The organism is Zwartia hollandica, from assembly GCF_019923725.1.
Taxonomy (GTDB): Bacteria; Pseudomonadota; Gammaproteobacteria; order Burkholderiales; family Burkholderiaceae_B; genus Zwartia; species Zwartia hollandica.
This window is the reverse complement of record NZ_JAHXRI010000006.1, coordinates 854,873-912,543: the sequence shown is the minus strand read 5'-3', so window position 1 is coordinate 912,543 and position 57,671 is coordinate 854,873. Positions and strand designations below refer to the sequence as shown.

The window sequence follows — 57,671 nt, the reverse complement described above, 5'->3', positions numbered from 1 at the left end:
TGAAGACTCTTATTACGGTCCTCGCTGTTGCCATGTCGCTTTATCACATGTATGTGGCGGGTTTCGGCCCTCCCGAAGCGGTCATCTTTCGTGGAACACACTTGATGTTTGCCTTGGGGCTTGTGTTCCTGCTTTACCCTTCAAGTTCGAAGGGTGGCGTTGCGGCGCGCTCGTACGATATGTTGCTGTTAGTCATGGGAATCGCTGCGATTGCGCATATCTTCATAGACTATGAAAACTTCACTCGCCGCATCATTTACATCGACGAACTAAGCAAGACGGATCTGTTCTATTCGTTTGTAATGGTGGTCATCGTTCTCGAAGGTACTCGACGTGTAATCGGTTGGGCGCTGCCCGTGACAGCCATGATTTTCATCGCTTACACAGCATTCTTTACACAAATCAAATTGCCCGTCCTGATGGAGCAACTGTATTTTTCAACCGAGGGGATCTTTGGCTCGACGCTTGGTGTTTCAGCGTCCTATGTCATGCTATTCGTGATCTTCGGTGCCTTTATGGAAAAGAGTGGAACTGGCCAATTATTCATGGACTTCGCCATGTCGATCACCGGCAAATATGCTGGTGGACCCGGCAAGGTTGCTGTGGTGAGCTCCTCGTTGTTCGGCACCGTCTCTGGAAGTGCGGTGGCTAACGTAATGGTCGATGGCCCCATCACTATTCCACTGATGAAACGAACCGGCTTTCGTCCATCGTTTGCCGCTGCCGTTGAGTCTGTCGCCTCGACGGGCGGTCAGTTGATGCCGCCTGTTATGGGTGCTGCAGCCTTCGTGATGGCGGAGTTTTTAGCCGTGCCCTACGCTCAAGTAGCATTATGGGCAGTCATTCCAGCGCTCCTTTACTACGCCTCAGTTTTCTTTGCCGTACATTTTGAAGCGAAGCGCTACAAACTTGCCGGAGTTCCTCTGAGCGAGTTACCAAGATTCAAACAAGTGATGCTCGAACGAGGTCATTTGTTCATTCCAATTCTTATTATTCTCTTCGGTTTGTTTTTGGGCTTCTCTGCACCGCTTTGTGCATTGATTGCAGCAATCTCCTGTTTGCCAGTAGCGCTAATGCGAAAGCTAACGCGGACTGGAATCACGTGGATGACTGTGATTCAGGCCCTAGAAGATGGTGCTCGGAGCGCACTCTCCGTCGCGATGGCGTGCGCATGCGCTGGAATTGTGATTGGCTGCGTCACGATTACTGGTTTAGGTATTGTTTTCACGCAAGTCGTGATTGAACTCGCTAACAACTCCTTATTTCTTGCCCTACTGCTGACCGCTCTTGCAGGCATCGTGCTCGGCATGGGCATGCCAACCACCCCTGCATACATCGTAATGGTCTCGCTACTCGTCCCGGCCATTATTAAGCTGGGCGTGGACGCGCCTTCTGCTCACATGTTTGCTCTCTATTTTGCAATTTTGTCAGCCATCACACCACCGGTGGCTCTAGCTGTATTTGCGGCTGCCGCGCTCGCAAAAGCCAATATGTGGGAGGCGGGTTTTGCAGCGATGCGAGCCGCAGCACCGGCCTACATTGTCCCGTTCATGTTTGTTTACGAACCTACACTACTTCTTATCTTTAAAGACGACACATCTTATATTACGGTTCTGTGGTCAGTGCTCACGGCCCTGATTGGCGTAATCGCCCTAGCAGGAGGATTTTTTGGCTGGCTGGTAGGGTATGCAACGATTACCCATCGGGTGCTGTTGCTGATCGCGGCCGCTTGTCTTATCAAGCCAGGACTAATCACAGATGTCATTGGCTTTGGATTAATGGCTACCGTGGCGCTTTTGCAATGGAACAACACCAAGCGGGCAACGGTGTAATAGTTAACGCTAAAACTGAGGAAAATCATGCAAACTCAAAGAAGAAAATTTCTTGCCATAGTATTAACTGCCTTCGCAGCAACTATTGGCACTCTAAGCAGTGCTACCTATGCGCAAGCTACATATCCAAACAAGGCAATTCGCCTCATTGTCCCATTCACTCCCGGCGGTGTAACCGATACAAGCGCGCGACTGATTGCCGACCAAATGACAAAGCGGCTTGGTCAGCAAGTTATCGTAGAAAACAAACCAGGCGCATCCGGCAATATTGGTACAAATCAGGTCGCTCAAGCAGACCCAGATGGCTACACCTTGTTGCTCGGCTTTGACGGCACAATGGTCATCAATCCACATGTGTTTGCCTCGGTACCTTTTGATGCAATAAAGGACTTCGCTCCAGTTGGTAAGATCGGCGATGCAGATCTGGTCATCGTTGCACACCCCTCGGTTAAGGCCAACAACATCAAAGAGCTGATTGCTCTATCAAAGTCTGAGCCTAACGGACTGAATTACGGTACATCTGGCTTAGGTAGCACCCCACATATCGCTGGCGAAACGCTAAATATGAAAAGCGGCTCTAAGCTCGTACACGTTCCCTATAAGGGCGGTGGTCAAGCCATGATTGATCTTCAAGGAGGCAATATCCCTCTGGTCTTCACCGCAGTTGCCGGGGCACTCCCACATATCAAGGCGGGGCGGATTAAAGCCGTTGGTGTGCCAAGCGCAGCGCGCTCACCTTCGTTACCCGATACGCAAACATTCATCGAAGCCGGCTTGCCTAATTTTCTGCTTGCTTCATGGGTGGGTATTTTGGCTCCCGCCAAAACTCCAACGGCCGTCATCACGAAGCTGAACAGCACGTTAAATGAAGTGCTGAATGATCCGGACGTCAAGAAACGCCTTGAGGTGTTAGGCATAACAGCCACACCCGGAACGCCGAAAGCCTACGGCGATCAAATCAAAAATGATTTGGCAAGCTACGCAGCAGTAGTCAAAGCGGCAAATATCAAACCGCAATAATCTGATAATGAACAAAGGCGTGTCTTCTTGACACGCCTTTTTTTATGACTGCAACAGGAAGCGCCATGAACAAGGCAATGATTCACCTTTCGGTTCCTATTAAAGACATCGCCTCAACAATTAAGTTTTACGGTGAAATCCTTGAGTGCAAGATCTCGCGTCAGCAAGAAGACCGACTCGACATTGATTTTTTTGGACATCATCTCGTCGCACAACTCTCAGAGATAGAAGCCTCTCACACCTCGATCACTATTGGACGCGGCAACTACCCGCTCCGTCATTATGGTGTCATCGTGAAACCGGAGATCTACGAGAGAATGCTGTCTAGACTGCGAGAGGCAAAAGTCCCTTTTGCTATGGAGCCAGACAGGATTTTTATTGGTACGCCCCGCGAGCAATCCGTGTTTCTGGTATTTGACTACTCAGGTAACGCTGTCGAAGTGAAGGGCCTGCCCGACCCATCACAAGTTTTTACTTCTGCATAAATGTGCCGAGCAACGATGTGCCGTGCAGGTACACGACACATCTACGCAACAGTTATCAATTGATTTTGATAGACCGAATTAGCGTGGTCCACTTCTCTTCGTCGCGCTTAAGATTCGCGGTAACGACCTCAGGCGTGGACGTCACCAGATCAATCCCGAGCTGACTGAGGCGCTGCCGCAGTTCATTATCCGTTCCCAAGTCACGCATTGCACCCGAGATGCGATCTTGAAGTCCCTTATCCATCCCGGCAGGTGCCACTAAGGCCAACCAGAAGGTTGCTTCAAAATTCTTTACCCCTGCAGCCTCGTTCATCGTTGGCAAGTTAGGTAACGTTGAGATGCGTTCAAGCGACGTCACCGCCAAGCCTTTTGTCTTATCACTGGTCACAAACGGGATCGCCTCATTGGCGGCGGAAAACATCATTTGCACTTGTCCACCCAACAAATCCTGTGCAGCAGGCATACCGCCTTTGTAATGCGCGACAACCATCTTCAAGCCAAATTCGCGGATAAAGTATTCCGCGGCAAGATGGTTAATCGAGCCAACCCCAGATGTTCCAATCGCATATTTATCAGGGTTCTTTTTAATTAGTTCGATCAACTCCTTAACACTATTGACCGGCAGACTCTTGTTGACTTGAAGTACAAAAGCCGAACTCATCATCATAGAAAGCGGAGTAAAACTCTCGTAAGGTTTGTAGCTCACAGTGCCTTGCAGCGCTGGATTGATCACAATCGAAACAGGGGCTGCATAGAGCGTGTAGCCATTGGGCTTTTGGCTAGCCACATAGGTGCTGGCGACAGTGGAGGCAGCGCCCGCCTTATTCTCGATCACCATGTTTGCGCCAAGCTTCTTACCCAGCGCCGCAGCGATTGTTCGGCTCGATACATCGCTGACGCCGCCGGCCGGATAAGGCACAACAAACTTCACGGGCTCTTGTGGGTAATTTGCGACCGATTGCGCTTGAGTGACCGCACTCGCAAATACCAAGCCTGAAGCCATCACGGCACCAAACATCACCTGCAAAGATTTCTTATTGCTCATCGTTCTCTCCCTTTTTTGTTTTATAGCAGTGCGCCGCGAGCCGCAATGGGCCAAATGGCTTCTACCTTGTCACCCCGAATACAAATCAGTTCGTCATACAAATTAACCGTGGGATCACAATGCCCAGGAATCAGCATAACGGCATCACCGAGCTTAAGCGTCGAATCTACCGTTAACTCCAAAGCACCATGCTCATCGGATGCCTTTAAATACCTCGCGTCGTCGCGTCCCCACACTGCAGGCATGCCCGAGTCTACACTCGAAGCTTTGAGTCCTGCATCAACCACTGCACGGTCTTTAGTCGGATGACTCAGTACAGCTGACTTGATGAATAAGGCGTGCTCAAAAGGTAGATCCAATCCATCGCGCTGATTCGCAGCATAGTCTCTGTCCATGAAAATGTAGGAACCCGCCTGCACTTCGTTGAAGACCTTCGAATCACGCTCAAGCATAACCGAACCTGTACCCGCACCGGTGATGCGTTCAACCTTGATGCCGAGTTTTTCAATTGCCGCTTTGGTGGCAGTCGCTGTCGCGCAAGTTGCAGCAATCGCATCCTTACGCTCTTGAGGTAAACGGTAGTGTTGAGCACTACCGTGGTAGCACTGCAGCCCCATGAAATTCAAGTAAGGCGCCTGCTCAATTTGTCGCGCTAGAGCCACCGTCTGCTCAATCGAGTCGACCCCGCAACGCCCCATGCCCACATCGATTTCAATGTAGACGTCAATTTTTACTTTACGTGTCTCGCTTGCCTGCGCGAAAGCGCGGATTTGTTCCTCGTGATCAACTAACACTCCGATCCGAGCGCGCGCCGCCAAATCTAGTGCATGGGAAACTTTTTTTGCACCGACCACCTGATTGGTAATCAGCACATCCTGAACCCCTGCGTCCACAAACACTGCGGCTTCACTCACCTTTTGACAACAAATCCCAACAGCCCCATTTTTGATCTGTCGCAAGGCGATATCAGGACACTTGTGGCTTTTGGCGTGCGGACGCAAGCGCACACCCGTCCCCGCAAGCGCATCCTGCAAACACTTAACATTACGTTCAAAAATGTCTAAGTCCAGTACGAGCGCTGGCGTGTCAATTTGATCAAAGTGATCGCCAACGTGGGCAGCTTTCCAGGGAGACATGGTCAATTTCCGGTATGAGTAAATACGCAGTTGTTCAGTCACGATAGTGACCGAATTCTAAGACACTTCCTGAGAAAACTCAGCAATACAGTTCTCGTAAAGTGGATCGCTCGAAATGAATCCCCCTGCACGCATACTGAGCTTGAGTCGCTCAAAGCCGACTCGAGAGATCGTCCTTTTACAAAACCACAGACCTGCTGCTTTATATCGATCCATAGACTGCACAAGTATGTCCGTCGCCACATGGGGGTAAAACGGCGCGACCAGTCCAGCAAGCTCTCTTCCCGTATGCGCATCGATCCAAGGACCCATTTTTTCAACCGCGCGAATCATGGCATCAAATAAAGCCCGTTTTTGCGCAATGATTTTGCGGGTGGAGATGAACGTCGTGTAAGCAGTCGGACCACGGCTATGGGCAGCATGCAACACCTCGCCAGCACGCATCGCAAGCGTCTGAGAGACAAACGGCTCAAAATATTGAGCGTAGTCGATGTGGCCAGCCTTTAACGCCTCCAGGTTCTGACCCATCGTGCGCTGTGCATTGACCTGTAGCGAATCGATAGACAGCCCCGCATCACGAAGATCTTGCTGCAAGCAAAGCCAAGGAGTCGGAACTTCTGTCACAACCCCAATTTTCTTACCCGTTAAGTCCGATAGGCTAAATGGCTTGTCATGTTTGTGTCCTACTAAAAAGAACGGGTCTTTGCCAACAACCTCACAGAACGCAACGAGTGCATTTTCAGAATCGGCTTCCTGATCACGTTGTTTGATCACACGTAGCGGCCCCCCCCAAACAACGTCGATGTTTCCTGCGAGCATGTCTGCAATTCCACTACCTGGCGAGGCAGAATCGATTAATTCGATCTCAATCCCTTCTTGCTTAAACAGTCCTAAAGCATTGGTGGCATAAAAAGGCGCATAGAAGACGGCCCTAAAGTTTTCCGCTAATTTTATTTTCATAGATTTTCCGCAAGGGTGAAGCTACCATCTATCAAATTACATCACTGTTTTAAGTCTTTTGGAGCATGGCTTATATGTTGAAATCTCATGATCGGTATGACTATTCAGCGATTTCGAGTCGACCAGACTACAGTTGGCCAAACGGCAAACGGCTAGCCATCCACTTTAGCCTAAACGTCGAGCACTTTGCGTTTGGCGAAGGCATGGGTAACGACTATGCGGTTCCCCATCCTCAACCAAATTCACGCAGCTTTGCTTGGCGAGACTACGGTAACAGAGTGGGGGCCTGGAGACTTCTTGAGCTTGCTAATGACTTAGACTTCCCATATGCCTTGTTAGTCAACACCGAGCTCTACGACTACTGCCCAGAGATGATTGCCGCATTCAGCAAGCGTGGTGACGAAATCGTCGGGCACGGGCGCACCAATGCAGAAAGGCAGGTCGACATGTCGCTTGAGCAAGAGCGGGCCTGTATACGCGAGGCAGCACAAACGATTTTCAAACATGAAGGTATCGCCCCAAAGGGGTGGTTAGCGCCCTACATCTCACAAACCTACGATTCTCCGGATCTATTGAAAGAGCAAGGGTTTAAATACATGATGGACTGGCCACTGGACGATCAACCCGTGTGGTTTCGCACCAAGCATGGGCGAATTCTTGCCATACCCTACTCCCACGATCTCAATGACTCAATTGAGTGCGTGTCTAGACGGACCCCGGCACAGTTGTTTTGTGAGAATCTCATTGACCAATTTGATGAGATGCTTGAGGAATCGAGTAAACGCCCCCTTGTGATGAGCATTGTGCTGCATAGCTTCATTCTTGGGCAGCCCTATCGTCTGCGTCAGCTGCGTCGTGTGATGCAACATATTCTTGCCCACCGCGACGACATTTGGCTGGCAAGACCCGGTGAAATTTATGACCACATAAATAGTCTGCCTGATGGGGTTGTTCCTGGCAGTACCCTCAAGTAAGCTAGCTCTAACATTTTTATTTTTTGATCTACTGGACTCTCAATATGCATACTCGCGCCCTTTTGACACGACTCGTACGCCATACCCTTATCCTGGCGCTCCCTCTTGCTCTGACCCCAATCTCGGCACACAGCCAGGCAGCTTACCCAGACAAGCCGATCACGATGGTCGTGACAGTTCCCCCCGGCGGTGCCGCAGACTTTGTCGCGCGTACGATCGGTGAGGCACTCTCCAAACAAGTAGGGCAGTCGGTCCTGATCGAAAACAAGGCTGGAGCAAGTGGCACGATTGCGACCGCTTTCGTTGCAAAGGCACCGGCCGACGGCTATACCCTCCTTCAAGGCGCCATTTCGACGCACGGGATTGGGCCGCACTTCTATACAAAGACTCCGTATGACCCCTTCAAAGACTTCATGCCGCTGGGAGTTGTCGCCGAGTTTTCGTTAGTTCTTGCTGTCAATGCAAACTTACCTGTAAACAGTGTTCAAGATCTTATTGACTTAGCAAAAAAGAAGAATGGACAGATGAGCTTTGCCACTCCTGGTGCCGGAAGTGCTCCGCACCTGACAGCAGAGCTGTTTATGACCGAAGCCGGCATTAAGATGCTACACGTTCCCTACAAGGGCTCGGCGCCTGCGGTGGTCGATGTCGCGAGCGGTCAGGTTGACATTATGTTCGACGGCTTCCCTTCACTCATGCCTCATATCAAGAGCGGTAAGTTGCGTGCGATCGCGGCAGTGAGCCCCAAGAGAAACAGCTTAGCGCCAGACCTCCCCACTTTTGCTGAACTAGGCTTTCCAAAGATGATCTCCTCACTTTGGTATATGCCAATGGTGCCAGCCAAGACACCCAAAGAAGTTGTGGACAAGCTCAATCAGGCCTTGATCAAGTCTCTGAATGGTACCGAGGCACAGAAACGTCTGGAGGCCGGTGGCGCCCAACTTGTCTTTGGCACACCCGCAGACTCGCAAGCCTATATGAAGAAAGAGTACGACCGCTGGGGCGTTGTCATTAAAAATGCTGGGATATCAACCAGCAACTAATTCCACATAAAAAGAAGCATGTAAAAAGGCGTTTGACTTAAAAGTCAAACGCCTTTTTCGTGCCTTGCATATTTAGATCGCTTCGAACTTGAAACGAGTCACTTTAGCCATATTAGTACCTTCGACACGAATGAGACTCGTCGACGCTTTACGCTCCGGCGAATGAAGGTCTCCTTCGTTATAGACGTGCGCAACGCCTGGGACCAACTTATAGCGTTTAGTTAGTTTGACCTTGCCAGGCTTATCAGCCGTTGCGGCTTCGATCAATTCGTAATCGCACATCTCTGTCTCGCCGCGCGCCTGGCCATAAATAGCCCAAGAGTGTGCATGATCGTGAGGAGTAGAATTTTTAGCGCCGGGGTAATTGTGAGCCACCACACAAAAACCGAGCTCTGGATCTTCATAAATCACTTCGCGCTCACCTACGTTTGCATGAAGATGCTTTTCAATAAACTCTTTATCTAGCAAGATCTCTTTGAGCAGGCCAGCCACTTTTTCACGTCCGGCTGGGCCGGGGTTATTTTTTAAAAAGTCGTGACACTGCCGAGAAAACTGTTCGAGTGTGTGGCCCATGGCGGGAGACTCCTTGCTCTAAGTTAAAAAAACGATTGTTTCATTCTACAACTGATTGCTGGGCATACTTTTGATAATGCTCAAACGCGAGGCAGACTGTTTGCCGATGCACTGAGACCGTCGTCTCAATGTTCGTCCCGTATCCCCCTGCCATGCAGATCATCAATGGCAGGCGGCGGGTCAGCGCATACGAAAAAACGAACTCGTCCCGGCTAGCTAAGCCCTGTTGAGTCAACTTCAATCTTCCAAGCCTATCGCCCTCGTGCGGGTCGGCACCAGCTAAAAAGATCAAGAAATCGGCATTAAAACGCTGATCCAAGTTACTGAGTGCTTGCCCCAGCGCGGCAAGGTAGGTTTGGTCGTCACATGCATCGGGTAGTGCGACATCGAGATCGCTGGGCTCCTTACGAAAAGGGAAATTCTTATCCCCGTGAAGCGACAACGTAAACACGGTCGGATCGTGACGAAAGATCGCAGCTGACCCATTGCCTTGGTGAACATCTAAATCAATGATTGCAATCCTTCGCACGCCTAGCGTGCGCTGGAGCACCCGAGCAGCGACTGCTGCATCATTGAACACACAAAAGCCGCTCCCCTTTTCACGATAGGCGTGATGTGTGCCTCCGGCCAAGCTAACACCAACACCCGACTCGAACGCTGACTGACAGGCCGCGATGGTCGCTCCGACGGACCGGCGCGAGCGCTCAACCATCTCTGTGCTCCATGGAAATCCGATCTCTCGCTGCTCTCTCGCATCGAGCGTGCCCGAAATCACTTTCGTTACATAGAGGGGATCATGCGCCAACAGTAACTGGGTATCGCTCGCCGCGGGTGCTTCGTGAAAGCTCAACCCAGGTACCGTACTGAGACTTTCTCGTAACAACCGGTACTTGGACATAGGAAATCGATGCCCCTGAGGCAAGGGGAGCACAAAGTGATCTGAGTAATAGACGTCCATGTTCAATACGCACTCAAGAGAACTTTATTTTATATTTCGCAACGCATAACTGGCACAATAGCCCCTTAAGCTATTAGGCAAACTGTAGAGCTCCACAATGCACAGATCGTTAATTATCGTACTGTTTTGCACGGCATGGCTCACCGGATGCAGCTCAATAAAAATAGCCTATCACTACGCGCCTAATTACCTGTCCTACCGTTTGAACGCATACGTCAATCTTGACGCTCAGCAACAACAACTATTAGACGCAGAGTTAATCGACTTTTCGAACTGGCATAGCTCGACCGCCCTGCCGCAGTATTCAAGCGCGCTAAAACTGTGGTCCGGCCGGCTCGATAAAGCTGAGCCCTTCACGCCCGAAGAGATCGTCGTCATGTACCAGCAAGTGCAAGAGGCACTTCTGGCGCTGAGCATCCAAGCAGCAAAGCAACTAGCACCTATCGCCGTCAGCCTCAAGCCAACCCAGATTGCGCAACTACGTGCCCGTTTTGAAACGGAAAACAAAGAGTACGCTGATAACTATTTGAAAAACTCTGACAGTAGCAGCACTCGCAAAAAACACCACTCTCGTATGCTCAAGCGCTATGAAGATTGGCTAGGTTCGTTAACGGACCAACAAAAACTGAGTTTGACTCAACTTGCGGATCGTCGAGCAGCGTCATTTGCGTTATGGGCAAATGAGCGTCAACTTAGACAGACAGCGCTGCTTGACACACTCACTGGGCAGCGTGACAAAGACCCGACTCAAGCCGAGACCGCGTTGACACTTTATACAAAAAGCCTATCTGAGTATCGCGATCCGAAACTTATTAGCCTGCAAGAATCCCTTCGTAAGGACTGGGCTGAAACGACCGCTGCCTTACTAAACAGCATGACGCCCACACAGAGCCGGTATTTAAAAACCAAGCTGAGAGATTACGCGGAAGATTTCGCGAGTTTGACACCAACGCGCCTAGCTCAACAAAAATAAACAAGGGCTTGCTTAAATTGCTTTAAATCTTGTGCACTTCACAAACGCGATTGCAGCAAACGGTAACAGGAGGCCAAGAATTAAGCAGATCGTGAGTAACGGGCCAAGCTGCGTGTAGTCGGCCGCCACCTTGATCACGCCCGTTGACTGATCGCGCACCTCTCGGGTCACAACATATATTTGATTTAAATACTTTGTTCCCAGCTGACTCGCCGACAGCGCAAGATTCGTGAAAGAAGCCATCACTGCAAAATAGGTAGCCTTGAGATTTTCTGGCGCAGAGCGCGCGATCCATGCGAGCATGGGGATCATCGCCAACTGACCTAAGGGCGACTCAACCGCAGTATCAACTAGCGCGATAAAGCGGGCATCTACGATCCCTCCAGTCATCGCACTTGTCCAATTATGTAGCCCGTAATACATGCCGAGAGTCGGAACCGCGAAGGTTGTGCTTAGCAGAGCCAACATCCCAATCACGAAAGTAATTGGTCTTTCTGCCATAAATCGACGAAAAACAAACATAGCCACAAGGGACAAAACGCCACCAACTAGCGTCAATACAGACATGAAGTACTGATCAAACTTAAGGTCATCAATCACCCACCACGCGATACTTGGCCCCGGCGTTGGTGCTGCACGAAACATAAAAATCACGAGTGCCGTGCCCACGAGAGTCATCCGCATATCGGGTGCCAGCTCGCTCGTCATACGAGCAATCAAATACAAGATGATCGCGAGCGACCCCACAAATATAATTTCTTGACCATACGGAAATTGACTCAATCCGATCGTCAAGGTGAACAGTACGAACACAAAACTACCGATCAAAATCGTCCAGTTAGGAGCCGTGGGCGTGCCGTGCACGTTGAGAACTTGTTCGACTTGCCCCCGATCTAAGCCTTTAGCTTCAAGCTGCTTGCGCGCGCGCCCCTTGAGCCAAGCAGCGATCACCACGCCTACTACGGAGAGCAAGGGAATAATCAATGCCGTCCAATAAACATACAAGTAGCCTTGAACTTTTTGGGCTTCACTCATGCTCTCTACGCCAGAAAATACGTACAAGTTCACAACCGAAACTAAAAGAGAGCCGCCAACCACAGCGACGCGTCCTAATGTCTGCATGGTTGTGTGCATCAACCTTATCTTCTCAGGCTCAATTGCCACACCATCGCTATCGATACGGGGCACCGCCTCCACTGTCATTGCATCCGCAACGGAATCCTGCAAGACGTAACCCATGGGTGCTAGCAACGCGCTAATGATGTACCAGGTATCGACCGGCAGAATCCGCTGCATGGCCTCCCGCTCACCAATCAAGCCGATCATGATTAACAAACTTGTGGCGATCAGAAGCGCGCCACTAAATAAAATTAGATTTTTGGCGCGCCAAAATAAATCAACCAGGTGGCCAAAGACCATTTTGAGAGACCAAGGAATGGCTATCCAGAAACTCAGAGAGGCCAAGACGGCGCTCGATAGGCTGAGATAGTCTTTCACAAAGAAGGTACCAACGATCGCTGTCAGGCTCGAGACACCCGCCGCTAAATAAACCATTAGGGGTGGCAGATAGGACAGATGAAAATCACGACATATCCCAAATATGTGTTGGTTAGTCCAGCGAATTACGCTCGTGCGCATACCTAGCAAGCCTCAAGTGATCGTTTATGTCCGAGTTCGATTGTCACATAAGACTTACCCGCATACACCTATTGTTTGATTGACAGCTCGACTTTCTTTGGCGAGAATTGAGTGAACAGTGCGATAGACACTGCAAAGCCGCCAGCAACTACGCCGTCGGCCTTGGGAGGAGCATGCTGCACACGGTACCTTCATCTGGGCGTTCGGCCATTCTGACCGAGCCTCGGATAAGCGTATCGAGCAGGCGCCTGTCATGGTCGATTTGAAAACTCGAGCTCTCCAAGGAGAATCCATGAAAAAAGCCCTAGCCCTAGCCGCAGCCGCAGCATTTATTTTCGGCGTCTCGCAACCTCAAGAAGCTAAAGCGCAACGCGCGTTGGACGTTGCTAGTACCTTTCCAAAAAATATGGTTTATCTGGGCGAAGGCGCCGAGAACCTAGGCAAGCTACTCGCCGACGTGTCCGGCGGCAAGCTGCGCATGAAAGTGCACGGCGCTGGTGAACTCGTACCTGCGCTAGAAGTATTCAACGCGGTGAGCTCCGGAGCTGTCCCAGCAGGCTGGGATTGGATTGGCTACTGGGCCGGCACTGTCCCCGTAACAGGCCTGATGGGTGCTATGCCTTTTGGCCCAGGACCAGAAGTCTTTCTTGGCTGGATGTGGGAAGGCGGCGGTTTGGAGATCTTGCAAAAGGCCTACGACAAGTACAACGTGAAAGTACTCCCTTGCCACCTCACTGCACCCGAGGCGGGCGGCTGGTTTAATAAAGAGATCAATTCGCCAGACGACTTTAAGGGTCTGAAAATGCGGATTTCTGGGCTTGGTGGCAAAGTCATCAACAAGCTCGGTGCCTCATCACAACTGATCGCTGGCGGGGAAATCTACGTTGCGCTCGAACGAGGACGAATTGAAGCTACAGAGTTCTCGCTTCCTATCATCGACAAGTCCCTCGGCTTTCAAAACATCACCAAGTACTACTACTTTCCAGGCTGGCACCAACCTGCAAGCTGGAACTCTTTGATTATCAACATGAACGTCTGGAAGAAATACTCCGAGACTGAACAAAAGCAATTTATCGCCGCATGTAAGGCAAACGTGATTTGGTCGATGGCAGTCGCACCTGCTGCGCAAGGCCCCGTCCTCGAAGAGTTCAAAGCCAAAGGCATCAAGGTATTACGCTTCCCCGACCCCGTGCTTCAAGCCTTGCGCAAGGCATCTGCCGAAGTGCTCCAAGAAGAAGCTAAGAGTGACCCTATCTTTAAAGAAGCTCTGGATTCACTTAACGCGTATGCCAAGACCGCCAATGCTTGGATGGAATTGCAAAGTCTCCCAACAAAATAAGGTGTAACCCGTGAACACCAAGATGCACCCACTAGAGCGGTTCGGCCAAGCACTAATGCAGTTGAGTGCATGGCCGGGTCGTCTGAGTTCTTGGCTCATCCTACCCATTATTCTTTCCGTCTTGGTTGGAGTGGTGGGTGGTTTGATGCGTCTTGGTGAGCTTTTTGGTTGGGGCTTTTCAATCCCACTCTTTGGCTCACGCTTAACCATGGCGAGCTTAACCGAGCTTGAGTGGCATCTATTGGGCGTGATTGTGATGCTCGGCGCCGCCTTTACGATGGTCGAAGAGCGTCATGTTCGCGTGGATCTGATCTACGCAAATCTTTCTGATCGAAAAAAAGTCACTATTGATCTGCTTGGCGACATATTTTTGTTACTGCCCTTTTGTGCAATCATCTTTTGGCTATCGCTTGGTTTCGTCGACCTCGCCTATCGCTCTGGCGAAAAGTCTGACTATGGCGGGCTAACGGATCGTTATCTCGTAAAAGCAATAATTCCTCTTGGTCTGGCGCTGTTGTTTGCCTGCGGCCTGGGTCGAGTGATTCGCAATATCGGATTCTTGCTAAGTGGCCGACCACAGCGACGTATCGATGATTCATCAAATGCAACTTAACTAAAAAGATCAAGCGAATCATGGGCGATTACTTTCTACCACTTGCGATGATTCTGGCACTTATTGTCGGAATCTTTACGGGCTACCCAGTCGCCTTTTTGTTAGCCGGCGTCGGCGTTGCCTTTTGCTTCTTTGGCGACATCCCTGTGTTGTTTCTGGGCACCGTTGTTTCCCGCATTTTTACGGGCACGCTTGCGAACTGGTTACTACTTGCTGTGCCGTTGTTCATTTTTATGGGCTTAATGCTCGATAAATCAGATGTCGCGCGCAAGCTCTTGCTATCGTTAGAGCGCTTATTTGCCGGCATGCGCGGAGGTATGGCGATCTCCGTGGCGCTCCTAGGAATCGTGATGGCCGCCTCAACAGGCATCGTAGGAGCCTCCGTCGTTCTGCTTGGCGTACTTTCGTTGCCGGTCATGCTGCGTCAAAAATACGACAAGGGGCTTGCAGCAGGTATCGTTTGCGCCTCAGGGACATTAGGGATTCTTATCCCACCGTCGATTATGTTGGTTCTTGTCGGAGATATTCTCCAAATATCGGTGGGCGACCTATTCATGGGTGCGCTGATCCCAGGCTTGTTGCTGGGTGCCCTCTATATAATTTACATCTTAGCTATCGCATTTTTCTTTCCACACAAAGCGCCCGCCGGTGTCGCAGATGTTGACGATAAGCGGCCACTCTGGTTTGCCTTGACTTGCGATTTGCTCGCGCCCGTCTGCCTAATCATGGGCGTGCTAGGTTCAATTATTGCAGGTATCGCAACGCCAACAGAGGCAGCTGCGATTGGTGCGGCTGGCACCATCATCATGGCTGCTGCCGCTGGAAAACTTAATTATTCTAATTTAAAAGAAGTCGTTCTTGAAACGGGAAAGACGAGCGGCATGGTCTTGTTTGTGGCGATCGGTGCAACATGCTTTTCTGTCATTTTTAAGCGCATCGGCGGCAACTCAATGATCGAGGACATGGTCAGTGCACTTTCTAGTGGCCCCTATAGCACGCTCGCCGTGGTGATGATCTTGATCTTCATTCTTGGCTTTTTTCTTGAATGGATTGAAATTAGCTTCATTGTCTTACCGCTTTTTGCACCAATTATTTCTGCGCTCGATTTTGGGCTAGGTTTAACACCTGCTCAGCAGCTGACTTGGTTCGCCATCTTGGTCGCAATAAACTTACAAACCAGCTTTTTGACTCCGCCCTTTGGCTACGCACTTTTTTACTTGAAAGGCATCGCTCCGCCCGAAATCAGCATGACAGACATCTGTAAGGCAATCATCCCTTTCGTGATCCTTCAGTTAATTGGACTGACGCTTGCAATTATTTTCCCAAGTTTGGTTATGTGGTTGCCGATGTATCTCATTAAATAGCGGAGACACTGTTAATCTCGGTGTCATTGTTTTGATGCAGTAACACACCAAGATGGAACTATCAGCCAAACCGCCGACGGCAGAAATAATTAAGGCGTCCAAGCGGTTCGATACCGGTGTGCTGGCGCTTTCAGAGGTATCGCTCTCTATCGGCTCTGGTGAATTTGTCACCCTACTTGGCCCGTCCGGTTGCGGAAAAAGTACCATACTGCGCTTGCTCGCGGGACTGGAAATTCCAAGCGCTGGAACAGTTCATGCGCCTGCTGATGACGGCGCGCAACAATACGCAACCGCCTTTGTGTTCCAAGAGTCAACGCTAATGCCATGGGCGAGTGTCTTCAATAATGTGTGGCTGCCCCTACGCTTACAAGGATTCAGTCGATCCCATTCTCGCGCTCGCGTGGAGGCCGCTCTAAAAAGCGTAGGTCTTGAAGATTTCGCGCAAGCATTCCCAAGACAGTTGTCGGGCGGCATGAAGATGCGGGTATCCATCGCTCGAGCGCTCATCACGGAGCCAAAAATTTTGTTGATGGATGAGCCCTTTGCCGCGCTAGATGATTTGTCGCGACATCGTCTAAACAACGACTTATTACATTGGCAGCAAGAACGAGGCATCGCAACGCTCTTTGTGACTCATAATATTGCTGAGGCTGTTTTCCTAAGCAGCCGTGTTCTAGTCATGGGAGCCAGGCCAGGGAGAATCCTTCACGAACGAACGATTGGTGAGCCTTATCCCAGGACGTCGATATTTCGAGACTCAGATAGATTTTCGAATCACTGCCGCGCGCTGGCATCTGCCCTTACGCTGTCGACGACACCTAGCGAAAGCAGCTAATGAAGACGCTTATCAATAGCCTCTTGCCTGCGCTCACGCTAATCGCATGCTTAGTGCTGTGGGAGCTTGGCGTTCGATGGGCTGACATCCCCGCTTACACCCTTCCAGCTCCGAGCCGCATCGCAACCACCCTAATCGACAACTGGTCCTCTCTTGCGACGAGTTGGTGGTTCACCATCAAGATCACTCTTGGTGCCTTGGCTCTCGCCTGCCTTGGTGGCATTCTGATCGCCTCCGTATTTTCTCTTTCGCCACGACTAGAACGCGCTTTTTTTCCAATCGCTGTTGTGCTTCAAGTGACACCCATTGTCGCGATCGCCCCTCTGATGTTGATCTATATCGAAAGCACAACCGTTGCACTCTTACTCTGCGCATGGATTGTTGCTTTTTTCCCCATTCTTTCGAATACCGTAACAGGGTTGCGCGCCACCGATCGAAACTTAGTGGAGCTCTTCAGGCTCTATCGCGCGAGCCCGTGGCAACGGCTGACACTCCTGCGCGCTCCAGCAGCACTACCGTACTTTTTAACTGGTTTGAAGATTTCCGGCGGGTTGAGCTTGATCGGCGCTGTCACTGCGGAGATGGTGGCTGGCTCGGCAGGAAGGGAGACGGGACTTGCTTCACGGATTCTTGAAGCAAGCTTTCGTACAGAGACGCCAAAGATGTTTGCCGCACTGGCATTGTTGGTATTGACAGGTGTACTGGTATTCGTGTTGTTTAATATCCTTTCATTTTTTTTACTCAGGAGCTGGCACAGTTCTGAGCAAATTGACGAGTTCGATCAGAGCTCCTAGGAGTGTTTTATGACCTTACGACTTGTGCACTCTCTTTTTTTATCGCTCTTGCTGCTTCCAGCGGCACAAGCACAACAAGCAGTCACCTTTGCAACCAACTGGAAAGCGCAGGCCGCACACGGTGGTTTCTATCAAGCAGTTGCCGATGGGACTTATAAGAAGTACGGCCTAGACGTGACGATTCGCCAAGGCGGCCCTCAGGTCAACAACCGCCCGCTGCTGCCTGCGAAACGCATTGATTTCCTGATGACTGGGAATCTGCTGCACAGCTTTGATAACGTGAAGAATGGTGTACCTGTTGTTGTGGTCGCGGCTATTTTTCAGAAGGATCCACAAGCCTTGATGGCTCATCCGGGTCAGGGCTACGAGAGCTTCGCTTCACTGAAGAATGCACCTACCGCACTCATTGCGAAAGATGGCCAGTTCACTTGGTGGCAATGGCTAAAAGTCGTACATGGCTTCAAAGATGAGGTGCTCAAACCCTATAACTACAACCTCGGTCCTTTCCTTGCGCAGCCCAAAGCCATTCAGCAAGGCTACTCCGTCGCTGAGCCTACCTACATCAAGGAGCAAGGGAAGTTTGAGCCCATCGTGCATCTATTGGCGGATCACGGCTTCTCAACCTACAGCACGCTGATTGAAACGCGCACCGACACCGTAAAAAATAATCCTGAACTCGTGCAGCGTTTCGTGGATGCCTCAGTTATTGGTTGGGTGAATTTTATGTACGGAGACCGTTCTGCTGCGAATGCCCTGATGATGAAAGACAACCCAGAAATCTCCCTCTCGGAGATAGAGGCCTCAGTCGTCCTCATGAAGCAGCAGGGCATTGTGGATTCTGGAGAGGCACAAAACCAAGGAATCGGGGCAATGTCTTCAGCGCGTATTCAGGATTTTTATCAGCAGATGGTTAAGGCCGGGCTCTACAAGGCCAATGATGTTGATCTAGCTAAAGTCGCGACGACCGAGTTTGTGAACAAGCAGACTGGCGTGGCGTTGAAGAAAACTCTGACAACCAAATAAAAAATGCCGGATCAGGCGTTATGGGGCCTTCCGGCATGCACATGACGCGCGCCGCGCGTCCCTACGCTGGCGTATCGCCTTTCAAAGTAATGCGATAGAGCAAACGCTTGTGCCCGTGGTAGTCGTTTACGGGGTTATGCATCACGCAACGGTTATCCCAAAGGGCGATCGACTTAGGTGCCCAAGAAAAACGGCAGGTGAATTCTGGCTTGACTTGATGCTCGAATAGGAAATCAAGCAAAGGAGCGCTTTCTTCCTCGGTCCAGCCTGCAAAGCGCATCGTATGCCCAGGATTAACGTAGAGCGCCTTTCGGCCTGTCTCGGGATGTGTACGCACAACGGGATGTTCTGAAACGAGCTCCTTACGCACATTCTCTTCTTTAGCGGAATCGCCGACACGATCCTCACGTGTTTTAGTCACGGTTGCTTTCGCAGATGAGTTCACACCGCGCAGGCCTTGAAGCACACGTTGCAAGTCAGGCGACAGGGCCTCGTAGGCAGCATAGTTGCTCGAGAATAAGGTATCACCTCCATACGGTGGTAGCTCCTCTGCAATTAACATCGTAGCCATGGGAGGCGTCTGTAGATAAGTCGTATCCGTGTGCCAAATGCCACCAAAGTTATGTTTTTCGTGGGGTAGCTTCAATACCGGAATAATGAAGGGGTGGTCAGGAAGGCCTTTGACAAAGGGATATTCAACGATCTCGCCAAAGCGCTGCGCAAAATGTTGGAACTGGTCCATCGACATGTTCTGGTCGCGAAAGAACACAACGCCATGTTCCAACCACACCTGACGGATATCTGCGATTAAGGCGTCGGAAATCTTTCCTACAAGATCCACGCCAAGAATTTCGGCGCCCACTGCGCCCGATAGTCGTTTGATCTGCATACCATGCCCCAAATGTTCTAGATTTTTTTGAATACTAACTTTGGTAATCATAAGCCAAAAATTGGTACTTGCTTACGCTAGAAAACGATCTCCTAGCGTATTGAGCGCCACTGCTTTATGATGGTTTGAGAAAAATCAAATCAAAATAAATCCTTAGCAGACTAAGCCTGCAGTCATGACTCCTACAGGCGATGCTATCAGCGGAGACACGCCATGCCCAACCTTCAACAAAGGTGCCTTACCTTAGCGATACTGATCACGGTATGGCTTGTATCCGGGGCGTCCGCGCACGCACAAAATGCCTACCCCCAAAAACCAATAAAAATAATCGTACCTGTCGCTGCCGGTGGTGGCACAGACTTTGTCGCGCGCGTCGTGGGGCAAAAGCTTGGCGAAACGCTATCGACCCCAGTCATTATTGAGAATAAACCTGGGGGAGGCGGTAATGTGGGGGTAGATATTGCCGCGAAATCGGAACCAGACGGCTACACCTTGGTCATGCCCATTACCTCCTTTCCCGTCAACCCTGGTCTGTATCGCAAACTGCCCTTTGATACACAGAAAGATTTTGCCCCGATCACGCTCGTCGCGTCAGCGCCTCTACTGCTAGTCATCAATGCGCAGCTCCCGGTTCAATCGCTCGCAGACTTAATCAAGCTTGCGAAAGACAAACCTGGCGCATTGAACTATGCAACGTCTGGCGTAGGGACCACTTCGCATCTTGCCGCAGAGCTTTTTAAATTTACGTCAGGGTTGGACATCGTCAACGTACCCTATAAAGGCGGTGGTCCAGCCGTGACGGATTTAATCGCCGGAAGTGTACAAATGTATTTTTCGACTGTCCCTGCAGCATTGCCACAAGTCAAAGCAGGAAAAATTCGCTCGCTGGCAGTCACTAGCTCAAAACGCGTCCCAAGTCTGAGCGATGTGCCCACCGTAGCCGAAGCAGGTCTCCCCGGGTATGAAGTGGTGGGCTGGTTTGGACTCTTCGCTCCAGCCAAAACCCCTGCTGCCATTGTGGAACGACTCAACGTTGAAGTCGTAAAGATTTTACAAATGCCAGACGTCCGAGAAAAAATCGAGGCGCACGGCTTATTGCCAGGCGGTGGAACTTCAAAAGAGCTGGGTGTATTTTTGGATACGGAGATAAAAAAATGGACTCACCTCATACAAGCGGCCAACATCACCCAGCAGTAACGCTCAGTTAGCACGAGGCGGTACATCGATACCATTTAAACGCGTTGATGTCTTGCCTTTAAAGCCTGTGCTTGATCTTTTCTCGAGCCAGTAGCCATAATTCGGTGCGATGTTCGAGAAGATATTTTCTTCATCGAGCTTATCTGCTGCATCAAGCACCCAGTTCGGGTTGTGTAAGAGCTCACGGCCAATGGCAACTAAATCTGCCTGTCCTTTTTGTAGAATGGATTCCGCTTGGTCCGCATGAATGATTAAGCCCACCGCCATGGTGAGTAGCTCCGCATCACGTCGAACCTGCTCGGCATAAGGCACTTGATATCCATAACCAGGACGAGTGACGCCGCTAGCGATAGAGTGCTCAGACATACCACCCGTTGAGCAATCAATGACGTCCACACCGGCAATTTTTAGCGCGCGGCAAAGCGCGACGGTATCCTCAACCGTCAGGCCCGCCTCGTCTACCGCGGAGGCACGATAGAACAATGGTTTACCAGTCGGCCACACAGAGCGCACTTGTTCTGCAACTTCAATTGCGAAACGCATACGATTTTGGAGTGAGCCGCCATATTGATCTTTGCGCTGATTCGCTGCCGCAGACAAAAACTGATGCAATAAGTATCCATGTGCACCATGGATTTCCAATACGTCAAAGCCCGCCGCGTCAGCACGCACAGCGGCCTTACCCCACATCTCAATCTGGTCTTGAATGTCTTGAAGGCTCATCTCACGTGGAACACTCGCCTTAGAGCCAGCCGCAACAGCGCTTGGAGCAATTAACTCCCACTCCTCGTCATGATCGACGCCTTTTTGCTCAGGACCAAGCGGAAGGCGCCCTTCCCACGGCAAAGAGTTTCTTGCCTTGCGGCCCGAGTGGCCAAGCTGAATACCAATTGCTGAGCCCTGCGCCTTGACAAACGAAGTAATGCGCGCCATCGGCGCAATAAAGTCGTCTTTCCACAGGCCAAGATCGTTTGGTGTTGTGCAACCTCGGGGATCCACTTTTGTTGATTCGACGAACACGAGACCAACACCACCCACTGCATACTTTGCGTAATGCGCAAGATGCCAATCAGTTAAGTGACCATGATCCGCACAATAGGTCAGCATCGGCGAGAGCGCGATACGATTCTTCAGCGTGAGATCACGAATCTGTAGCGGTGAAAATAATTTTGTCTTCATGATATCCCCAGTTTTTTTCTATAGAGAGTGTCACAAATATAGGACTCGATTGCAACACTCATATTGACTTAACCTCCCATAAACAACTCTGAGGATTCATACGCAGGTCTTGCTTTCAACGAAATACAGTGTTGGAATATATAGACAACCATGGGAGATGAGATGAACACCACCGTGCTAAGAGTTTTTGTTGCCTCGCTATTTGTGTCGATTTCGCTTTCCACACAGGCACAGGGCAGTAATACAGCGTACCCAAGTGGTAGCGTCAAACTGGTCGTTCCGTATACACCGGGTGGCATCACCGATGTAGTAGGTCGAGCGCTCGCGAACCGTTTAGAACAAACATGGGGTAAGCCCGTCATTGTGGAGAATAAGCCGGGCGCCTCTGAAGCAGTGGGTGCGAGCTATGTCACAAAGAGTAAACCTGACGGGCTCACTCTTTTCATGGGCAGTGACGCAGCATTTCTTGTCAATGGTCTGCTCAAGAAAAGTCTAACCTACAACCCAGAAAAAGATTTCGAACCTATCATACGGATCGCCGAGGGCTTTGCTTTTCTAGTTGTCCGCCCAGGAGTTCAAGCACGCACCCTCAAAGAGCTGTTATCACTGGCGCAACAAAATCCTGGCCAGGTGACTTTCGGCTCAGAGGCTGTGGGAAGCCCCTCGGAATTCCGGATGCGGATTCTGGGTGGACTAACGGGTGGCTACAAAATGAATCACATCCCTTACAACGGTATGAACCCGATTATTGCCGACATGCTTGGTGGGCGAGTCGATAGCGCTTGGCTCCCCCCTCACCTTGCAAAGCCACAAATTGAAGCCAAAGCGCTGATCCCGATTGCGACAAACGGATCTAAGCGTAATTGGATGTTCCCAGAGGTGCCGACAATGGTTGAACAAGGTTTAGAAGGTGGTGATCTGAGTTTCAAAATGATGCTCGCCGCACCTGCCGGAACCCCAAAAGCCATCATCGATAAGATCGCGAGGGATGTTGAAGCAATATTAAAAGATCCCGAATTCGACAAGAAATCGATCCACAGTAACGGATACACCGTCTTAGGTGGCACAAGCAAAGACTTCCAAGACTACTTAAATAACACGCGTCCAGTTTTGACACGCATTGTGAAAGAAGCTGGCTTTACACCTCAGTAATTCTGCAGGCCTTTCGAGCGGGATGCATTAAAGCGGTGTGCGTAACGGCTTACCCGCAATATGCAAGTTTGCGTTATCAATAAAACACTCGACCGAGGCCAGCATTGCCTCGGGCGATAAACCCGCTACGTGTGGCGTGATGATCGCATTTTCAAACTCTAGCAACGCCAAGGGCGGCTTTGGTTCGCTTTCATACACATCAAGCGCCGCCGCCGCGATGACATTATTTTGTAAAGCCGTCGCTAACGCCTCGGTATTCACCAAACTACCTCGCGCGATATTGACCAGCACGCCCTGCGGACCAAGCGCCTTTAAGACTGCTGCATTGATAATGTGAAATGTTTCCTTCCCGCCAGGCGCTGCCACAACGAGAAAATCACACCACGTGGCGAGCGACAGTAAGTCAGGAAAAAACTCAAACCCTGTCTCATCACGGCGTGTTCGACTGTAGTATCCGATCTGCATATCAAACGCCAACGCACGCTTTGCAATCTTCTTTGCAATACCACCCATACCGAGAAGTCCGAGACGTTTATTTGACACATTCGGTGGCCTAGGAATCGCGTCACGCCAAACCCCTTTGCGCACAGCATTATTTAAGGCTGGAATACCGCGAATTGCAGAGAGCAAAAGTCCCATCGCGTGATCAGCGACACAATCTTCATTCGTACCAGCTGCGTTGCACACTCTAATGCCGCGCTGTTTTAAGTACTCAACTGGAACAGTCTCATAGCCAACACCTAAGGTGCACAAAATTTCCAATTTAGGCAATGCATTGATCTCATCGGTCGTGATGCCGGTCGCACCATTAGTCAAAACGATTCGGATCTTGTCAGCATGTGCGGCGATGTGTGCAGCACTATTACTACGATCTGCGCTTGTGCCTTCATTCGGTGCATAAATCAATTCGAAATTTTGCGCGACTAACTCTCGGTGCGCTTCCGTTAAAAACACCATCACCAATGCATACGACTTCATTTGTTCCATCCTACTCACTCAAGCCACATCGACTTATTTCATTACTTGTTTGATACCGAGGGCTTTAATAATCGTCGCCATGTCTCGATTTCAGAACGCAAAAATCCATCAAACTCTTTGGGAGAGGAAACCTTTACCACTCCATCAATGACTGCCAAGCGTCTCCCGACATCTGGATGTGCCAGACTTGTTTTAAGCGATGCGTTTATTTTCTCAATAATTTCGGATGGGGTACCAGCTGGCGCTAGCACTGCCCACCACACGACTGCCTCGAAACCGGGGTAGCCTTGCTCGGCAATAGTGGGGACATCTGGTGCAGAGTTCAATCTCTGTAAACCTGACGTCGCAACTAAGCGAATACGTTTCCCATCAAGTTGTGGCTTGAGTTGCGACATCCCGGTAAAGAGCATATCCACATGGCCACTAGCGACATCGAGCACGCCCTGGCCCGCACCCTTATAAGGCACCTTTGTGATTTTGATACCCGTTTTCTCCATAAACAACTCTGCAGCCAAATCGGTCGCCGAGCCTTCACCCGATGTGGCGGTGGTTAGCTTGCCTGGGTTCTTTTTTGCGTAGGCAACCAACTCAGGGATGTTTTGGATAGGGGAGCCCGCATGAACGGCGACTCCCATTGCATAGGTAATCACCTGAGCAACTGGGGCAAAAGATTCGGGGGTCTTGTAAGGAAGGTTGGGTAAAAGTGTAGGGTTCGTCGAAATGGTTGGACTCACTAATAGCAAGGTATAGCCGTCTGGTGCTGCTTTAGCGACTTGCTCAGTACCCACAACAGTATTGCCACCCCCTCGATTCTCAATAATCACGGGCTGCTTGATCACCTCGGACAGCTTATCGGCCCACGCTCGAGCGATGAAGTCACCGCCACCACCTGCCACAAATGGCACGACAATTCGCACAGGACGCTCTGGATATTTGTCGGCTGGACTCGCGACGGCCCAAGCAGAAGCAAACAGCGAGCTCAACAACAGTGCTATGTTTAAGGTTCGCATGATGCGTGATTCCTTTTTTATTCGACAGTAACCGCAGAATACAACGAACCCTCCCAAAAGCACTTATGACAGCCTCCCTCTTTTTATGATCGAGATCCGCAATCTGGAAACCTTCGTTTGGGTCGCTACCCTGACTAGTTTTCGTGCTGCAGCACACAAATTGAACACCACGCAACCAGCCGTTTCACAGCGGATTGCATCGCTAGAGTCCTCTCTCGGCGTAAAGCTCTTGGAGCGCAACGCCCGCGGTGTCAAACTGACAACCAAAGGTCTTGAACTCCTGGAGCACGCTAAGCGAATGCTGGATCTCAAGCAAGAAATGTTGAATGCTGCAGAAAGCCCGAATACGATTACTGGTCAGGTCAGAATTGGCGTGTCTGAAACAATAGTACAAACGTGGCTCCCGCAGTTCTTGGAATCCGTTCATGCGCGCTATCCTTCTGTGAGCGTCGAACTCGAAGTCGAAACAACGCCTGTATTGCGAGAGCAAGTGCTGTCGCATCGACTCAATCTCGCGTTTCTACTGGGGCCCCTCCTATCACCACAACTCGAAAACATCCCGATCTGCAAGTACCCACTCGCGTGGATCGCAAGTCCAAAACTCGGCCTCAACAACAAGGTGTCGCTCGAGCAAGTATGCGAGTACCCAATCATTACCTATTCCGCAGCCAGTGCCCCACACCACTTTGTCCGTAGCCTCATCACAGCATCAGGAATCCATGCCCCTCGCATGTACGGCAGCGCATCGCTGTCCGTTGTGGTGCGCATGACCCTAGACGCGATTGGGGTCGCCGTCATCACCCCCACTTTTTTAAAAGCAGAACTTAGCGAAGGGCGACTTTGCCTTCTTAACGTGACAGCATCGGAGCTCCCAGAGCTCGCTTTCACCGCATCTTGGGCGAAGGGTCCCGATGAACATATTGCGCGCGCACTTGCCAAGCTCGCCGAAAAAGTATCCGGGCAATATCATTGATAAATAAAATTTATCGATACTGATTCCAAATGATAATTGGACAGTACACTTCCCTTGGCATTGAATAGAAAAAAAGCAATCTTTGGGAGATTTTGTATGCTGGCATCGCAGCAAGTGCGACTAAATATCCGAAACGGCACATTTCAGCAGCCAACGGCCGGGGCAGCCCCGGGGTTTGTTCAGGCCAACCTTGTCATCCTACCGAAAGCCTTAGCCAGCGACTTTCAATTATTTTGCCAACGCAACCCTAAACCTTGCCCAATTCTGTCTGTTGCCGATGTCGGTAGCACCTTCTTCCCAGGCTTTGGGGAGAATTTAGATGTACGCACAGATATTCCGCGGTATCGGGTTTGGCGCAACGGCGAGTTGGTAGAAGAGGTGACCAATATCTCGCGTTTTTGGAGAAATGATTTAGTGAGCTTCGCGCTTGGTTGCTCATTTTCCTTTGAAGAGGCACTCGTCGCTGACGGTATTGATGTTCGACACATTTCATGTGGTTCCAATGTCCCAATGTACAAGAGCAACATCGCGACAGCGCCTGCAGGCCCATTTCATGGTCCGATGGTCGTGTCCATGAGGCCTTTTAAAGCAGCCGACGCGATCCGAGCGATTCAAATCACATCAAAATTCCCGTCCGTTCACGGCGCGCCCGTGCACCTCGGTGACCCTGCACAAATCGGCATTGCCGATTTATCAAAACCAGACTTTGGTGAACCCGTACCTATTGCGCACGACGAAATCCCGGTTTTTTGGGCTTGCGGTGTGACCCCACAAGCCGTCTTGATGGCCTCAAAGCCTGATTTTTGCATCACACATGCCCCGGGGTACATGCTAGTGACGGACAAGCTCAACTCTCAACTATCCATTATTTAACGATAACTATTTTTAGGCTGTTCCCTGTATCGACGCTAAGCGGGTAACCGATACAGATTTTCTTCCCGTTAATTAGGAGATGCTTTCATGAAAATGCTGATGCTCGCAGTAATTAGTGCTGCAACACTCATGGCGACAAACGTCGCTGCGCAAGACCTGCCTCGTACACAACTTAAAGTCGTTGGGGGTCTGAACAACCTCACAGCCTATAAAGACTTTGAGCAGCCTTTTTGGACAAAAACAATCCCCGAAGCATCGAAAGGACAGGTCACTGCTGAAATCCAAGGCTTTAACCAAATGGGACTTAAAGGTCCTGAACTGATGCGACTCATTGGTCAGGGTGTGATTGAGTTTGGGACAGCGACCCTTTCCTATTTCGCCAGCGACAACCCCATCAATGAAGCAATCGATCTTCCTGGCTTAGCTCCCGATGTAAAGACGGCGCGTGAAATCACCGATCTTTTTGCCCCCATTTACGGAAAACTCTACGGTGGGAATAACAACGTAAAGATTCTTGGTTTGTCACCGTACCCTGCTCAGGTGATTTTTTGTAACGCACCAATAAAAGATCTTACCGATCTAAAGGGTAAAAAAGTACGTACAAGCAGCCGGACTCAGGCAGAGTTTATTCAAGCTCTCGGCGGCACAAGCGTCACCCTCGCGTTTGGTGAAGTTGTCCCCGCATTGCAGAACAAGGTCGTAAATTGCGCGATCACTGGATCCCTCTCTGGCTACTCCGCAAAGTGGTACGAAGTATCCACGCATCTTTTGGCGCTTCCGATCAACTGGAATCAGCAAATTCACGCAGTAAACCAAAAAGCTTGGGACAAAATCGATCCTAAAGTTCAATCCTTCTTGCAGACCAACATCAATACGTTGATGACAACCATGTGGAATGCTGCGAACGAGCAAACAGAGCAAGGCTATGCCTGCAATACGGGTTCGCCTGGATGTCCTTTTGACGTAAAAGGGAAAATGACGCTAGTCAAACCGTCAGAGGCAGACAAGGCATTGCTCAACAAGCTACTCGGCGACGTTATTTTGCCTAAGTGGGCGGCACGCTGCTCAGATCAATGTGTGGCAGATTTCAATACCACGATCGGTAAAAAACTTAACGTTACTGCAAAGAAGTAATAGGCAAACGTATGGGCACTCAATCGCACAGTATGCTGCCATGGGCAACTAAGATCTCTCGCTGGGGAGTCTGGGGTGGTGGCATCCTCACGCTATTGAGTGCCGGCCTTGTTTGTTTTGATGTAATTGTCAGAAAGTTGTTTGCGATATCAGTTGGCGGAGCGGACGAGTTATCTGGATACGCCTTCGCCATCAGTACAACCTGGTCACTCGCGCTAGTCGTTCTCGAGCGCGCGAACGTTCGAGTCGATATTCTTTATCAGCACTTCTCGGTGCGCGTAGCCGCAATGCTCGACTGGCTTTCCTTAGTCGCGCTGGCTGTCTTTCTAACCATGCTTACTCGCTACGCCTATGAAGTGCTTGCCACGTCCTGGATTCAAAATTCGTTTGCCAATACGCCGCTCGCAACACCTCTTTGGATACCGCAAGGGCTGTGGTTTGTTGGCCTAATTTGGATGGTGATTGTGTTGGCCTTGATGCTGACTCGGGCCAGTAGTGCCTTAATCACCGGCGATTATCAAAGCGTCAACAGCTTGGCCGGTGCGCGACTTTCCAAAGAAGAAGCGCTTGAAGAAGCGCAAGCGGGACAACGTCGTGTACAAGAGGAGCGCGGATCATGATCTCAACTGCACTGACACTCTTATTGATCCTGATCGGCCTGAGCATCCCTGTTGGTGCGGCACTAGGAGTACTCGGCCTTGTTTTGGATCAGATATATTCCATGCTACCTCTGTCTCGGGCGATGGGTGAACTGGCTTGGACCACGAACACCGAATTCCTACTCGTTGCGATTCCGTTGTTCATTATGCTCGGAGAGATTCTTTTGCGAGCAGGCTTTGCAGAGCGCATGTACTCTGCTCTCAGTCTTTGGTTATCTTGGCTGCCGGGCGGTCTGATGCACGCAAATATTGGTGCCTCTGCTCTGTTCGCGGCCACCTCGGGGTCCAGTGTCGCCACGGCTGCCACGGTAGGGACAGTAGCGCTGCCACAGATAAAAAAATATGGCTATAACGAGCCACTCTTTTTGGGCAGTATTGCGGCCGGCGGAACCCTTGGGATTTTGATCCCGCCTTCAATCAATTTGGTCATCTACGGCGTGCTGACGAATTCTTCAGTGCCAAAGCTCTACCTAGCAGGAATTATTCCTGGGCTGCTCTTGGCGCTAATGTTTATGGCGACGATCATTTTTGCTTGTGCCGCGAAACCGCACTGGGGTGGTCAACGGATTCATGCAACTTGGGCTCAGAGGCTTAAGGCCTTGACCCACCTGATACCTCCTATGGGGATCTTTTTACTGGTTGTTGGGTCGATTTACGCCGGAGTAGCAACTCCGACGGAGGCAGCGGCCCTAGGTGTTTTTGGTGCAATGGCGTTGGCTGCCGCCTACCGACGCTTGAGTATTGCGATGATGCGTGAGTCCATCGAAAACACGATGCGCGCCTCGGCCATGATCATGCTTATCGTCATCGGCGCAAGCTTCTTAAACTTCGTGATGTCTGCGACAGGCCTAACCACTGCACTGACAAATGCAATATCGGGGCTCGGCGTTTCTGCACAATGGATGCTAGTGATTCTTATTGTCTTCTATTTAGTGCTAGGTTGCTTCATGGAAACGTTATCGATGATGATCACAACGATTCCGATTGTGGCGCCCGTCATGATTGCTTTGGGCTACGATCCGATCTGGCTTGGGATCGTTATTATCGTACTCGTCGAGGCAGCCTTGATCACTCCACCTGTCGGGCTGAATCTGTTCGTTGTGCAAAGCCTGCGATCAAGCGGTTCGATGACTCCGGTGATCGTGGGATCGCTGCCTTTTGTTGTTGCAATGCTTGCCTTGTTAGCGCTTTTAGCAGTATTTCCCGACATTGCACTTTGGATGACTAGATTTTTTTGAGAACCCTATGAATCTACTTTTTGATCTGATAAACAACAATACAGTAACCAAAATACAGACAAACATTGAACAAATGATTATCGCGGGTTGGGCTGGCCGTGATCATGCTGCGATTGAACACCACATTGAAGAGCTTGCAGCCATTGGCGTTCCACGTCCGAGCTCAGTGCCTTTGTTTTATCGCGTATCGAATCAGCTGCTTACCCAAGATTCGATTGTGCAAATGGTTGGCAACGAGGGCTCGGGCGAGGTCGAAGTGTTTGTATTTATGCACAACGATCAATTATTGATTTCGCTCACCTCCGACCATACTGATCGCGGCCTGGAGACAGTAAGTGTGGCACTTTCTAAGCAAGTTTGTAGCAAACCCGTTGGCCGACAGGCTTGGCTATTTTCAGATGTCGCAGCACACTGGGATCAGTTAATCATCGAATCATACGTATATGAAAACGGCATACAGGTGCTGTATCAATCTGGACCGTTATCTGCCCTGCTACCCCCCCTGGATCTTATTTCTCGCTATACAAACAAGGGGACGCTCCCCAAAGGTACAGCAATGAGTTGTGGGACGGTCGGGACCCGAGGCGCCATCCGTCCATCACCTCTATTTGAAATGCGCCTAATCGACCCCGTGCGCAAATGTGAGCTCACACATCGCTACGAGGTCGAGCTACTCGATAAAGTGTCTTAACCAGACTCCTACCGAGCGGCCTAGGCTTACTCCGGCAGCCCGATCGCTTTTAGGGCTGCCTCAGCACATTCCATGTCCTGAGAATAATGGCCGCCGCTCAAGCCAATGCCGCCAATCATCTGACCATTCTCCATGATCGGATAGCCACCACCAAAAATGATGAACCTAGGTGTGTGGACGATGCCATGAATCAATGGCGCATCATCTTTGATGTACTCGTGCCATTTATGCGTTGGTATACCACCCGATATCGCCGTATGCGCTTTATCTTGCGCGATTTGAAGCGAGATTAAGGAAGCACCGTCCATTCGAACAAAGGCCTTGAGGTGGCCGGCCGCATCACATACGGCGATGGACATATTTACTTTCAATGCGCTCGCTTTCTCTCGTGCCGCTTTGATTGCTTTGAGCGCAGTATCTACATCAATATTACGTACAGTCGTGCTGGACATTGGCGTCTCCTTTCTAAAGTTAATGTACCTACCAACAGATTCACCCGCTTTGTGACCATCGCGTGTCGCGCCCATCAAGCCTCGCGCCACACGACAATCGCCTACAAGATAAAGTTCAAGGTCATACGCCTTGAGTGGCTCGACGAGATCAACATTCGCCGCACGAGGCGTCGCATAGGACAAGAAAGAAATATTCTCGATCCGACCGAGATCCCCGTTATAAACGTTCTTATACTCAAGCACTCCGTCTTCGAACTGCTCAGACCAAACCGGTTCACTGAGCAATAACATTTCAACTCGCGCCATCGACAGTCGGCGCAAAATTCCTTGTCTCGTAACGAGTGACTCATCTTGTGCGATCAGCGCACGAGGTGTCATCAGAACAACGCGTTCGAAGCGCTGCGCCAAGAGTTCTACCGCGGCGTAGGTACCCTCAGTGTGATCCATATCAAAGACCACAGCAGTACCCGCTTGACGAGACGAAAGCTTGACAACGTCATGCATGGCACTCGGGAGATTAGTGACCCAACCCTCACGCGCGATTTCCTCAGGTACCCATTCAGGGCGATGCATCGTTCCCCCTGTGGCCAGAATCACAGAGTCAGGATTCAATGACAGAATGTCTTGAAGTTCAGCGCGCTTCCCAAGCTGGATATCTACACCAGCCCTCTGTGCACAAACCATTTGATAGTCATAAATACTCGTAATCGTTTCCCCACCTGGTAGCTGAGCACGCAACCGTGCCTTACCGCCAACCTCCGATCCCGTCCCCAATAAAGTGACTGAATGTCCCCGCGCGGCAGCAACCCAAGCGGCTTCCATCCCCGCAATGCCAGCGCCCACCACGACAACGCGATGCTTGCGCTTTGCAGGCTTTGGCCACCAATCGACCTCTCTCTTCTCGGCGACACGAGGGTTGTTGACGCACGCTAGGGGCTCACCATAGGTAATGATCGTGTCCCAACAGGTGTTGCAAGAAATACAGTAGCGAATATCGTTCGTTCGGCCTTGCATGGCCTTGTTGTACCAAGCTGGATCAGCCAAGAGCGTACGACCCATTCCTATTAGGTCCGCGTCACCTCGAGTCAGTATGCCCTCAGCTTCGGCCGGATCCGTGATTCGGCCAAGCGCCATCACGGCAACCTCGTTACACGAAGCCTTAAGTTTTCTAATGAGTCCAATGTATGGAACGTTTGGACCATTTCTGTCAGGGACGTGCGTCTCAAGCGAGCGCGCATGCGCCCCTTGAGCAAAACAAACGTAGTCGACCTCTTTAGAACGGGTAAAGAGATCAGCCAAAACTGCAGCCTCCTCCGGCCCAATACTTTTCGGAATGCCGTCGTTACTTGGCAACTTCAAACCGATAATAAATTGACGCCCGCATAAATCACGTATGCTTGAAACCAACTCACGTACAAAGCGCGTACGATTCTCCCAGTCACCACCATACTCGTCGGTACGTCGGTTCGACCATGGCGACATAAACTGACTAAACAAATGTCCATGTGCACCAGATAATTCAACACCACTAAAGCCGCAGCGTTGCAAACGTGCAGACGACAAGGCAAAGTCAGCGATTAAATTTTTAATCTCGGTGAGCGTCAGTGCATGAGGCATCGTCCAACTTAAATCGTCGGGGAGCGCTGAAGGCGCAAGTGCGCTGTAGTTACGGCCTGCATCGTGATGACCTCTTCCTGGATCCTGAATCTGACCAAGGAGTCGACAATCATGTTTTTCTACTGCGTCGGCCCAACGTTTGAGGCCACCCAAATTATCATCATTCCAAACCCTGATACGTGCGGGATTTGTCTGATGGGGAGCCATCAATAAGGGCTCCGTAACAATAAGTGCGGCACCACCTTTCGCACGATTTTCGTAATACTGAATCTGTCGATCACTCACTTGAGATTGATACCCCATGTGAGTCGTCATCGATGCGTGTGCGACGCGATTACGTAACCGCTTGCCCGCCAGGACAAGCGGTTCGGATAACAGTGCATCCGTCATATTCAGGTTACTTCAGTCGACCTGTTTTGACATAAAACGCACGTTCGGCCTGAGCCATCTTATCAAGCTCAGCTGCCGCCGTTGCAGGATTGGTCAAGAGCGGATCGGCGTATGCACCAAGCTTTGCAAACTCTGCCGACAAGGCGGGTGTGCGGACCGCCGCGTTAATCGTGGCTGCCAAATAGGCTTTGCGATCTGCTGGCGTACCTTTAGGCACAACAGCCAAACGGATGATGTTCCAAACGATGTCTTTAGTTCCAAAGATCTCGTTGAAGGTTGCTACATCCTTCATATTGCCCAGACGACTGCTGCTTGCGACCGCAATCGGTTTGACCTGATCAGCCTGTAAATAGCTCTCGAACTCGCCGTAAAACCCCTGTGCAATATCGACGTTACCGCCTAACAAGGCAACAATGCCGGGTTTACCACCCTGAAAGGGCACACGCAAAAACTTTGCACCGGTCGCTGCTTCAATCTGATCAATCAGATACTCCCACATACTGCCCGGCACAATCGCAACGCGCACGGTGCCTGGCTTATCCTTCGCTGTCTGTACGATCTCTTTAGCTGACTTGCCAGCGAACGGTCCCTTTGTTGCAGACACCCAGGCCAGCGCATCGCTATTGATATAGGCGATGGTCTCTAGATTCGACAAAGACCATTTTTCTTTGCCGCGCAACATAGCGTCACCCCACACAAGGTTAGCTAGAATGCCGACGGTGTAGCCGTCTGGTTTGGCTTGCGTTGCGAGGTAAGTATGCCCAACCATACCTGCCCCACCGGTACGGTTGTTCACCAAAATCTTGTCGCCACTCACTTGTTCAGCATATTTTGCTAGCTGCCGCGCTGTGAGGTCCATCCCTCCGCCAGCTGGATAAACCACGGTGTACTCAATTGACTGAGTGGGAAAGTCTTTTGGCTTTAATTTCGCCACCTCAGGTGATACTTGTGCCATGGCGGTTGCCGAGGCGGCTGCAGCCAGCAAACTAACAAAAGAGTGGATCAGTTTCATTTATATGTCTCCTCCGGGTTGGTTCAACTTTCGTTGACGAAAAACTAGCACTACTAAAATCAAACTTATACCAATCAAACAGGCCGCAATCGGCCTTTCAGCAAAAATCAACATACCATGCGGCGACATCACTAAGGACTGTCGCAGCGATTGCTCAAGCATTGGGGCCAGCACAAACGCGATCAAGAATGGTGAAAACTCGTACTGCAGTTTACGCAGGACATAGCCCACGACACCGAAACCAAGCATGACCCACAAATCGAAAACGTTTTTATTAGCGGAGTATGTTCCGACAACGGCCAACAGCAGGATCAACGGAAACAATACCCGATATGGCACCCGAAGACACTGTACCCACAAGCCGATCAGGGGTAAGTTAAGGAGTAGCAAAAAGACGTTGCCTACGTACATACTTGCGACAACACCCCAGAACAAGTCTGGTCGCTGTGTAATGAATGTTGGGCCTGGCTGTACACCTTGTATCACCAGCGCACCCAACAGTAACGCCGTGACGGCATTGCCCGGAATACCCAAGGTAAATAATGGAATCATGCCACCGGAAACAGCAGCATTATTCGCTGCCTCAGGTCCCGCAACACCTTCGATTGCACCCTTGCCAAAGCGCTCAGGATTTTTGGCTAACCGCTTCTCGAGCGTGTAAGACACAAAAGAAGCCGTAACCGGTCCACCACCCGGAACAAGACCAAGGAAAAATCCCAAGAAACTGCCGCGCATCATCGGCTTCCAGGACGCCTTCCAATCTTTAAAAGAGGGCCAGAGTCCACGAACTTTATCGGCAAGTAACTGATTCTTTACGATCGTTTCACAATTCGCGAGAATTTCCGCCACACCATACAGTCCGATCACGACGGACAAAATCTCAATTCCGCCAGCTAGATTTACATTGTTTAAAGTGAACCGATCCTGGCCGTTAACAATATCCATTCCAACGGTTGCGGCAAGAAATCCAAGGGCAATCATCAGAACGCCCTTCACTGTAGATCCTCCGATCATATACAGAGTCGATACAAGCCCAAGCACCATCAACCCAAAGTTTTCAGGCGGGCCGAAACTAATCGCGACCGAGGCCAACAAGGGGGAAAAGAAAGTCAACGCAACGAGGGAGATCGTGCCAGCGATAAACGAGCCAATCGCTGCGATCCCAAGTGCAGACCCCGCTCGACCTTGCCTAGCCATCGCATGCCCGTCTAAAGCGGTCACGACTGACGCTGCCTCACCAGGAATATTGACCAAGATGGAGGTCGTCGATCCGCCATACATGGCACCATAAAAGATCGCGCACAGCATCCCCAATCCTGCGACTGGGGCTAACTGAAAAGTGACGGGCAACAAAAGCGCTAAGGCAGCAAGGGGCCCAATTCCTGGCAACACGCCAACCAAGGTGCCAACCAGACTCCCGAGAAAGCAGAAGTATAAATTTTCAGGTGTAAACAACACCGAAAATCCCATCGCTAGGCCATTGATTGCCTCCATCACCAACCCCAGGGACCGCGAGGCAAAGACAAGCCAAGTAAATGACCAAATACATACACGATTACCGAGACTGACACGAGTGTCAAAATGACAGACTCGAGCACACGTGAACGCTCGACTGTTTGCAGCAATACAAAAGTAGTGAGTGCACTTGAAATCGCAAAGCCCAAGTAAGGTAACGTCACCGTCAACCCAATCAGCCCCCCCAGTACGCCCAGTATGCGCCGCCGCCCTGCTGCAACCGGCCAGTCGGGCTTGCCCGCACGCGTAGAGCGATTAATCATCAGCATCAAGCCACATACTGTGATGATGACACCGCAGATCATCGGGAACAGACCGCTGTCGGGTCCCATCGAACCGAACAGGCCTAGCGTCCAGGCGTTGACCATCGTCGCCAAACCTAAAACAACCCAGAGTAAATTTAATCCGCGCTCAACCACGCACGACCTCCGAAGAACCTACGATAAATATCACTCGCCTGCCAGCAAGCGACCATAGCCGGGTATAACAGGCTGTACGCCCGCAATACGCAAGCAGTTCCACATCATTGCGGCCACACTGGAAATAACCGGCTTTCCGAGATCCTTCTCAAGCGCATCCAGGACCTCGACCGTTGGCATCCCAACGCCACTCAAAAAGACCACCTCAGCTTCGGGGGTGTTTGCTGCCTTCGCTAAGGCATACGCTCGCGCTGGCGTCTCTTCGTATATGTTGCGAACATTCTCTAGCCGGTGATAATTCACGACCTTCAATCCGTAGCTTTCGAGGGTGGCTTTGCCAGCTAATGTTTGAGCTTCAGCGTAGGGGGTGCCGAGCGCGATTTTCTTAACACCCAGCTCTTCCATCGCTGCAACGACGCTCACAAACGCCGACGTAAACCTAATGTCATATTGCTTTTCAAGACGTGCGGTCAGAGCGATTTCGCCTTCCCGACCCAGCATGTAGCTTGACGCAGTATGCGCCATGGCGATGACCTGAGGACGCAAGTGCGCCAACATTTCCGTTGGCTCATCGATATGGTCCAACTGACAACGCGTGCGCGCGTCCTGCCCATCGTGGGCTCCTGGGACCCCCCGCGCGATCATCCGACCAAAATGCACGGAGACACCTTTGGGGGCCATCGCAATCAACTCAGGCTCCACATTTGGATTTCCAGGTGGCAATAAGAACCCTAACCTTGCTCTCCAACCGTCCACGGTCGCTCTCCTTGAGTAAATCTAGTTGCTAGCGGTTAAGGCTTGGGCGCTACGCTTAAAAACTTGTCTCATGATGTTTACATTCTTTTTATTTATCTTTGGCTGGTAAATGACTGCCCAAAGAGCGCCCACATGATAATTGAACATCAACGCACTAGGCAAAGAACCCAACGAGATTTAAAAGCCTGCCTAAACAATTCTTTTCATCGGTTAAGACATCAAAACGACCTCTGACCCTGTTACCATTTCCCTGTATCTATTCGCGCTCAATGCGCAACTCTATTGCACAATTACCCAGAGGCCAATATGCAATCTAGCGCTTTCCGCTTAAGTTTCGCCGCCCTTTCACTTGCCTTGCTCTCCCCTTGTCTTGTTCACGCAGAGACGATTTCGGTTGTTACATCCTTCCCCAAGGAGCTGACCGCAGCATACAAGAAGGCGTACGAAGCTAAATACCCATCCGATACCGTTGAAATTCTTAATAAAAACACTGCCGCTGGTATCGCCTACGTGCGCGAACAGAGTCCAGGCTCACGTGTGGAGGTGTTCTGGGCCTCAGCACCGGACGCCTTTGAGGTCCTATCTCAACAAAAATTACTGGTAAACATTGGCCCCGGAAACCCGGAAATCCCTACCAAAATTGGCAACTATCCCGTTAATGACCCCAAGGGCTTCTACCGCGGCCAAGCGCTTGCGGGGTATGGCTTAATGTGGAACACACGTTACATGAAGGCGAACAAGCTACCTGCCCCAAAGGAATGGGCTGACTTGGTTAAGCCCATTTACTTTAGTCACGTCGCCACCTCAAGCCCCTCTCGCTCTGGCACGACGCATTTAACTGTTGAAACCATCCTTCAGGGAGAAGGTTGGACTAAGGGCTGGGCTCAAATTATGGCCATTAGCGGTAACTGTGCTGCAATCACCGAGCGCAGCTTCGGCGTCCCTGATGGCGTTTCGAACGGTCAGTTCGGTATCGGCTTGGTAATTGACTTCTTTGGCTTAGCGGCAAAAAATTCAGGCATGCCTGTTGATTTTGTATACCCATCTGTCACCTCGATTGTTCCAGCGAATATCGCATTGATTGACGGCGCAAAATCTCCCGAAGCAGGCAAACGTTTTATTGAATTCACTCTATCCCCCGAGGGGCAGCAACTACTGCTGGACAAACAAATTAGTCGCCTGCCGGTATTGCCAGCCACCTACAAAAAAGCACCGCCAGACTATCCCAACCCGTTTAGCGGAACAATCCAGGCCAAGGTGAACTTTGACTCGCAGCTTTCGGAAACGCGCTACATGGTGGTGCGATCGCTATTCGATCAAATGATTACGTTCCGTCATAAAGAGCTGGTAGCGGCCACTAAAGCGATTCATGACGCGGAGAAGCGTTTAGGCGGAAAATCTAGTGCTCAACTTGAAGAGGCCCGCCAACTCGCTTTCTCTCCAGCGGTCGATGAAAAGCAAATTCAAGACAAAACTCTACTTGCTCTATTTAAGAGCAACAAATCTGATGCCGAAGCATCCAGAGCCAAAGCAAAAATCGAAGAAGAGTGGGCCACTCGCGCTAAAGCAAATTACGCTCGTGCGGTGACTCTCGCTAATTCTGCCAAATAGTCGAGCTTACGTTGAAACGTAACAGCCTGGGTCTGACCGCAATTGCAATCGCGATTGCGGTTTTTTTAGCCGTCTTCCTTATCAGTCCAATTGTCTCGGTTGTCTACACAGCTTTTTCAGACGGACACGGTGGGTTAACGCTCTCGCATTTTTTCGCGTTCTTTCAAATTTCCTTAATGAGAGAGTCATTTGCGAACAGCTTATTTGTCGCAGGGATGACCGTTCTTGGCGCCACACTGATTGCTATACCCCTCGCATATCTAACCATGCGGTTTCAGTTTAGGGGAGCAGTCTTAATCCAAACGCTGGGGGTATTGCCTTTAGTGATGCCGGCTTTTGTTGGCGCAGCGGCGATGCAATTGATCTTTGGACGCTCGGGTGCAGTCAACCTGATCTTGATGGATCTCTTTGGCTTTAGCATCCCTGTGATGGAGGGCTTAAGCGGCATCATTTTTGTCGAAACACTACACTACTTTCCATTTATCCTACTTAACCTTTCCGCATCACTCGCAACAATCGACTCCTCAATGGAAGAGGCAGGTCAAAATCTCGGTGCGTCAGGTTGGCGACTATTTCGTAAAGTTATTTTCCCTTTGGCACTGCCGGGTTACATCGCCGGTGCCTCGCTTGTCTTTATCAAGGTCTTCGATGACCTAGGCACACCACTCGTGCTGAATGTGACAAATATGCTAGCGCCACAGGCGTATTTGCGCGTCACCTCTATTGGTATCGAAGACCCCATTGGCTACGTGATTTGCGTCATCCTCGTGCTGTTCTCCATCGCAGCGATGGGGGGGTCTTGGTGGTTTGTCAAACGTCGCGACTATGCCTTGATTTCACGCGGCGGCGCCCAAGCGCCAAAGCGGAAACTTTCTTCATGGCAAACCGTGATGGCTTATGGCTGGATCATTGGCATACTCATGTTGGTGCTGTCCCCTCATCTAGGAATTTTATTGATGTCGCTCTTTAAGGTTTGGAGCTTCAGCGTTCTTCCGGAGCAATTCACCTTTGCGCACTATCTCACTATTTTTAGTGATGCAAAACAGATGATTTGGAACACCATTCTTTATTGTGGTCTAGCTGCTGTTATCGATGTCGTATTAGGCGCAGCGATCGCCTACATTGTGATTCGAACCACAATCCCCGGCCGTCAAATCTTAGATCATCTCGTGACCGTCGCGCTTGCGATGCCGGGCTTGGTGTTGGGCATTGGCTACCTTCGCACCTTTCGTGATGTCGAACTCCCCTTTGGGGCTGGGGCATTAACGGCAAGCTGGTTAATTTTCGTCTTGGCGTATTCGGTGAGACGGCTACCCTATGCACTGAGGTCCTGTATGGCGGCATTGACGCAAGTGCACCCCGCACTAGAAGAGGCCGCAGAGAGCGTCGGTGCCAGCCGGTGGCGGACAATTCGCAAAATCGTCCTCCCCTTGATGATGGGCGGTCTTCTTGCTGGATTTGTCACAAGTTTCATCACTGCGGCAGCAGAGATTTCAGAAACCATTTTGTTAACTAGCAAAGAAAGTATGGCACCCATGTCCTATGGTATCTATCTTTACTTTCAGTCGATCGCAGGACGTGGACCCGGCGCTGCACTAAGCGTTATTGCCATCACCTTAGTCGCACTGGGTACATATCTCAGCCATCGCATCGCTGCAACTGCAACACCACATCAAAACGTTGGAGCCCGGACATGAAATCCGTCGCAATCGACATCCGTAACATCGCACTTTCATTCGGCTCGACAGCCGTATTGAAGGACATCAACCTGCGCATCGAACCAGGTGAGTTTTTCGCTCTACTCGGTCCGTCTGGATCAGGTAAATCAACGCTTCTTCGCCTCATTGCCGGCTTTAATCAGCATCAGCGTGGCGAATTATTGATCGATGGTAAAGACGTGACGGGCACCGCACCTTGGTTGCGTAATGTCGGAATGGTGTTTCAAAGTTATGCGCTCTGGCCACATATGACGGTTGCACAAAACGTCGCCTTTGGACTTGAAGCGCGTAAGCTGCCAAAAGCGGAAATCCAAAGAAAAATTGGTGAAGCGCTCGAACTAGTGGATCTTAGTGGCTTGGCAGAGCGTCGTCCTGGACAACTCTCCGGTGGCCAGCAACAACGCGTCGCGATTGCTCGAACACTGGCAATCGAGCCTCAGGTCCTGCTGCTTGATGAACCCCTGTCGAACTTAGATGCCAAACTCAGAACACAGACTCGACACGAGCTTGTGGAACTACAAAAACGTCTCGGTCTCACCACGATTTTTGTGACGCACGATCAAGAGGAAGCGCTGACGACCTGTCACCGAGTTGCAGTCATGGATCAGGGCATCATTCAGCAAGTTGGATCTCCGATGGATCTCTTCGATTTTCCAGTAAATCGATTCGTCGCCCAGTTCGTAGGCTCAGTCAATTTATTTGCGGGTCGTTTCCATACAGATGGGGATCATCTTCGTTTTAATTCACCCAAGCTCGGAGAGATTGTTTTGCCGAAGGGGCTCGAGCAACAGACTACTGAAATGGATCTAGCATTCAGACCACATGCGGTGCGATTCGCCTCCGATGCGCAAAGCGATCTTGCTGGGCACTTAGCGCTGCAGGGTGAAATACTCAGCGCCGAGTTTTTAGGTGAGGCTTTCCGTTATGACGTGCGTGTTGGTGAAGCAATCGTGCGCGCGGATGTTTCACACAGTCGCGGAAAAGCGGCGCTGCCTACTGGTTCTGAAGTACATCTTCGCATCCCGTCGGAAGAGCTTCGCTTTGTTGCAAATTAAATGCAGATAAAAGCGATCCAATCTTTTGCCCCTACACGGCTATTCGTTACTGCCTCATGAAAACTCTAATTGCCTGTATCACCCTTGGTGCATGCCTAGCAGGATGCAGCGCAACGGCTCCATCAGCCACCGGTTATCAACCTGTCATGGCACAGGAGGGTAAGGATGTTATTTGGGTACCAACGCCCGATAGCCTTTTATTGAAAATGCTGGAAGCCGCTCACGTAACTGATAAAGATCTTGTCTACGATCTTGGTGCGGGCGACGGCAAGATAGCGATTGAAGCTGCCAGACGATATGGCGCGCGGGCAGTCGGGATCGAATTTGATCCCCAAATGGCCGAGCATGCTCGGCAAAACGCAAAAAACGCCGGCGTATCCGATAAGGTCACGATCATTACCGGAGATATCTTCGCAGAGGATTTTTCGAAAGCAACCGTCGTCACTCTTTACCTGCTACCTTCGCTGAACTTAAAACTATATCCAGTTCTGGTAAACATGAAACCCGGTACACGGATCGTCTCTAATACATTCACCATCGGTAGCTGGGTGCCTGACAAGACTTTTTACGGTTACAGCGGGACAGTTGGCCACTTCTGGATTGTTCCAGCTAGCATACAAGGGTTCTTGCAGCTCGATGGTATACCGGGACTTGATCAAGTGACTCTGTCAGTCGTACAAAAAAGCCAAGAGTTTCATGCTGACTTTACACCGCAAGGCAAGCCCTTTCAACGTATCGAAGGCAGACTCAACGGGACACAAATTACCTTCAGTTATGCGGATATCCAAGGTGTCATGCAAACATTTAAAGGTGAAGTCATTGGTGATGCCCTCTCCGGCACACTCGATGCAGATCCATCTGTTCGAATTACCGCGAAACGTTAATCACACCCAATCGATTGCCGTCACCGATCAGATCTATTTTTTTCGTAACCCCAGAAAAATCACTGTCGTCACTACAATACAGGCTCCCACCACCTGAATGATTGCGATCTTTTGACCCAGAATGAGCCATGCAAGGACTAAGGCTACGATGGGCTCAACGTTCATGATGGCAGAGTTTCCAACAACACCCAGGCGCGGCAATACCGTGAACATGATTGTGAAACCAGTCCCGTATAAGACACTTAAGGCGATTAGACCCCACCACCCCACCGCAGCAGTGGGCCATTGCATCGCATCGGTGAATTGAGCGCCGATTACTGTTAAGACGCCGACCATTGCCATGGTCGCTACTGTACGCACACGACCGTCCAGATCTGCCGCGTTGTGTTGAATGAGCACCATGCCAAGCCCAAACGAGCAGGCGGCTGTTAGAGCAAAGGCAACGCCTAAACCAATTTCCTGCCATTGTCGTTGCATACCTAAGCCAGACGCTGCACCAAACACATCTAGCGCTAACGCCAATCCGATTAGCATAATGGGCATCGCCTTCAGGACGAGAGGCTCGGGTCGTTCTTGATACAACACGCGCGCCCACATCGCAATCCACAAGGGATAAGTATTAAACGCCAGCAGCGCGAGGGAGACCGGCAGTCTTGCTACGGAAGAATAAATGGTCACACTTTGAATCGTAAAAAGGATTCCAACGAGCGGCAACACTTTTTTGTGCCGAGGAGTCAGTCGAATCGACACGCCCTGCACGAGGATAATCAAGCCCACCACGACAGCGGTGATACTACTGCGCATCACCACTGCTGCCGCCACATCTGCACCATTATCAAATGCGATTCGAGCTGCAATATGATTCGAGCCCATCAACAAGGCCACCAACAACAATGCAGCAAAGGCTGGCCCTGAGATCGCTTGTGTTTTCATGCGTGCCGCTACTTAAGAGCAACGGCAAATCCGCGCTGGACCGCAGGACGCGCCATCATAGTCTCGTACCACCGCTTAACATTTGGATATTCAGCCAAATCGACCTGATGGCGTTGATGACGCCATGCCCAACCTAAAATCGCGAAGTCTGCGACTGATAAATCACCCGCGAAATATGTATTTGTTGCTAAGCGCTTATCCATTACTGAATAGAGTCGACGTGTTTCTTTACTGAAGCGCTCAACACCGTAACGCTTATCCTCTTCGTTGGAGAGTCCAAGAAAGTGATGCACTTGGCCAGGAATTGGTCCAAAGCCGCTCATTTGAAACATCAACCATTCGTAGACAGGCACGCGCGAAATCAAATCTTGGGGCAGAAACTTACCAGTCTTCTCTGCGAGGTATAGCAGTATCGCACCGGACTCAAAGACGGTGACCGTCTTACCACCAGGGCCATCCGTATCGATGATTGCAGGGATCTTGTTGTTTGGGCTGAACTTCAAGAAATCAGGACTGAACTGTTCGTCTTTTCCGATATTGACGGTCGTCACTTCATAGGACAACCCCATTTCCTCAAGAGCGACAGAGATCTTTCGGGCATTAGGTGTGTCAAAAGCAAAAAGTTGAATGGTCATGTTATTGAATACCCGTCTTGTGAAGTGAGACCTGCTGGTGTAAGGTAAAAAGCAAGAAACACAAATATATAGGAGATTAGGTCATGGGTTCGGTTTATTCATTCAATCAATGCTTTCAAAAGCACTTTTCTGCGAAAGCAGCTACGCGCATGGCAAGCTTGGCACTCTTTACGAGCCTGAGCTTGTCAGTTGCTGGGCCTAGTCTTGCTCAAACCTTTCCTGACAAACCCCTAAAGATTGTTGTGGGCTTTCCTCCCGGCGGGGGCTCAGATCTCATGGCACGCATGGTTGCTGAGCGCCTCTCACCTCTGATCGGTCAGCCTGTAATTGTTGAGAATAAGCCCGGTGCAGGTTCGACGATTGCCGCATCCTTTGTCGCTAAATCAAAGCCTGACGGCTACACCATTCTTTTTGGACAGGCCGCAAACCTTGGCATTGCACCCGCAATGATGTCTACGCTGAACTACGATCCAATTAAAGACTTCGCACCCATTACGCGCTTAGCCGCCGCACCCCTCCTCGTCGTTGGACCAACAACGCTTGCTGCTGCCAATATGAAAGAGGTCATAACGCTTGCCAAAGCGAACCCAAACAAACTGAGTTTCGGTTCGCCCGGCTCTGGAACGCTCGGGCACTTAGCCGGGGAGATGTTCGTGAGCCAAGCGAAAATCAAGGCGGTGCACGTCCCATATAAGGGTCAGTCTGCAGCGATTACCGACATCATCGGCAATCGGGTGGAACTTTACTTCAGCACCATTGCAGTGATCAGCCCACACGTAGAAAGCGGTCGCATCAAGGCGTTTGCGATTACCTCAAAAGAGCGCTCGCCCAGTTTCCCCAACGTACCAACGGTTGCCGAGTCGGGTCTACCAGGCTATGAGGCAGAAAATTGGTACGCACTACTCGCACCTGCAGGCACGCCGCCCGCTATCGTAGACCGCCTCAACCGTGAGCTAAAGAAAATCCTCGGCTCTCCTGATTTTGTCAAAGAAATTGCGAAGGAAGGTGGCCGCACGGTTGGCGACTCACCTGCAGAATTTGCAAAATTTCTAAGCATCGATGTCCCACGATGGCAGCAAATCGTACGTGAAGCAGACCTTAAAACTAACTAGCTTCAGTTAGTACTCATCGGGGTACGGTCAACGACTTTACCCCATTTAACGATCTCAGTCGCAATAAAGGTATTGAGTTGCTCGGGGGTGCTCGTCACGGGCGTTGCGCCTTCACGCTCAAAACGCTGAATCAAATCCGGTGACTTCATTGCCTGGGCAATCGCAGCGTTTAACCTCTCCACGACCGCTGGTGGTGTGCCCTTGGGTGCAAGTAACGCATTCCAAGTGTTGATCTCGTAATCTGGCAACTTCGCAGCCTCTGCTATGGTTGGAGTCTGTGGAATTTCCTTGGAGCGCGCTGCTGTAGTGACCGCAAGTACATTCAACTTACCTGACTGCACATGCGGTAGCACTCCAGGCAAGGTGGCAAATGTCAACTGTGTGTCACCCGCGATGACCGAGGTATTCGCTAAGGCGCCGCCTTTAAAAGGAATGTGCACAATATCAAGCTTCATCGCGTCGTTAAACATGGCAGCGGCAAGATGTCCCGGAGAGCCATTACCGCTTGAAGCGTAATTCAACTTGCCCGGATTTTTGCGGGCATAGTCAACGAACTCGCCGAGCGTTTTGACAGGTAACTTAACACTCGTCACTAATGCGAGGGGTATCGAAGCAACTAATGAAATCGGTGCAAAATCCTTCAAGGGATCGAAGGTGAGCTTACCTTTATACAAAGCAGGATTAATCCCGTGACTCGCTACAGTCGCCATATAAAGGGTGTAGCCATCCGGCTTCGACTGCGCAACATAGGCGGCTCCGATATTGCTCGCTGCACCCGGCTTATTGTCAACAATAATAGTTTGCCCAAGAATTTTCCCCATTTGCTCGCCAAGTGATCGAGCCAAAATATCTGTCGTTCCCCCTGCCGCATAACCGACGACGATCCGAATCGGCTGATTGGGATAGCTCTGTTGCGCTTGCACTCCGACCGTCAGGCTCATCAGAGCAAGAGCACCCAGACCGCGTAACACTCTGGCAGGAAAAAGCTTATTCAATGTACGTTTCATTTTGATTGACCAACTCTTAAGTAAATTAATGATCTTTAACTAAAAGGCACTCGTCAGCGACAAGCACCTTTGGACTCTGGTTCAATAATGGCCCATTTAATTTCAATTGGGTTTTTATCTCTAAATCGATTCCAATACATATTGATCGATCCCGTTTTTGTCGCCTGTGCCAAGAAACTCTTCATACCGTCGTTTAGCGGTCGGGACTCTTCAGCCGCATCAATCACAATCAGCGCGCCACACTTTTTAATCAACGCAGGAGAGACAGCAGGGCCCTGGTGATAGAGCCCATACGGCACAACTAGCGGTTGATCCTTAGACATCACCGATGTCACGCCCGCCACCCAGGTTTCACCAATCACGACCTTTAACGGCCCGCGTGTCTTAGCGTCCCAAACCTCATCGAGTAAAGCTCCCTGCTGTTTGGCGGGGTAATTCGCCCGAGCTACGCGTCCAGTCAAATCAACCACTAAACCGTAGTACAAGCCAACCGACACGGCAATTAAGATATTGAGGAATAGTCCGACACCCACCACCCGACGTAACGCTAAAGACGTGTCGACTCGTGGCACATAACGCAGAGCCCACAAGCCAAGCACAACGAAATAAGCTGTTGCCCAATTGGCGTTGAGATCGATCCATATCGCACCTAGTACGCACGTCACCAACATAGGGCCGTAGGCAGTAAAAGACACGTAGCGTTCTTCGGTGGTTGTATTGGCAGAACCCTTCCACGACTGTGCCGGTGCTCCGTCACGTTTAAATTGCAACTGAATGACAACTAGTGCAATGAGCAGAGGGGCAAGCTTTCCTAACTGGCTACCCAAGAACTTAAACACCTCGGCCAAGTGATTGACTTGCCCACCAACTTGCCGTTGCATGTAACGCAAAGTCGGTGCATCCTCACGAATCAGCCACTCAATATGTGGAATCATCGCAAGCGCACCCGCAATCATTGCAATGCTAATACCCATCATGGCACGCCGGTTATGCATTCGAGAATCCAACAAAATCCAGATTCCCATGACAGCAAACCAAATACCCACGGCATATTTAGTGAGCAAGCAAATCGCCCCTGCGATGCCCAAGAGCGCCCACCGCCACCAGTTCTGATTACGAACTGCCAACAAGACAGCCCACAAAAATAAAGCAGTGGGAAACAACTGCATTAAATTTGAGCTGACTTGCAAGCCGTTCACGTTGTGATAAATCACGAGGCTCGTCAGAACAACGGCCATCAGTGCACGAGCCGGTGTCGCAATCAGGAGCGCGATGCGCCACACCACGATAAGCATCAAGGCGACGTTAACGACACCCGCCAGATAAGTCACCCAGACCGCACGACCAAAAACCACAACAAATAGATGCACCCACCATGTGCCAATTGGACCAAACTTTGGATAACCCCAGTCAAAATGCTGCAACCAGAATAGCTCCTCAATGCTATCTTTATGGGGGGCCGTATGACTCACCATCGCAATAAAGAACCAGAACACTGCATGCAAAGCAATATACGCAAGAGTTACCCTGCGCAATTGCTGTGCATCGGTTGCATCGAGCTGGCTGAGGAACGTTTTTATCGATCCAATAGGATTAAAAACTGACACGTTCTTAGCCCGCCTTCAAACCGGATTTCTGAATAATATTTTTATACATCTCGACATCTTTAGTGATTTTCTTAGCAAACTCTGAAGGTGACAGTCCGACTTCAAGCATGCCTTGTTGCTTTAGCTTTTCTGCGATGCCTTCGGACTTCATCAGTTTTTGAATATCTTGATATAGCTTTTCTACCAGTGCGGACGTCATATTTGCTGGCCCTAAAAAGCCAAGCCATGTAGAGATATCAAAGCCTGCGTAGCCCGATTCGATCATCGTCGGCGCATCAATAAAGGCACGTTTACTGGTGGTTAGCGCAAGCGCACGAACCTTATCTGCATTGATATATGCAATGACAGAGGGCAAAGTAGCAAACGTCATTTGCACGTGACCTGCCAGCAAATCAGCAATCACTGCACCACCGCCCTTGTAGGGAATATGGGTTATTTCAACACCGGCTGATTGCTTGAACAACTCTGCTGCTAAGTGTCCGCCCGTACCGTTCCCAGGCGACGCATAACTGATCTTGGTTGTGTTGCTACGTATCAGCGCCTCAAGCTCTTTCGCTGTACTTGCCTTTACGCTAGGGTGAACCACCAGTACGTTGGGCAATTCAGCGGCCAGGGTGATCGGCGTGAAGTCTTTTTCTACGTTGAACGGGAGCTTATTGGACATCCCCGGACTAATCACAAAAGCACTACTGGTTAAGAGCAGCGTATAGCCATCAGGCTCTGAGCGCGCCACCGCCTCTGCACCAATATTTCCACTTGCGCCAGCGCGGTTCTCAACCACGACCGGTTGCCCCCACATGTCAGCTAGGCTAGCACTCAGTGTGCGCGCGAGCATATCGGCACCACCACCGGGCGCAAAAGGGACAATAATCTTAACGGGCTTTTCGGGGAATTTTTGCGCGCATACTGCGGTACTGGCTACTGCAAGGCCAATAGAGACCAAGATACTGCTTACGCGTTGAAGTAGTTTCATTATTTACTCTCTCCTGAGTATTGCACCGAGATCTCCCGCATTCGCCAGTTGGCTAACGCGCCAGCACTGCTCTAACACCTGCTGACTTTTTTCTTTCGAGAATTTTTCAGCAGTTAAGTCTAAGAACTTGAAATTGATATCCGCATCACTCATGGGCTTCTGTAAACTGCCTAGTGCATGCTCAACATGCTGGGTGATTGTCGTCCCGTCGTTCAAGGTAATTGACAAGAATGCCTCATCCACCGCGACTGACCTATCAACCTCTGCGGATACCTTTGGACGTAATGCGACAACATCGGTCCTGTTTACGACTGTATCCGTATAGTGCTTTGATGTACTCAGTCCATCAATAAGCACCACCGCAGCTGAATGATAAACGCTGAACTTACCCTCGAGGCCCGTACGAGGTTCGGTCTTGCCTGTTAGCTCAAGCACCAAGGGGTTGACACGTAAATGAACCTTTTCTATCGATGCCGTACGAGCACCCAGTTTTTTATGTAATGAAATACAGCCATCGATCACGGGATGAATAACTAAGCCACAAGCATAGGGTTTAAACGCATTATCCATTACGACCCATCGGGTGCCTAAGTCAACCAAACTGTCAGATAAGTGCGGGTTGACCGACATGACGTGCGCAAACCCTCTCGGGGCTTCGAGCACGCGCTCTGAACTGGTAAATCCCTGCTTTGCCATCAAGGCAGCGCTAAGGCCACTCTGTGCAGCGCGACCTGGGTGCAAGCTTTTGCACATCGTGCCAAAGACTTCTCGCAAGCCAGCCGCTTGGGTCGCGGCGATTCCGTAGGCCCACGCCATCTGTTGGGCATTCAGTTTCAACGCATAGCCAACCGCTGTCGCAGCACCGAAACCACCCACTGTACCGGTCACATGCCAACCAATATCATAGTGCGCCGGGCACACACCGAGGGCGATTCGACACTCGACTTCAATACCCAAGGCGATGGCAGTCACAAAGGTATCACCATCAATGGGCACGAACTCAGAGAGCGCAAGTAGTGCAGAAAAGACAGGGCCACTTGGATGCACTAACGTTGCATGATGGGTATCATCAAAATCCAAAACATGCGAGCTGATGCCGTTGAACAAGGCCGCGTGTAGCGCATCAACACGCTCTGCTCGACCCAATACAGAGGCATGACCTGAACCCAAAAATGGTTTGAATGCGTCCATAGCCTTTACTAACGCTGGGTGTGCCGAACCTCCTACGGCACAACCGGCCCAGTTCACCAAGCTTCTCGCAACCTGATGTCTTACCTCAGACGGCAACTTACCTTTCTCGAAACTAGCAACAAATTCTGCTAGCTCCTGGGTGACTCCAAGTGTCGACGAACGATCCATTATTTCTGCTTCCAATCTCTAAGTGTAAGAAACACCTAGGCCTGTATTGATTTGGTCTTAAGGTGTCGCATCGTCTGCGTGACGAGCACGATAATAAATCCGGTAAAGCCCATTACGTCGGCCCAGTTATCAGGATAGGCAAGAGCCACACCTGCAACGACCATTACGATACGCTCGAACATGTGCGTCTTCTCGATAAACCAACCCTGCAGCCCACCCGCCAAACATACGATACCAACTGCTGCGGTGAACGATATCCAAGCAATTTGCCACCAATCGGCGTTCGCAAGCGCCTTGGTTGAACCCATCAACAACAAACTGGTACCGGAGTCGCCAAGCACGAACATAAATGGCACCAAAATCGCTGGCGCAACATACTTCCAGGTTTGCAGCGTGGTTTTATATGGATCGCCCTTACAAATCGCCGCGGCAGCGAATGGCGAGAGTGCTGTTGGAGGAGAGACTTCGGACAGCACCGCGTAATAAAAGATAAACATGTGCGCCGCGAACGCAGGCACACCCAGATTTATCAGCGCTGGCGCTGCAATAACGGCACAGATAATGTAGGAGGCCGTGACGGGCACTGCCAAGCCGACAACCCAGACCACCAAGGCAGTAAAAATCGCGGTCAACAACAAAGAGCCTCCTGCATACTCAATGACGATCGAGCTGAACTTAAGCCCGAGTCCCGTCAAGGTCACAGTACCCACAATTAAGCCAGCGCCTGCACAAGTTACCGCAATAGCCAGCACACCCGTTGAGCCGGAGGCCAGTGCCTTGACCAGATTAGACTCATATAGACCTTTGAGGAAAGGCTGACGGCCGCGTAGCAAATCGTATGAAATGATCGCAGTATCACGACGGAGCATGCTGGTAAAGATTGAGACAACCGTCGCCCAAAATACAGACATGATTGGTGAAAAACCCATCATCATGAAAACAATAATCGAGACTAACGAGAAGAAGTGGAACCAGTATTTTTTTGTCAAGCTCCATGCACTTTCGACAGATTCAAAATGTATGTTCTTCATTCCGTACTTGCGTACATCAATCTCAACCATGACGAACAAGCCCAGATAGAAAAGGATGGTTGGTATACAAGCCATCAATAAAACGTCGAGATAGGAGATTTTTAAAAAATCAGCAATCAGGAAAGCAGCAGCGCCTAGTACTGGCGGAGAAATAATCGCGCCCAAGCCACCCGCAGCGAGCAGGCCACCTGCCGCATTGCGCTCGTAACCAACCTTCTCCAGCATTGGGGCCGCAACCGAACCGACCGTGACCGTTGTTGCCACGCCCGAGCCCGATGGCCCACCCATCAAGAAGGAAGACAGCACAATCGTGCGGCCAACGCCCGAGGACTTACCGCCCATCGCGGCAAAAGAGAAATCAATAAAGAATTTTCCAGCACCGGTGAATTGCAAAAACGCGCCAAAAATCGTAAACAAGATGATCAATGTCGCCGACACATCAATCGCTGTGCCATAGATACCTTCGAGGGTCATATACATAAACCCGACAAAGCGACCAATGTCATAACCTTTATGTGTCCAGGGTGCGGGTAGATAGTTTCCAAGCAACGCATACAGAATAAAGAGACCTGTCACCACCACCAGAATCATCCCATTCGTGCGGCGCAGTCCTTCGAGTATCAAGCCAATCAATACGACGCCCACAGCAATATCCAGAGGCAATGGATCAGTATTTCGATCTGTCAGATCGTCGCCACCTAGCAAAATATAGAAAACTATCCCGACCGCCACTAAGGCAGCAATCACATCCCACCACATCAGTCGATTTTTCAATCTGGCAGTCATGGGGAAGCTTAAGAACACCAAAAACAGAACAATGCCTACATGGACGGTCCGCAAAACCTGCGTCGTTACGATCGAATACGCCGCATAAAGATGGAACAAGGACATGCCGACTGCACACAACGTCAAAAACACAGCGAGTGGGCCACGGTAGTCATTTGCATCCCCCTCTTCCTGCCTGATAAATGCATCAAGCTTTTCCTGGGTTTCTCGATCAATTGCGTTTTGACTCATGGCTCTGCCTGCGTGATTTAAATATTAAATAAAGCAACAACGCACCTTCAGTTACGAAAGGTGCGTTGTCAGGACAACACTCTTACGCTTTACTCTACGCTTTGACCATTCTCTTTGAAATATTTCAACGCGCCGGGATGAAACGGCAATGGTGTCGCTGCAGATTTTTGATTAACGAGTTTTACGCTGCCGTACTCACTGTGTGTGCGCACCAGTTCCTGCATGTTGTCGAACACTGCCTTAGTGATTTTGTACGCTTCATCATCTGGCATTTTCCCGTTCACGACCAGAATATTCGATACCGATGCATTGGTATTGTCAGTAGCCATTCCCGAGTATGTTGCCTTAGGAATCGTATCCTTGAAATACAAGTTCCCATATTTCTTGTTCATCGCGTCAACCGCATCAGCATGGTTGATCATGACAATCTTGGTGCCTGGAGTATTTGCCAAGTCAGTTACCGCTGCCGTTGGCAAGCCACCGACCCAAAAGAATGCATCGATCTTACGATCTTTGATAGCATTCACCGATTCCGCCACGCCGAGGCGTTCGCGCTTGACGTCCTTGTCTTTATCCAGACCAGCAGCCTCGAGCAAACGGAACGCCATCACCTCTGTTGCGCTGCCTGGACTGCCGGTGCTGACGCGCTTACCTTTCAAATCTTTCATAGACTTGATGCCAGTTGAGTCAACAGTCACTACATGCATGCGATTGGGGTAAAGAACCAAAAGTGTTTTCACATCCACTTTACGGCCAGCGAACTTGTCTTTGCCATCCTGGGCATCTTTGGCGGCATCAGCCATTGAAAATGCGAGATAAGGCTTGCCAGAGCCAATAAGCTTCAGGTTATCAACCGATCCACCCGTGACTTCCGCCGTTGCGGACATGCCAGGAACTTTCTTGGTCAGAACCGAAGCCAGACCCCCGCCCATTGGGTAGTAAACGCCACCAGTTCCTCCGGTAGCAATTGAGAAATTCTGAGCCTGCGCGCCACCAGCCGCGATTGCCAGCGCTAAACCAAACAGTTTTAGTAGTTTCATCGTCCTCTCCAAGAAATCCAAGTGTTGCTTCCGTCGCTCAAGCCACGGTCAGCCTTTGTTTGCCATGCCTAGACGCTCAATAGTAGCCTTTTCAGCGAAAAAACTGTCACGAGCAAATTTGGTTTACTGCTCTGTGTTCATTACGATCGCTGGCCAGCGCGAAGTCCGCTTGCTTCCATCGGTGGCAAGCAGTCGAGAGCAAAAATTCGCGGCGATCAGCCATACACAGTCTCCTTAATTTATATAAGAATTAATTTGTATTACTGTGCTGATCTTACGGCGGCGCCTCGAGGGGTGCAATGGGCAATTGCCCTGACCTCATTTTTTAGAGTTTTTAATGATTTCTGCAGCGCTGGCGTCTGAGACGCGTGGCATATCGAATAGATCAGTCGTGCGGGCGTACCACCCTGTCCCATGCATACGTCCAATTAAACGCGCCGCAACAGGATCTACACGGAGTTTTTGCATATCAATCAGATCGTCTCGAATATGCAGATAGAGCACCTCACCAATTACAACGTTACGACCAATCCCGATCTCGACGTTCACGATCCGTCTGCACTCAAAAGAGATAGGTGCCTGCTCGATATAGGGCGCTCGGATCTTGACGCTTTTGCCGTGGGTAAAACCGGCCATTTTAAATTCGTCAATCTCAGGTGGAAAGCTCACTGCCGTCAAGTTCATCGCCTGTGCAATATCCTCACTGACTAGGTTCACTACAAACTCCCCAGTGTCGCGAATATTCTGAGCCGTATCCTTCATGACACCTGGCGCAAGGCAATTGACCCCGACAGCCACGGCAGGTGGCACATCGCAAATCGCATTAAAAAAACTATAGGGGGCCGCGTTGACAACGCCCTCATGACTAATCGTACTCATTAGCGCGATAGGGCGAGGTACAACACAGCCCACTAGCAGCTTGTATTTTTCTTGGTCAGACAGATTGGCGAAATCAATTTGCATAGCGTGTATTCAAGAGGGTTGCTCTCTGGAATTCCTAGTTTGAGTACTCTATTTGGACGGGGTCTAGAATTGCGCTATTCTACTTGTCACATTGACGGCAATTGACCGTCGCGTCTTTCACACGCATATCTAACGAATACTTAATTCTGGTGAATCGCCTCCTCGTTGCCTTGTCGGCAATGTTCTTACAGCAAACTTTTGTCGCGCTTGGTCGTGCCTTGCCGGCAGTAATTGCGCCAGCAATGATTGCAGACCTGATGCTTGATTCAGCTTGGATTGGGGTCTATTTTTCAATCGTAGCAGCGGCCGCCCTGATGACGCAGCTCGGCTGTGGTAACTTCATCGTTCGCTATGGCGCGATGCGCATGAGCCAAGCAGCGCTTGTCCTCCTTGCAATAGGAACCGCCTTTGCCGCAATTGGCACACCTTTCTTCTTAGTGCTTTCGGCATTGCTCGCTGGTGGCGGGGCCTCTGTGTCGACACCAGCCAGCTCTCACTTACTCGGGCGTTGCTCGCCCCCAAAGTACATGCCGTTGATTTTTTCAATCAAACAAACTGCGGTGCCTGCAGGTCTATTGATCGCCGGGTTTGTTGGACCCTCACTGACAGAATGGTCTAACTGGCGCTACACGATGTTGATCAGCGCACTGAGTTGCGTCATCTTTTCACTCATGCTGCAGCCGCTTGTAAAGCATTTTGACGATGATCGAATCGCAACGCGTAAATTTCATTTCTCAGATTTTGGGACCACACTGCGTTCTGTTCTTGGAACGCGTGACTTACGCAACTTAGCTTTTTCTTGCTTTGCTTTCAATGCGGTACAAACGATTTTCACGATCTATTTCGTCGTGTATCTCACCACAATCGGCTACACCATGGTTGCAGCTGGCTTTCTGTTCTCTCTTGTTGTCGTCATTGCCGTACCTGGTCGTATCGTTTGGGGCTTACTTGGTAGTGGTTATATCCAACCCCGAATTATGATGGCCACGCTCGCGCTTGGCATGGTCATCAGCATGGTGCTGCTGGGGCTTAGCAGCGGGGGCTGGCCCACGATTGTGATCGGAATTATTGCAACTGTCATTAGCGCAACAGCCTTGTCTTGGCATGGCGTATTACTCGCCGAAGCAGCGCGCGCAGCGCCTGAAGGCTCACGTGGTGGTGTAACGGGTGGGGTGCTTTCTTTTGGACAGATTGGTGCGCTGACCGCGCCAATAATTTTTGCCTTACTGCTAGGCATTTCCAATAGTTATGGCTTGGGCTTTATTGTTTGCTCAATTCCCGCACTACTGGTGGCGCTGGTACTGCTCCGTCAACGTCAAGGCTCTACGCTCGGTAAGTGAGTACTCGAAGCGGGCCAGTGCAAAACAATCGATGAATCGACGGCTAATGCGTCTTGGTTCTTGTCAGGGTAATGTAATTGCCCAAGCAAATCTCGAATCAAATTTAGTCTTGCGTGCTTCTTGTTGTCGCTACGCACAACCGCCCACGGTGCATCACAGTGATGAGTACGACGGAGCATCTCATCGCGCGCCTCGCTATATGCCTCCCACTTCTTTTGCGCTTGCTGATCGATCGGACTAATCTTCCACTGTGTCAGCGGATCTTTCTCACGATCAAGTAAGCGTTGCGCCTGCTCATCCTTCGATATATCAAGATAATATTTGAAGAGACGAACACCGGAACGAACCAATACTGACTCGAAATCGTTAACCGTAGTCATGAACTGGTCGTACTGCTTCTCTGAGCAAAACCCCATGACTTTCTCAACGCCCGCACGGTTATACCAACTACGGTTGAAGAGAATGAATTCACCGCGACCAGGCAGGTGGGCAACATAGCGTTGAAAATACCACTCGCCAACCTCACGCTCTGTGGGCTTGCCTAAAGCCACCACGCGCGTCTCTCTTGGACTTAAATGCTCGACAATACTTTTGATGGTGCCGTCCTTACCTGCTGCGTCTCGCCCCTCCAAAATGACAAGAATCTGATCTCCGCTTTGTATAAAGTGTTTCTGTAACTTAACTAACTCTACCTGCAAATCATAGAGCTGGTCTTGATAGTCGTCTTTTGTCATGCCTGCTCCCTAGCTTGGTCTTTAAACACCCAGCGCCACATCAACAGTACTGCAAGTAGCGCGCACGATCCAGAAAACGCAAAGGCGTACGTTGGACTGAAAGACTCATACAACGACCCAAAAATAAACGATGCAGGAAAAAGCATAAGCCCTGAAATCAGATTAAACCAACCAAACGCCGTTCCAGTCATTCCAGAAGGTGCGAGGTCGGCAACTAGGGCTTTTTCCACGCCCTCAATCGCGGCTTTGAATAAGCCGTACAGCACGAATAGTCCTAAGAGACCAAGCAAGGGCACGTTCGGAATGGCCATTCCAAAATAAAACAAAGCGAACGCAAGCCACGCGACGAGTATGAAGGGCTTACGTCCAACGCGGTCTGAAAGGGCAGATAAAGGCGTTCCACACAAGGTTGTAATCAAGGATACACCCGCCCATAACAAAGGTATGTAAGCGAGGGGTACTCCCAATTCTCTGGCCCGGAGCAACAAAAACATGTCCGAAGAGTTTCCTAATGCAAAGAGCCCGATCACAAAAAGATACTTTTTGAAATTCGTAGGCATTCCATTCAGGGACCAATGAAATTTGGTGACCACAGAAGTTTGCTCACGCTTAGGCTCTTGTAGGCATAGCGCGAGTAATACCGTCACCACCCCTGGAACGATTGCCCACAAAAACACGTCTTTGAGCGGAACCCCTAAGCTCAATAACAGCGTCGCAATCAAAGGTCCAATCACGGCGCCCGCATTGTCCATCGAGCGATGCAAGCCAAAGGTGAGACCGCGTTGTGAGGCTGGGACACTTTCCGCCAACAGCGCATCGCGTGGCGAACTACGCAAGCCCTTACCAACACGATCCGTGAAGCGAATGGCAAGCACCCAAACCCAAGAGCTTGCAAACGCGATCAAAGGTCGTCCGAATCCGGCGAGACAATATCCGAGCACAATCCACGGTTTCGAGCGCCGAGTGCGATCAAAGATTACCCCTGACACAAGCTTAAACAAGCTAGAGGTTGCCTCGGCGATTCCCTCAATAATCCCCAACGCTTTTGGTCCTGCCATCAATACCGTCCCCAGGTATAGCGGCATAAGCGGGTACAACATCTCGCTGGCAGTATCGTTCAGAAGGCTAATCAGGCCGATCAGCCAAACGGTACGTGGCAAAGTTTTGAGGGTAGAGAGCATACACAACCACTGTAGCACTCAACTCGCGTGGCAGCAGTACTTAACTTTTTATGCGTTCATCCGCTGTGATCAACCCATAGGATGCAACGCTTTTTTCATAGATGTCTTTGCGCCAAGGTTCGCGCATGGCCTCGTCATACCACTGGCGCATAGCGGGCAGCGCAAGGATATGGTTTACATAGGCTTGCGCGGGAGCCGCCAGCGACAAACCATAACTCTGAATACGAAACACAACCGGCGCAAAAAACGCGTCGACAATGGTGTATGTTCGACCGGCTAGAAAAGGGCCACCAAAACGCTGTAAGCCCTCGCACCACAAGGCGCTAAGTCGCTCGACATCGGCGCGCAACGTATCGTCAATCTTATTTAGGATGACACGAACTCCGCAGTTCATCTGACATTGCGTACGCAACGTTTGAAAACTGGAGTGCATCTCGGCTGCAGCGCTACGTGCCCAGGCACGCACAACGCGATCTGCAGGCCAGCAAGTGGGCTCAATCTCCGCAAGGTATTCACAAATTGCCAGAGAGTCCCAGATGAGAGTTCCGTTGTCATCTAGACACGGTACTTTACCGGTGGGTGAAAACGTTTTGAAGGGAGAGTTCGCACTGTCATCAGAAAATGGCGTGATGATTTCTTCAAATGCGATACCTTTCTCGCGCATCAATATCCAGGGACGCAAGGACCACGACGAATAGTTTTTGTTTGCAATGTAAAGTTTCATGAGTCACT

At 50.5% G+C, this 57,671-nt stretch carries 53 protein-coding genes (1 of these 53 cut by a window edge); 26 read left to right on the top strand and 27 right to left on the bottom strand.

The features are described from left to right. The 3 genes from KZZ10_RS07730 to KZZ10_RS07720 form a co-directional block, all read left to right on the top strand. A protein-coding gene (locus KZZ10_RS07730; protein WP_259660907.1) for a TRAP transporter permease crosses the window boundary here: on the top strand, window positions 1-1,832 show its 3' portion. Its footprint begins 55 nt before the window's first position; 1,832 of the gene's 1,887 nt are visible here — the last part of the coding sequence; its start codon lies beyond the left edge, outside the window; its stop codon occupies window positions 1,830-1,832. 27 nt (window positions 1,833-1,859) lie between these two features. Beyond that, the gene (locus KZZ10_RS07725) at window positions 1,860-2,852 is read left to right on the top strand and encodes a Bug family tripartite tricarboxylate transporter substrate binding protein (RefSeq protein WP_259660906.1); all 993 of its coding nucleotides are present in this window, start codon (window positions 1,860-1,862) and stop codon (window positions 2,850-2,852) included. Window positions 2,853-2,917: 65 nt separating this feature from the next. Then, window positions 2,918-3,337, top strand: coding sequence for a VOC family protein (locus tag KZZ10_RS07720; protein WP_259660905.1), 420 nt, complete (start codon window positions 2,918-2,920; stop codon window positions 3,335-3,337). A 55-nt stretch (window positions 3,338-3,392) separates the two neighbouring features. Here KZZ10_RS07720 and KZZ10_RS07715 read toward each other — a convergent pair whose 3' ends face one another. The 3 genes from KZZ10_RS07715 to KZZ10_RS07705 are packed head-to-tail and all read right to left on the bottom strand — an operon-like array spanning window position 3,393 to window position 6,478. Further along, window positions 3,393-4,382, bottom strand: coding sequence for a Bug family tripartite tricarboxylate transporter substrate binding protein (locus KZZ10_RS07715; RefSeq protein ID WP_259660904.1), 990 nt, complete (start codon window positions 4,380-4,382; stop codon window positions 3,393-3,395). Between the two features lie 20 nt (window positions 4,383-4,402). Further along, on the bottom strand, window positions 4,403-5,518 hold the full coding sequence (locus KZZ10_RS07710) for a DSD1 family PLP-dependent enzyme (protein WP_259660903.1): 1,116 nt from the start codon (window positions 5,516-5,518) through the stop codon (window positions 4,403-4,405). A gap of 57 nt (window positions 5,519-5,575) precedes the next feature. After that, on the bottom strand, window positions 5,576-6,478 hold the full coding sequence (locus KZZ10_RS07705; RefSeq protein ID WP_259660902.1) for an ABC transporter substrate-binding protein: 903 nt from the start codon (window positions 6,476-6,478) through the stop codon (window positions 5,576-5,578). A 74-nt stretch (window positions 6,479-6,552) separates the two neighbouring features. Here KZZ10_RS07705 and KZZ10_RS07700 point away from each other — a divergent pair, with 74 nt between their 5' ends. Continuing rightward, on the top strand, window positions 6,553-7,452 hold the full coding sequence (locus KZZ10_RS07700) for a polysaccharide deacetylase family protein (RefSeq protein WP_259660901.1): 900 nt from the start codon (window positions 6,553-6,555) through the stop codon (window positions 7,450-7,452). Window positions 7,453-7,496: 44 nt separating this feature from the next. Further along, a complete protein-coding gene (locus KZZ10_RS07695; protein WP_259660900.1) occupies window positions 7,497-8,495 on the top strand; it encodes a Bug family tripartite tricarboxylate transporter substrate binding protein in 999 nt (332 codons plus the stop codon). Window positions 8,496-8,567: 72 nt separating this feature from the next. On the opposite strand, the gene KZZ10_RS07690 is transcribed toward KZZ10_RS07695, so the two are convergent. Further along, window positions 8,568-9,068 carry a cupin domain-containing protein gene (locus tag KZZ10_RS07690; RefSeq protein WP_259660899.1) on the bottom strand — a complete coding sequence of 167 codons (501 nt, stop codon included), beginning with the start codon at window positions 9,066-9,068 and terminating at the stop codon, window positions 8,568-8,570. A 40-nt stretch (window positions 9,069-9,108) separates the two neighbouring features. Continuing rightward, window positions 9,109-10,026 carry a histone deacetylase family protein gene (locus KZZ10_RS07685; protein WP_259661024.1) on the bottom strand — a complete coding sequence of 306 codons (918 nt, stop codon included), beginning with the start codon at window positions 10,024-10,026 and terminating at the stop codon, window positions 9,109-9,111. A gap of 97 nt (window positions 10,027-10,123) precedes the next feature. Between KZZ10_RS07685 and KZZ10_RS07680 the strand changes: the two genes are divergently transcribed. Continuing rightward, window positions 10,124-10,999, top strand: a complete 876-nt coding sequence (locus KZZ10_RS07680; RefSeq protein ID WP_259660898.1) for a DUF6279 family lipoprotein — start codon at window positions 10,124-10,126, stop codon at window positions 10,997-10,999. Window positions 11,000-11,011: 12 nt separating this feature from the next. Here KZZ10_RS07680 and KZZ10_RS07675 read toward each other — a convergent pair whose 3' ends face one another. Next, the gene (locus tag KZZ10_RS07675; RefSeq protein ID WP_259660897.1) at window positions 11,012-12,637 is read right to left on the bottom strand and encodes an MFS transporter; all 1,626 of its coding nucleotides are present in this window, start codon (window positions 12,635-12,637) and stop codon (window positions 11,012-11,014) included. 292 nt (window positions 12,638-12,929) lie between these two features. Here KZZ10_RS07675 and KZZ10_RS07670 point away from each other — a divergent pair, with 292 nt between their 5' ends. Genes KZZ10_RS07670 through KZZ10_RS07645 form a run of 6 tightly spaced genes read left to right on the top strand, consistent with a single transcriptional unit; the run spans window position 12,930 to window position 18,605 of the window. Continuing rightward, complete coding sequence (locus KZZ10_RS07670; protein ID WP_259660896.1) at window positions 12,930-13,976, top strand: TRAP transporter substrate-binding protein; 1,047 nt, start codon at window positions 12,930-12,932, stop codon at window positions 13,974-13,976. Window positions 13,977-13,986: 10 nt separating this feature from the next. After that, window positions 13,987-14,589, top strand: coding sequence for a TRAP transporter small permease subunit (locus KZZ10_RS07665; protein WP_259660895.1), 603 nt, complete (start codon window positions 13,987-13,989; stop codon window positions 14,587-14,589). 20 nt (window positions 14,590-14,609) lie between these two features. Continuing rightward, window positions 14,610-15,953 carry a TRAP transporter large permease gene (locus tag KZZ10_RS07660; protein ID WP_259660894.1) on the top strand — a complete coding sequence of 448 codons (1,344 nt, stop codon included), beginning with the start codon at window positions 14,610-14,612 and terminating at the stop codon, window positions 15,951-15,953. Window positions 15,954-16,005: 52 nt separating this feature from the next. After that, window positions 16,006-16,788, top strand: a complete 783-nt coding sequence (locus KZZ10_RS07655) for an ABC transporter ATP-binding protein (protein WP_259660893.1) — start codon at window positions 16,006-16,008, stop codon at window positions 16,786-16,788. Further along, window positions 16,788-17,582: an ABC transporter permease gene (locus KZZ10_RS07650; RefSeq protein WP_259660892.1), complete on the top strand. Its 795-nt coding sequence runs from the start codon at window positions 16,788-16,790 to the stop codon at window positions 17,580-17,582. Before KZZ10_RS07655 ends, KZZ10_RS07650 begins: the two co-directional genes overlap by 1 nt. A gap of 9 nt (window positions 17,583-17,591) precedes the next feature. Continuing rightward, window positions 17,592-18,605, top strand: coding sequence for an ABC transporter substrate-binding protein (locus KZZ10_RS07645; protein WP_259660891.1), 1,014 nt, complete (start codon window positions 17,592-17,594; stop codon window positions 18,603-18,605). Window positions 18,606-18,666: 61 nt separating this feature from the next. Here the strand turns inward: KZZ10_RS07645 and KZZ10_RS07640 are convergent, their stop codons facing one another. Then, a complete protein-coding gene (locus KZZ10_RS07640; RefSeq protein ID WP_259660890.1) occupies window positions 18,667-19,494 on the bottom strand; it encodes a TauD/TfdA dioxygenase family protein in 828 nt (275 codons plus the stop codon). Between the two features lie 213 nt (window positions 19,495-19,707). Between KZZ10_RS07640 and KZZ10_RS07635 the strand changes: the two genes are divergently transcribed. Further along, a complete protein-coding gene (locus tag KZZ10_RS07635; protein ID WP_259660889.1) occupies window positions 19,708-20,691 on the top strand; it encodes a tripartite tricarboxylate transporter substrate binding protein in 984 nt (327 codons plus the stop codon). 3 nt (window positions 20,692-20,694) lie between these two features. Here the strand turns inward: KZZ10_RS07635 and KZZ10_RS07630 are convergent, their stop codons facing one another. Further along, entirely contained in the window at window positions 20,695-21,870 is a 1,176-nt protein-coding gene (locus tag KZZ10_RS07630) for an NADH:flavin oxidoreductase/NADH oxidase (RefSeq protein WP_259660888.1), read from the bottom strand. Between the two features lie 162 nt (window positions 21,871-22,032). Here KZZ10_RS07630 and KZZ10_RS07625 point away from each other — a divergent pair, with 162 nt between their 5' ends. Then, on the top strand, window positions 22,033-23,022 hold the full coding sequence (locus tag KZZ10_RS07625) for a Bug family tripartite tricarboxylate transporter substrate binding protein (protein WP_259660887.1): 990 nt from the start codon (window positions 22,033-22,035) through the stop codon (window positions 23,020-23,022). A 27-nt stretch (window positions 23,023-23,049) separates the two neighbouring features. Here KZZ10_RS07625 and KZZ10_RS07620 read toward each other — a convergent pair whose 3' ends face one another. Together KZZ10_RS07620 and KZZ10_RS07615 are read right to left on the bottom strand one after the other, a co-directional pair. Next, entirely contained in the window at window positions 23,050-24,000 is a 951-nt protein-coding gene (locus KZZ10_RS07620) for a 2-hydroxyacid dehydrogenase (protein ID WP_259660886.1), read from the bottom strand. Window positions 24,001-24,041: 41 nt separating this feature from the next. Beyond that, window positions 24,042-25,010 carry a Bug family tripartite tricarboxylate transporter substrate binding protein gene (locus tag KZZ10_RS07615; protein WP_259660885.1) on the bottom strand — a complete coding sequence of 323 codons (969 nt, stop codon included), beginning with the start codon at window positions 25,008-25,010 and terminating at the stop codon, window positions 24,042-24,044. Between the two features lie 85 nt (window positions 25,011-25,095). On the opposite strand from KZZ10_RS07615, the gene KZZ10_RS07610 reads away from it, so the two are divergent. The 6 genes from KZZ10_RS07610 to KZZ10_RS07585 all read left to right on the top strand — a co-directional run bounded on the left by KZZ10_RS07610 (window position 25,096) and on the right by KZZ10_RS07585 (window position 30,578). Beyond that, window positions 25,096-25,983 (top strand): LysR family transcriptional regulator, encoded by an 888-nt coding sequence (locus KZZ10_RS07610; RefSeq protein ID WP_259660884.1) that lies wholly within the window; start codon window positions 25,096-25,098, stop codon window positions 25,981-25,983. Between the two features lie 96 nt (window positions 25,984-26,079). Then, a complete protein-coding gene (locus KZZ10_RS07605; RefSeq protein ID WP_259660883.1) occupies window positions 26,080-26,856 on the top strand; it encodes a putative hydro-lyase in 777 nt (258 codons plus the stop codon). A gap of 87 nt (window positions 26,857-26,943) precedes the next feature. Further along, window positions 26,944-27,990 carry a TRAP transporter substrate-binding protein gene (locus KZZ10_RS07600; protein ID WP_259660882.1) on the top strand — a complete coding sequence of 349 codons (1,047 nt, stop codon included), beginning with the start codon at window positions 26,944-26,946 and terminating at the stop codon, window positions 27,988-27,990. An 11-nt stretch (window positions 27,991-28,001) separates the two neighbouring features. Next, window positions 28,002-28,610, top strand: a complete 609-nt coding sequence (locus tag KZZ10_RS07595) for a TRAP transporter small permease subunit (RefSeq protein WP_259660881.1) — start codon at window positions 28,002-28,004, stop codon at window positions 28,608-28,610. After that, entirely contained in the window at window positions 28,607-29,887 is a 1,281-nt protein-coding gene (locus tag KZZ10_RS07590; RefSeq protein WP_259660880.1) for a TRAP transporter large permease, read from the top strand. The genes KZZ10_RS07595 and KZZ10_RS07590 overlap by 4 nt, the downstream gene beginning before the upstream one ends. A 7-nt stretch (window positions 29,888-29,894) precedes the next feature. Next, window positions 29,895-30,578, top strand: a complete 684-nt coding sequence (locus KZZ10_RS07585) for a DUF2848 domain-containing protein (protein WP_259660879.1) — start codon at window positions 29,895-29,897, stop codon at window positions 30,576-30,578. A 26-nt stretch (window positions 30,579-30,604) separates the two neighbouring features. Here the strand turns inward: KZZ10_RS07585 and KZZ10_RS07580 are convergent, their stop codons facing one another. From KZZ10_RS07580 to KZZ10_RS07560, 5 genes are read right to left on the bottom strand one after another with little or no spacing between them, the layout of a single operon-like run. Then, window positions 30,605-33,037 carry an oxidoreductase gene (locus tag KZZ10_RS07580; RefSeq protein ID WP_259660878.1) on the bottom strand — a complete coding sequence of 811 codons (2,433 nt, stop codon included), beginning with the start codon at window positions 33,035-33,037 and terminating at the stop codon, window positions 30,605-30,607. A gap of 7 nt (window positions 33,038-33,044) precedes the next feature. After that, on the bottom strand, window positions 33,045-34,049 hold the full coding sequence (locus KZZ10_RS07575) for a tripartite tricarboxylate transporter substrate binding protein (protein ID WP_259660877.1): 1,005 nt from the start codon (window positions 34,047-34,049) through the stop codon (window positions 33,045-33,047). Further along, window positions 34,050-35,543 (bottom strand): tripartite tricarboxylate transporter permease, encoded by a 1,494-nt coding sequence (locus tag KZZ10_RS07570; RefSeq protein ID WP_259660876.1) that lies wholly within the window; start codon window positions 35,541-35,543, stop codon window positions 34,050-34,052. Beyond that, complete coding sequence (locus KZZ10_RS07565) at window positions 35,543-35,983, bottom strand: tripartite tricarboxylate transporter TctB family protein (RefSeq protein ID WP_259660875.1); 441 nt, start codon at window positions 35,981-35,983, stop codon at window positions 35,543-35,545. The genes KZZ10_RS07570 and KZZ10_RS07565 overlap by 1 nt, the downstream gene beginning before the upstream one ends. A gap of 30 nt (window positions 35,984-36,013) precedes the next feature. After that, the gene (locus KZZ10_RS07560; RefSeq protein ID WP_259660874.1) at window positions 36,014-36,739 is read right to left on the bottom strand and encodes a maleate cis-trans isomerase family protein; all 726 of its coding nucleotides are present in this window, start codon (window positions 36,737-36,739) and stop codon (window positions 36,014-36,016) included. A gap of 306 nt (window positions 36,740-37,045) precedes the next feature. Between KZZ10_RS07560 and KZZ10_RS07555 the strand changes: the two genes are divergently transcribed. Genes KZZ10_RS07555 through KZZ10_RS07540 form a run of 4 tightly spaced genes read left to right on the top strand, consistent with a single transcriptional unit; the run spans window position 37,046 to window position 42,007 of the window. Continuing rightward, the gene (locus KZZ10_RS07555; protein ID WP_259660873.1) at window positions 37,046-38,350 is read left to right on the top strand and encodes an ABC transporter substrate-binding protein; all 1,305 of its coding nucleotides are present in this window, start codon (window positions 37,046-37,048) and stop codon (window positions 38,348-38,350) included. Between the two features lie 11 nt (window positions 38,351-38,361). After that, window positions 38,362-40,047, top strand: coding sequence for an ABC transporter permease (locus KZZ10_RS07550; RefSeq protein WP_259660872.1), 1,686 nt, complete (start codon window positions 38,362-38,364; stop codon window positions 40,045-40,047). Further along, window positions 40,044-41,123 carry an ABC transporter ATP-binding protein gene (locus KZZ10_RS07545; RefSeq protein ID WP_259660871.1) on the top strand — a complete coding sequence of 360 codons (1,080 nt, stop codon included), beginning with the start codon at window positions 40,044-40,046 and terminating at the stop codon, window positions 41,121-41,123. The genes KZZ10_RS07550 and KZZ10_RS07545 overlap by 4 nt, the downstream gene beginning before the upstream one ends. Window positions 41,124-41,179: 56 nt before the next feature. Beyond that, window positions 41,180-42,007: a methyltransferase domain-containing protein gene (locus KZZ10_RS07540; RefSeq protein WP_259660870.1), complete on the top strand. Its 828-nt coding sequence runs from the start codon at window positions 41,180-41,182 to the stop codon at window positions 42,005-42,007. A 33-nt stretch (window positions 42,008-42,040) separates the two neighbouring features. Here KZZ10_RS07540 and KZZ10_RS07535 read toward each other — a convergent pair whose 3' ends face one another. Together KZZ10_RS07535 and KZZ10_RS07530 are read right to left on the bottom strand one after the other, a co-directional pair. Further along, a complete protein-coding gene (locus tag KZZ10_RS07535; RefSeq protein ID WP_259660869.1) occupies window positions 42,041-42,940 on the bottom strand; it encodes a DMT family transporter in 900 nt (299 codons plus the stop codon). An 8-nt stretch (window positions 42,941-42,948) separates the two neighbouring features. Further along, window positions 42,949-43,575 (bottom strand): glutathione S-transferase family protein, encoded by a 627-nt coding sequence (locus KZZ10_RS07530; protein WP_259660868.1) that lies wholly within the window; start codon window positions 43,573-43,575, stop codon window positions 42,949-42,951. 83 nt (window positions 43,576-43,658) lie between these two features. Between KZZ10_RS07530 and KZZ10_RS07525 the strand changes: the two genes are divergently transcribed. Further along, the gene (locus KZZ10_RS07525; protein ID WP_259660867.1) at window positions 43,659-44,687 is read left to right on the top strand and encodes a Bug family tripartite tricarboxylate transporter substrate binding protein; all 1,029 of its coding nucleotides are present in this window, start codon (window positions 43,659-43,661) and stop codon (window positions 44,685-44,687) included. 2 nt (window positions 44,688-44,689) lie between these two features. Here the strand turns inward: KZZ10_RS07525 and KZZ10_RS07520 are convergent, their stop codons facing one another. From KZZ10_RS07520 to KZZ10_RS07490, 7 genes are all read right to left on the bottom strand, one after another. Further along, window positions 44,690-45,694 (bottom strand): Bug family tripartite tricarboxylate transporter substrate binding protein, encoded by a 1,005-nt coding sequence (locus KZZ10_RS07520; RefSeq protein WP_259660866.1) that lies wholly within the window; start codon window positions 45,692-45,694, stop codon window positions 44,690-44,692. 53 nt (window positions 45,695-45,747) lie between these two features. Beyond that, a complete protein-coding gene (locus KZZ10_RS07515) occupies window positions 45,748-47,301 on the bottom strand; it encodes a glycosyltransferase family 39 protein (RefSeq protein ID WP_259660865.1) in 1,554 nt (517 codons plus the stop codon). 4 nt (window positions 47,302-47,305) lie between these two features. Then, complete coding sequence (locus KZZ10_RS07510; protein WP_259660864.1) at window positions 47,306-48,274, bottom strand: Bug family tripartite tricarboxylate transporter substrate binding protein; 969 nt, start codon at window positions 48,272-48,274, stop codon at window positions 47,306-47,308. Window positions 48,275-48,277: 3 nt separating this feature from the next. Then, window positions 48,278-49,633 carry an MmgE/PrpD family protein gene (locus KZZ10_RS07505; RefSeq protein WP_259660863.1) on the bottom strand — a complete coding sequence of 452 codons (1,356 nt, stop codon included), beginning with the start codon at window positions 49,631-49,633 and terminating at the stop codon, window positions 48,278-48,280. 35 nt (window positions 49,634-49,668) lie between these two features. Next, complete coding sequence (locus KZZ10_RS07500) at window positions 49,669-51,681, bottom strand: TRAP transporter permease (protein ID WP_259660862.1); 2,013 nt, start codon at window positions 51,679-51,681, stop codon at window positions 49,669-49,671. 89 nt (window positions 51,682-51,770) lie between these two features. Beyond that, complete coding sequence (locus tag KZZ10_RS07495; protein ID WP_259660861.1) at window positions 51,771-52,721, bottom strand: TAXI family TRAP transporter solute-binding subunit; 951 nt, start codon at window positions 52,719-52,721, stop codon at window positions 51,771-51,773. 318 nt (window positions 52,722-53,039) lie between these two features. Continuing rightward, window positions 53,040-53,684, bottom strand: coding sequence for a flavin reductase family protein (locus tag KZZ10_RS07490; protein WP_259660860.1), 645 nt, complete (start codon window positions 53,682-53,684; stop codon window positions 53,040-53,042). A 149-nt stretch (window positions 53,685-53,833) separates the two neighbouring features. Here KZZ10_RS07490 and KZZ10_RS07485 point away from each other — a divergent pair, with 149 nt between their 5' ends. Next, window positions 53,834-55,024, top strand: coding sequence for an MFS transporter (locus KZZ10_RS07485; protein ID WP_259660859.1), 1,191 nt, complete (start codon window positions 53,834-53,836; stop codon window positions 55,022-55,024). On the opposite strand, the gene ppk2 is transcribed toward KZZ10_RS07485, so the two are convergent. Genes ppk2 through KZZ10_RS07470 form a run of 3 tightly spaced genes read right to left on the bottom strand, consistent with a single transcriptional unit; the run spans window position 55,000 to window position 57,663 of the window. Further along, window positions 55,000-55,758: a polyphosphate kinase 2 gene (ppk2, locus tag KZZ10_RS07480; RefSeq protein ID WP_259660858.1), complete on the bottom strand. Its 759-nt coding sequence runs from the start codon at window positions 55,756-55,758 to the stop codon at window positions 55,000-55,002. The genes KZZ10_RS07485 and ppk2 overlap by 25 nt on opposite strands. Beyond that, window positions 55,755-56,939: an MFS transporter gene (locus KZZ10_RS07475; protein ID WP_259660857.1), complete on the bottom strand. Its 1,185-nt coding sequence runs from the start codon at window positions 56,937-56,939 to the stop codon at window positions 55,755-55,757. Before KZZ10_RS07475 ends, ppk2 begins: the two co-directional genes overlap by 4 nt. A gap of 40 nt (window positions 56,940-56,979) precedes the next feature. Further along, the gene (locus tag KZZ10_RS07470; RefSeq protein ID WP_259660856.1) at window positions 56,980-57,663 is read right to left on the bottom strand and encodes a glutathione S-transferase family protein; all 684 of its coding nucleotides are present in this window, start codon (window positions 57,661-57,663) and stop codon (window positions 56,980-56,982) included. Window positions 57,664-57,671 lie beyond the last annotated feature (8 nt).

Coding starts and splice junctions, on each gene's coding strand:
- KZZ10_RS07725 (WP_259660906.1), top strand. CDS start 1,860: ATGCAAACTCAAAGAAGAAAATTTCTTGCCATAGTATTAACTGCCTTC.
- KZZ10_RS07720 (WP_259660905.1), top strand. CDS start 2,918: ATGAACAAGGCAATGATTCACCTTTCGGTTCCTATTAAAGACATCGCC.
- KZZ10_RS07715 (WP_259660904.1), bottom strand. CDS start 4,382: ATGAGCAATAAGAAATCTTTGCAGGTGATGTTTGGTGCCGTGATGGCT.
- KZZ10_RS07710 (WP_259660903.1), bottom strand. CDS start 5,518: ATGTCTCCCTGGAAAGCTGCCCACGTTGGCGATCACTTTGATCAAATT.
- KZZ10_RS07705 (WP_259660902.1), bottom strand. CDS start 6,478: ATGAAAATAAAATTAGCGGAAAACTTTAGGGCCGTCTTCTATGCGCCT.
- KZZ10_RS07700 (WP_259660901.1), top strand. CDS start 6,553: ATGTTGAAATCTCATGATCGGTATGACTATTCAGCGATTTCGAGTCGA.
- KZZ10_RS07695 (WP_259660900.1), top strand. CDS start 7,497: ATGCATACTCGCGCCCTTTTGACACGACTCGTACGCCATACCCTTATC.
- KZZ10_RS07690 (WP_259660899.1), bottom strand. CDS start 9,068: ATGGGCCACACACTCGAACAGTTTTCTCGGCAGTGTCACGACTTTTTA.
- KZZ10_RS07685 (WP_259661024.1), bottom strand. CDS start 10,026: ATGGACGTCTATTACTCAGATCACTTTGTGCTCCCCTTGCCTCAGGGG.
- KZZ10_RS07680 (WP_259660898.1), top strand. CDS start 10,124: ATGCACAGATCGTTAATTATCGTACTGTTTTGCACGGCATGGCTCACC.
- KZZ10_RS07675 (WP_259660897.1), bottom strand. CDS start 12,637: ATGCGCACGAGCGTAATTCGCTGGACTAACCAACACATATTTGGGATA.
- KZZ10_RS07670 (WP_259660896.1), top strand. CDS start 12,930: ATGAAAAAAGCCCTAGCCCTAGCCGCAGCCGCAGCATTTATTTTCGGC.
- KZZ10_RS07660 (WP_259660894.1), top strand. CDS start 14,610: ATGGGCGATTACTTTCTACCACTTGCGATGATTCTGGCACTTATTGTC.
- KZZ10_RS07655 (WP_259660893.1), top strand. CDS start 16,006: ATGGAACTATCAGCCAAACCGCCGACGGCAGAAATAATTAAGGCGTCC.
- KZZ10_RS07650 (WP_259660892.1), top strand. CDS start 16,788: ATGAAGACGCTTATCAATAGCCTCTTGCCTGCGCTCACGCTAATCGCA.
- KZZ10_RS07645 (WP_259660891.1), top strand. CDS start 17,592: ATGACCTTACGACTTGTGCACTCTCTTTTTTTATCGCTCTTGCTGCTT.
- KZZ10_RS07640 (WP_259660890.1), bottom strand. CDS start 19,494: ATGCAGATCAAACGACTATCGGGCGCAGTGGGCGCCGAAATTCTTGGC.
- KZZ10_RS07635 (WP_259660889.1), top strand. CDS start 19,708: ATGCCCAACCTTCAACAAAGGTGCCTTACCTTAGCGATACTGATCACG.
- KZZ10_RS07630 (WP_259660888.1), bottom strand. CDS start 21,870: ATGAAGACAAAATTATTTTCACCGCTACAGATTCGTGATCTCACGCTG.
- KZZ10_RS07625 (WP_259660887.1), top strand. CDS start 22,033: ATGAACACCACCGTGCTAAGAGTTTTTGTTGCCTCGCTATTTGTGTCG.
- KZZ10_RS07620 (WP_259660886.1), bottom strand. CDS start 24,000: ATGAAGTCGTATGCATTGGTGATGGTGTTTTTAACGGAAGCGCACCGA.
- KZZ10_RS07615 (WP_259660885.1), bottom strand. CDS start 25,010: ATGCGAACCTTAAACATAGCACTGTTGTTGAGCTCGCTGTTTGCTTCT.
- KZZ10_RS07610 (WP_259660884.1), top strand. CDS start 25,096: ATGATCGAGATCCGCAATCTGGAAACCTTCGTTTGGGTCGCTACCCTG.
- KZZ10_RS07605 (WP_259660883.1), top strand. CDS start 26,080: ATGCTGGCATCGCAGCAAGTGCGACTAAATATCCGAAACGGCACATTT.
- KZZ10_RS07600 (WP_259660882.1), top strand. CDS start 26,944: ATGAAAATGCTGATGCTCGCAGTAATTAGTGCTGCAACACTCATGGCG.
- KZZ10_RS07595 (WP_259660881.1), top strand. CDS start 28,002: ATGGGCACTCAATCGCACAGTATGCTGCCATGGGCAACTAAGATCTCT.
- KZZ10_RS07590 (WP_259660880.1), top strand. CDS start 28,607: ATGATCTCAACTGCACTGACACTCTTATTGATCCTGATCGGCCTGAGC.
- KZZ10_RS07585 (WP_259660879.1), top strand. CDS start 29,895: ATGAATCTACTTTTTGATCTGATAAACAACAATACAGTAACCAAAATA.
- KZZ10_RS07580 (WP_259660878.1), bottom strand. CDS start 33,037: ATGACGGATGCACTGTTATCCGAACCGCTTGTCCTGGCGGGCAAGCGG.
- KZZ10_RS07575 (WP_259660877.1), bottom strand. CDS start 34,049: ATGAAACTGATCCACTCTTTTGTTAGTTTGCTGGCTGCAGCCGCCTCG.
- KZZ10_RS07570 (WP_259660876.1), bottom strand. CDS start 35,543: ATGGAGGCAATCAATGGCCTAGCGATGGGATTTTCGGTGTTGTTTACA.
- KZZ10_RS07555 (WP_259660873.1), top strand. CDS start 37,046: ATGCAATCTAGCGCTTTCCGCTTAAGTTTCGCCGCCCTTTCACTTGCC.
- KZZ10_RS07545 (WP_259660871.1), top strand. CDS start 40,044: ATGAAATCCGTCGCAATCGACATCCGTAACATCGCACTTTCATTCGGC.
- KZZ10_RS07540 (WP_259660870.1), top strand. CDS start 41,180: ATGAAAACTCTAATTGCCTGTATCACCCTTGGTGCATGCCTAGCAGGA.
- KZZ10_RS07535 (WP_259660869.1), bottom strand. CDS start 42,940: ATGAAAACACAAGCGATCTCAGGGCCAGCCTTTGCTGCATTGTTGTTG.
- KZZ10_RS07530 (WP_259660868.1), bottom strand. CDS start 43,575: ATGACCATTCAACTTTTTGCTTTTGACACACCTAATGCCCGAAAGATC.
- KZZ10_RS07525 (WP_259660867.1), top strand. CDS start 43,659: ATGGGTTCGGTTTATTCATTCAATCAATGCTTTCAAAAGCACTTTTCT.
- KZZ10_RS07520 (WP_259660866.1), bottom strand. CDS start 45,694: ATGAAACGTACATTGAATAAGCTTTTTCCTGCCAGAGTGTTACGCGGT.
- KZZ10_RS07510 (WP_259660864.1), bottom strand. CDS start 48,274: ATGAAACTACTTCAACGCGTAAGCAGTATCTTGGTCTCTATTGGCCTT.
- KZZ10_RS07505 (WP_259660863.1), bottom strand. CDS start 49,633: ATGGATCGTTCGTCGACACTTGGAGTCACCCAGGAGCTAGCAGAATTT.
- KZZ10_RS07500 (WP_259660862.1), bottom strand. CDS start 51,681: ATGAGTCAAAACGCAATTGATCGAGAAACCCAGGAAAAGCTTGATGCA.
- KZZ10_RS07495 (WP_259660861.1), bottom strand. CDS start 52,721: ATGAAACTACTAAAACTGTTTGGTTTAGCGCTGGCAATCGCGGCTGGT.
- KZZ10_RS07490 (WP_259660860.1), bottom strand. CDS start 53,684: ATGCAAATTGATTTCGCCAATCTGTCTGACCAAGAAAAATACAAGCTG.
- ppk2 (WP_259660858.1), bottom strand. CDS start 55,758: ATGACAAAAGACGACTATCAAGACCAGCTCTATGATTTGCAGGTAGAG.
- KZZ10_RS07475 (WP_259660857.1), bottom strand. CDS start 56,939: ATGCTCTCTACCCTCAAAACTTTGCCACGTACCGTTTGGCTGATCGGC.
- KZZ10_RS07470 (WP_259660856.1), bottom strand. CDS start 57,663: ATGAAACTTTACATTGCAAACAAAAACTATTCGTCGTGGTCCTTGCGT.